The organism is Streptomyces sp. NPDC037301 (assembly GCF_055602785.1).
Genome location: NZ_JBVJWD010000028.1, coordinates 42,849 through 98,714 on the forward strand (window position 1 = coordinate 42,849; position 55,866 = coordinate 98,714).

Below are 55,866 nucleotides of genomic sequence, written 5' to 3' on the forward strand. Positions count from 1 at the left end.
CGGTTCCCCTCTCGTCCAACTCGGCCTCCCCCCCCCCCCCCCCCCCCCCCCCCCCCCCCCGCCCAGCTAGGAGGCACCACAGTGCAAAGCGATCACACGGAACCCCGGCCGTCGGCCTCCTGGGTTGACCACGAAATCATGTGGTGCCTGACGTTCACCCACAGCCTGGACCCGTCAGAGCTGCTCACCCGGTACGGCGCCCGGCCCGAGGAGGCACGACTGCTGGACCTGCGGGAAGCGGACGGACTCGGCCAGCGAATCAGCGACGAAGGACTCGCGGCAACGGTCCTGCGCATCGGCGCCATCGGCGACTGGTCATTCTGCCTTGAGCAGTGGGGCTGGCTCGGCCACACGACCGCTCTGCTGACCCGGCTCTCCCAGGGCACCGAAACACTCAGCCTTCAGCAGGACGCGCGCGGCCAGCAGAGGTTCGAGTCTTGGTGCGATGGGCGCCGTACAGAACGATTCCGGCCCGGTATGGTCGGCACCCGACCCGAACCACCGCACCCATGGTGGGACGCTGTCGAACTCTGGCGAAGCGAAGCCGCGGAGGAATTCCCCGGATGGGACCCCGTACTGCGGGCAGTGTCCGAGCACACGGGGGCGACACTCAGCAACGAGACGGCCAACAGCCGACTGCTGACCGTGCTGCTGCAGGAAAGCAGTCAGGGGTACGGCCCGCCACCTCCCCAGACCTGGAGATCTCTCGGCTGCGGACTGCGCCTCACCCAAACCGACCCGCCACCGGCTATATGACATTGCCGGTCCATCCTCACCGTCACCCCCGCAGACGCCGCCACGGGCGCCGAAGCTGTTGACGCCGGCTACGTCTTCACCGTGAAAATCGACTTCGGCAATCGTGAGCGCTCCTGAACCGGCCCTCGCGGGCAGCACCTGGGTTGCTTCCGCCGCCAGTTGCTTTTCGACCTGTCCGCATCAGGGGCACACGATCCGCCGTTGAAATCCGCCGTCCCGAGGCAGGGGTGGTCAAGACGAACTGACCCAGCAGGTTTCGGCCTTAGAGAATTAACTTGTTCACTCTGGGACTTCACGTCCCAGATCAGCGCGATGCTCGCGCGCAGGTTGTTTATCTGCGAGCCCTTACTGATGGCTTCAGAATGACTTGCGGTGTCTGCGGGGCAGGCGATGTTGCAAACGAGTTCGAGCGGCCCCGGATGGAGGTTGGCCCGACATCCGGAGCGGATGCGGAGTACGTCATCCATCACGGTCGCGCCACGGCCTGGCCACGGGCCCGCTGTTCGTCCTGAACCTTGCGTGTCAGCGGCACTCACTATTGTCCATGCCCAATTGTCCATGCCCATGGCCTCAAGTGATCACCTGCTCGACCTGATCCATAACACCTCGGACATCCACGGGCTGCTGCGGTCGTCCTTCGGTTTCGACATCGACCGGAAGCAGTGCGTCACCCGACGGTGGGTGAAAAACGACCGCCTCAACCACGTCGGCTACCTCTGGGCCTTCTACGCCCCCAACGCCTCGCCCGGCGCCAAAATCCACTACCGCAGGCGCCGCGACGACCACGGAGACTGGCACGCATCCGCCCACCGGAACCTCTTCAACCGCATGCTCGGGCAGCTCTACCACTGCCTCCAGCACGGGCAGCACTACAACGAAGCAGTCGCTTTCCCAACGACCACCGAGGCTTTCGCGGCCTGAGCTCCTTCAGCCGACGACTGCACGGGACCAGCGCTCGTGAATGATGGCCAGTTTTTGCTCGAACTCCACGTCCCGGCTCCGGTTTGCAAAGACCCCGGAATCGTGAGTGAACGCCCGCGACCCCGGACAGCCTGTACGTCCCACCAGAATCCGCTGCGCGTGCGGTGCTGCCGCTTCTCGATCCGGGCAATCTCGTTCCATGAAACCGAGCGCCGGCTGACGAAGGTGCGGAACTCCATTCCACTCGTGGTCAGGAGCGTTCGGCCGCAGCCGCGATTGATCATGTAGAAGAACGAGGCCAACCAGGCAACACCCACGCCACCGCCCCACCACCATCGGTTCGACGTCGGCGCGGTCAAGGCCACTGCTACCGCTGTACCGGCACAGAGAAGCGTCAGGAAACCAGTCCACAACCAGTTCCGCCGCTGAGCAGCAGCGCCAAGGCCGATCCACACGTCGGGCATGTCCATGATGTTACCGATACGCACTCGAACAACGAGCCGCCCAACTTGACGAGTTAGATGCCTGCGGTGTCTGTCCGGCCGCGCGCTAGCTCTCTTCGCGCTGGTGGTACGTCTTGCGCGTGTGTTCCGTGTGCGCCCGCATGATCTCCGTGGCCCGCTGTTCGTCGCGCGAGGAGATCGCCGCGATGAGCGAGCGGTGCTCGATCCAGGACTGGGTGCCGCGCCGGCGGGCCACCGGGGTGTAGTACCAGCGCACCCGGCGGTCCACCTGCCCGGCGAGCCCGGAGAGGACGACATTGCCCGCCAGCTCCATGACCTTGGCGTGGAAGGCCGCGTTGGTGGCGACCGCCAGGTCCACGTCGTCGTCGGCGACAGCCTGCTCGCCCTTGGCGCAGAGCTCCTCCAGGGCCGCGATCCCGGCGGTGCCGGAGTTGGCCGCGGCAAGACGGGCGGCCTCGGCCTCCAGGAGGGTGCGGACCGAGAGCAGCTGGTCCGCCTCGTCCTCGGTGGGCTCATGGACGAACGCCCCCTGGGCGGGCCGCAGATCGACCCAGCCCTCGGTGTTCAGCCGCTGCAGTGCCTCCCGCACCGGCTGCCTGGACACTCCGAGATGGCCGGCCAGCTCGCTCTCGACCAGATGCTGGCCGGGACGGAGCGCACGCGTCGTTATGAGCTCGAGCAGCGCCTCGTACACACGCTCGCGTAGCGGACCGGGCCGCTCCAGCTTCGGCACAGCCCCTTGCGGCAGTCCTGTGGACAACTTCGCGGTCCCCCTCCGGCCGACGAGCAATTGCTTATCGTCTACAGTCTACCGAGCACGACGCCCCTCAGGGACAGCGGATCACCTGACCCGCGTACGAGAGATTCCCGCCAAAGCCGAAAAGCAGCACCGGCTCGCCGCTGTGCACCTCGCCGCGCTCCACCAGCTTGGACAGGGCCATCGGGATAGAAGCCGCGGACGTATTGCCGGAATCCACGACATCCCGGGCGATGACCGCGTTGACCGCACCGATCTTCCTGGCGACCGGTTCGATGATCCTCAGATTGGCCTGATGCAGTACCACTGCGGCCAGATCCTCGGGGGCGACGCCGGCCTTTTCGCACACCCTGCGGGCGATGGGCGGCAGCTGCGTGGTGGCCCAGCGGTATACGGACTGCCCCTCCTGCGCGAACCGCGGGGGCGTCCCCTCGATCCGTACCGCGTTCCCCATCTCCGGCACCGAACCCCACAGCACAGGGCCGATCCCGGGCCGGTCGCCGCCGTCCGGGTCCGCGACGACGACCGCCGCACCGGCTCCGTCGCCGAGCAGGACACAGGTGCTGCGGTCGGTCCAGTCCGCGATGTCCGCCATCTTGTCGGCGCCGATGACGAGGACGCGCTCGGCCGCGCCCGCCCTGATCGCGTGGTCGGCGGTGGCGAGGGCGTGCGTGAAGCCGGAGCAGACGACGTTGATGTCCATCACCGCGGGCGAGCCCATGCCGAGCCGGGCGGCGACCCGGGCCGACATGCTCGGTGAACGGTCGATCGCGGTGGAGGTCGCGACAAGAACCAGATCGACTTCGGCGGGCTGCAGCCCCGCCGCGGCGAGCGCCTTGGCCCCCGCGTGCGCGGCCATCTCGTCCACCGGCTCGCCAGGGCCTCCGACATGGCGGGTCTTGATGCCGACGCGACTGGTGATCCACTCGTCACTGGTGTCGACCATGGCCGCCAGATCATCGTTGGTGAGCACCTTGGCGGGCTGATAGTGGCCGAGCGCCACGACACGTGAGCCGGTCATGTACAAGATCCCCTCGCTACATAGGGCAGGAACCATCCAGTCTTGGTCGCTACTGCCCGGTACAGGGGCACGTGATCCCACAGGATTAGCACCCGGTCATTGGAGGCTTGGCAACAGCCTTGACCACCCAGAAGGCATACTGTAGACAATATTCTGTCGACTTGCCATCGTCTCCTGTTCCCTCGCCCGGTCCACTCCTCGGTCCACTCACCGAACGGAGAGCCCGTGAAAGTCGCAGTTGTCGGCGCCGGTGCCATCGGCGCCCGTGTCGGGGCCACGCTCCACCGCGGCGGCGCCGAGGTCCACTGCGGCAACCGCATCGAGGTGTGCCCCCACCGGCGCGCTCTCCTTCAGGGCCGTATTCGATATGCGCGCGGGCGGGACCTGGGACGAACAGGCCCAGACGGAGACCACCACCATCTGCGCGTACTGCGGTGCCGGCTGCAATGTCACACTCCATGTGCAGGACAATGAGATCGCCAAGGCCACCTCTCCGCACGACAATCCGGTGACCCACGGCAACCTCTGCATCAAGGGCCGGTTCGGCTTCCAACACGTACAGAATCGGGTTTAACCGCTATGGGACGGGTCACCGAGCGCCGCCGCACCATCCGTATCCGGGACGGGGCCGTCTCCACGCGCCCCGACACGCTCGTCGCCGAGGAGCCCCTGGAGATCCGGCTGAACGGCAAGCCGCTCGCCATCACGATGCGCACGCCGGGCGACGACTTCGCGCTGGCGGCGGGCTTCCTGGTGAGCGAGGGCGTGATCGGTGACGGCTCCGAGGTGCAGGGAATCGTCTACTGCGCCGGGGCCACGGCGGACGGCGTCAACACGTACAACGTCGTGGATGTGAAGCTCGCCCCCGGCGTCCCGGTCCCCGACATCACACTCGAACGCAATGTGTACACCACGTCGTCCTGCGGGCTGTGCGGCAAGGCGAGCCTCGACGCGGTGCGCACCACCACCCGGCATCCGGTCGCCGACGCTCCCCCGGTCCGGGTAGAGCCCGCCCTGCTCGCCGCCCTCCCCGACCGGCTGCGCGCCGCGCAGCGGGTCTTCGACCGGACCGGGGGCCTGCACGCGGCGGCACTGTTCTCCGAGACGGGTGAGCTGCTCGACGTCCGGGAGGACGTCGGCCGGCACAACGCGGTCGACAAGCTCGTCGGCCGGGCTCTGACCGACCACCGGCTGCCGCTGTCCCGGGCGATTCTGCTGGTGTCGGGGCGAGCCTCGTTCGAGCTGGCCCAGAAGGCGGTGATGGCCGGGATCCCGATGCTCGCAGCGGTCTCGGCACCGTCGTCCCTCGCCGTCGACTTGGCGGCCGAGACCGGACTGACCCTGGTCGGTTTTCTGCGGGGTCCTTCCATGAACGTGTACGCGGGTGAGCACCGCATCGCCCTGGAGGCGACGGTAGGCCAGGGCTGAGGCGCCTCGCCCGGCTGCGCGGGGCAGGGATCCGGCCGGCGGGGAGCGCCCCCTGCGCCGGCCGGTCCCGCCCCCGGACGGAGTTCCGGGCGCACCCTCAGCTCACCGTGACGGGCTCCCGTGACACCGCACCGTTCTCCCGGTTCTCCTCCTGCGGATCGCGCGAGCGGCGCTTGGCGATCACCGCGCACACCATCAGCTGCATCTGGTGGAAGAGCATGAGCGGCAATACGGCGAGGGACGCCTGCGCCCCGAACAGGACGCTCGCCATCGGCAGCCCGGAGGCCAGGCTCTTCTTCGAGCCGGCGAACTGGATGGCGATCCGGTCCCCACGGTCGAAGCCGAGCCGCTTCGCCCCGTACCAGCTCAGCGCGAGCATCAGCGCCAGCAGCACCACCTCGGCGCCGAGCAGCACCCCGAGCCTGGCCGGGGTGACCTGGTGCCAGATGCCCGCGACCATGCCCTCGCTGAATGCCGTGTAGACGACGAGCAGGATAGAGCCGCGGTCGACATAGCCGAGGACCTTCTTGTGACGGGTGATGAAGCCACCGATCCAGCGCCGCAGCAACTGCCCGGCGACGAACGGCAGCAGCAGCTGGACCCCGATCTTCAGCAGCGCATCGGCCGAGAATCCACCGCCGCTGTTGCCCAGCAGCGCGGCGGCGAGCAGCGGTGTGAGGAAGATCCCGGCGATCGAGGAGAAGGAGCCCGCGCAGATCGCCGCGGGCACATTACCGCGGGCGATCGAGGTGAAGGCGATCGACGACTGGATCGTCGAGGGGACGAGGCACAGGAAGAGGAAGCCGCTGTAGAGCTGCGGCGTCAGGACGTACGGCACCAGCCCCTTGCCCGCGAGACCGAGCAGTGGGAACGCCACGAAGGTGCAGACGAGGACGGTGAGGTGGAGCCGCCAGTGCTTGAGGCCGTCGAGTGCCTCGGCGGTGGAGAGGCGGGCGCCGTACAGGAGGAAGAGAAAGGCGACGGCTCCGGTCGAGGCGCCGCCCGCCACATCGGCGGCAGTCCCCGATGCGGGCAGTATCGCCGCCAGCACGACCGTGCCGATCAGCGCCAGGATGTACGGGTCGATCGGCAGCCAGGACGGCGGTTTCAGGGTGCGGCGGCTCATGTGCTCCACATGTTCTCTTGTGTTCTGGTCGTACCCTCTCCATCCTGCTCTTGATCATCGCGATCGAGAATCCGGCATACCGTTCTCACTGTCATCATGGTTCGCGATAGCCTGGGGGCTATGTACGACCCCGCGCAGTTGCGTACCTTTCTCGCCGTCGCCCAGACACTGAGCTTCACCCAGGCGGCCCGCCGGCTGGGTGTGCGGCAGTCCACGGTGAGCCAGCATGTGCGGCGCCTGGAGGATGCGACGGGGCGGCAGTTGTTCACCCGGGACACGCACCGGGTCGATCTCACCGTGGACGGTGAGGCGATGCTCGGTTTCGCCCGGACGATACTTGAGGCCCATGAGCGGGCCGCGACCTTCTTCACCGGCACCCGGCTGCGCGGACGGCTGCGGTTCGGGGCCTCCGAGGACTTCGTACTGACGCGGCTGCCGGAGATCCTGGAGTCGTTCCGCCGCGACCACCCGGAGGTCGAGCTGGAGCTGACGGTGGAGCTCTCCGGGACGCTGCACCAGCGGCTGGCCGCGGGCCGGCTCGATCTGGTGCTCGCCAAGCGGCGCGTCGGCGACACGCACGGCGAGCTGGTCTGGCAGGACGCGCTGACCTGGATCGGTGCACCGCAGCTGCGGATCGACCCGGACCGTCCGGTTCCGCTGATCCTCTTCCCACCGCCGGGCATCACCCGGGCCCGTGCTCTGGAGGTTCTGGAGGAGCACGGCCGGTCCTGGCGTGTCGCCTGTACGAGCACCAGCCTCAGCGGACTGATCGCTGCGGCTCATGCGGGCCTGGGCGTGATGGCTCACAGTCGGGGGCTGGTCCCGCCGGGTCTGGCGCCGGTGCCGGCCAGAGCGGGCCTGCCGGAGCTGGGCGATGTGGATTTCGTCCTGCTACACGGCCGCCGCCGGGACGGGGCACAGGAGGCCGCGGACGCCCTGGCGGCGGCGATCCTGGCGGGCGGCGACCGGCTGATCCGCAGTGTCGGCACAATCGGTTCGATCAGTGGCCGGGACGGCGCATGACCGCACGCCTGGACGGGGAGAACGAACGGCAGCCTCAATTCCGCGCCCGACTGGGCCGGGTCAGGTATGTGCGGGCCCGTCTGCGGGCTCGTCTGCGGACCAATACCTTCGTACCCGCTCGAAACGGAAGTGACAGCGGCGTACAGATTCGGTGGAGATTCCGGCGCCGCCCTCTTACTCCGCGGTCTCAGCCGCGCCCGAGCCTTGCCCATCTGGCCGGATTTCGGTGGCTGACCTGTGCATATGCCACATTGTCCGCCGTTACGGGGCCCTCCCGCCGCGCCGCCCGGTGGGGTAGCGTCACGGCGCTGTGCGGAGCGCCACAAGGAGCAGGTCATTGCGCGAGTTCACTGTCCCACCCATGGCGGCCGCGCCCCTCGTAGGCGGGCTGGCCGATGTGGTGTTCGACTACGCCGAGGAAGATCCGCACCGGGTCGCGCTCGGCCGAAAAGACGCGAGCGGGCGCTGGCAGGATGTCACTGCGGCAACGTTCCGCGACGAGGTGCTGGCGCTCGCCAAGGGGCTGATCGCGCACGGCGTCAGATTCGGCGACCGGGTGGCCCTGATGTCGCGTACGCGTTACGAGTGGACACTCCTCGACTTCGCGCTGTGGACGGTCGGCGCCCAGTCCGTACCGGTCTATCCGACGTCCTCGGCCGAACAGGTCTTCTGGATGCTGCACGACGCCGATGTGTCCGCCATCGTGGTCGAGCACGAGGACCATGCGATGACGGTCGCGTCGGTGATCGACCGGCTGCCGCAGCTCAAGCGGCTCTGGCAGTTGGACGCCGACGCGGTGACCGAGCTCGTCGACGCGGGTGCCCGTGTCGAGGACGAGGTGGTGCACCGCCACCGGCGCGCGGTGACGCCCGAGTCGGTGGCGACCGTCATCTACACCTCGGGCACGACGGGACGCCCCAAGGGCTGCGTGATCACGCATGCCAACTTCATGTTCGAGACGGACACCATGGCCGCCCGCTGGGAGTCGGTCTTCCACTCCAAGCCGGGCGACGAGGCTGCGACCCTGCTCTTCCTGCCCCTGGCACATGTCTTCGGCCGCATGGTCGAGGTCGCGGCGGTCCGCGGCCGGGTGAAGCTGGGTCATCAGCCGGAGCTGTCGGCGAAGGCCCTGATGCCGGACCTGGTGTCGTTCCGGCCGACGTTCATCCTGGCGGTGCCATACATCTTCGAGAAGGTCTTCAACGCCGCCCGGCGCAAGGCCGAGGCGGATGGCCGGGTCGGGCCGTTCGACAAGGCCGTGGACATCGCGGTGAAGTACGCCGAGGCGACGGAGGCGCGGGCGTTCGGGACCGGTCCGGGGCCGTCCGCCGGGCTGCGGATGCAGCACCAGTTCTTCGACAAGGTCGTGTACAAGAAGGTGCGCGAGGCGATGGGCGGCCGGATCCGGCACGCCATGTCCGGCGGTTCGGGGATGGAGCGGCAGCTCGGGCTGTTCTTCGAAGGCGCGGGCGTCACGGTGTACGAGGGGTACGGGCTGACCGAGTCGACCGCGGCGGCCACCGCCAATCCGCCGGAGCGCACCCGGTACGGCACGGTCGGGCAGCCGATCCCCGGCACCAGCGTGCACATCGCCGAGGACGGCGAGGTGTGGGTGCACGGCGGCAATGTCTTCGCGGGCTATCTCGGCGACCCGAAGGCCACCGACGCGGTACTGCGCGACGGCTGGCTGGCCACCGGGGATCTGGGGGCGCTCGACGAGGACGGCTATCTGACGATCACCGGGCGGAAGAAGGAGATCCTGGTGACGTCCGGCGGCAAGAGTGTCTCGCCGGCCGGTCTGGAGGAGCGGGTGCGGGCACATCCGCTGGTCGCGCAGTGCATCGTGGTCGGCAACGACCGGCCGTACATCGCGGCCCTGGTCACGGTCGACCAGGAATCGGTGGACCACTGGCTCTCCATGCAGGGGCGGCCGCCCCTGAAGCCGGGGGATCTGGTACGGGATCCGGACCTGGAGATGGAGGTCCGGCGCGCGGTGGTGGCCGCCAACACAGCAGTGTCGCAGGCCGAGTCGATCCGTACCTTCCGGATTCTGGCGCATCCGTTCAGCGAGGAGCACGGTCTCCTCACGCCGTCCCTGAAGCTGAAGCGCAAGGCGATCGAGACGGCGTACGCGGCGGAGGTCGACGCGCTGTACCGCTGAGGCACGGCCGTACCTCAGCGGTTGAGCGCCTGCTAGGTGATCGAGATGCGGAACAGCTTGTCCGCGCCGTCCGGTTCGCCTCCGTTGTTGTCGCAGTTGGTGGTGGAGAGCCAGAGCTGGTCCTGGCCGGGCACCTTGGTGACCGTGCGCAGCCGCCCGTACGTACCGACGTAGTACGCGGTCGGCGTGCCGAGGTTCTCGGTGTCACCGGTGATCGGCACCCGCCACAGCCGTTCGCCCTTCAGCGCGGCCATGTAGATGACATTGCGGACGATGGCGATCCCGCTGGGCGAGGCCTCGGAGATGTTCCAGGTCTTCTTCGGGTCGGTCATGCCGGCGGTGGAGCAGCTGCCCTCGCAGACGGGCCAGCCGTAGTTGTTGCCCGGCTTGATGAGGTTGAGCTCGTCCTTCTTGCTGTCGCCGAACTCCGCCTCCCACAGGCGTCCTTTGCCGTCGAAGGCGAGGCCCTGCGGGTTGCGGTGGCCGTAGCTGTAGACGTAGTTGCCGAACGGGTTGCCGGGGGCGGCCTTGCCGTCCGTGGTCATCCGGAGGATCTTGCCGTTGAGCGAGTTCTTGTCCTGCGCGAGGTCGGGGGTCTGGGCCTCGCCGGTCGACGCGTACAGGTAGCCGTCGGGGCCGAAGGCGAGCCGTCCGCCGTTGTGGTACCTGCTCTTCTTGATCCCCTGGAGCAGGACCGTGTATCCGCCGAGCGAGCTGCCGTCGTATGTCATGCGGGCGACGCGGTTGCCCTCGGACGCGGTGTGCATGAAGTACACGTAGTGGTTGGTGGACCACTTGGGGTCGACGGCGACACCGAGCAGGCCGCCCTCACCGTTGGTCGTGACCGCGCCCGGCACGGCACCGACCTGGGTCCTGGTGCCGCCGGGGGTGACCTTGAAGACCTTGAAGCTGTCCCGTTCGGTCACCAGCGCGGTCTTGCCGTCGGGCATCCAGTAGGTGCCCCAGGGGATGGACCAGCCGGTGGAGACGGTGGCGATGTCCGACGGAACGCCGCCGTCGCCGGCGCAGGCCGGGGTGTTGAAGGTGACCGTGTTGCTCGGAGGTGAGACATTGCCCGCCGCGTCCTTGGCAACGACGTCCAGGGTGTACGGGCTGGCGCAGGCGAGCCCGGTGAGGGTGGTCGTGGTGGCCGGCGGGGCACCGGTCACGGCCTTGTAGACGGTACTGCCGCTGCGTACCTCGTAGGCGGTGACGGCCTTGTCGTCCGTCGACGCTCCCCAGTTCAGGACAACGCTGTTCGCGGTGAGGCCCGAGGTGGACAGGGTGCCGGGTGCCGAGGGCACGGTGGTGTCGGAGCTGGGCAGGGTGGTGCAGTCCACGATCGGGCTGACCGACGACACATTGCCGGCCGCGTCACGCGCGAACAATGTGATGTTGTACGTGGTATTGGGGGTGAGCCCGGTCAGGTTCTTCGTCGTGGCAGTGCCCGCCGCCTCCGCGAACTTGTTGCCGTGTTCGTAGATGTCGTACGCGGCGACGCCCACGTTGTCGGTGGCGGCGTCCCAGTTCAGCGTGAGGCTGTCCTCGGTGATCGCCGAGCAGCTCGGCCGGCCGGGTGGGGTGGGTGCTTGTGTGTCCGATGAGGTGACCGTGAAGTCGATGTAGTCGAGGTTGGGCAGCCCGTTGGCCGTCGTGGACGTCAGCCGGATCTTGTTGCTGCCTGCCTTGACCGGGGTGGTCAGGGTGGAGGTGGCCCAGGTGTTCCAGTCGGCGGTGGCGTCGAAGGCGCGGGCGGCCGAGACGACCGTGCCGCCCACGGCCACGTCCGCGGGCCGGCCGGCCGTCGTGCCGTTGGAGTACCGGATGGCGATCTGTCCGGTCCCGGCAGAGGCCGCGGTGACCGTGAACTCCACATAGCTGCCGACGACATTGTCGCCGTTGACGAAGCCCGTCCCGGAGTAGCCGGAGTGGTTGGACTCGGCGGCGCCCTGGACGATCGTCGCGGACTCCGCCTCGTAGCGGGTGGCCGCCGCGGAGGCGGATTGCGGCACCGCCTGCACCAGACCTGTGCAGAGCAGCATGACCGCGAGCGCGGCCACTCTTCCTCGTAACGTGGTGAGTGTGCTGGCCTTCATCTGAACCTCCTTCAGGGAACCCAGTAGTTGCCGGATGCGACGATCATCGACTGCAGCTGGACGCTCCCGCCGTAGTAGAGCTGTGGGTCGATCGAGGTGGCGGCGAGCTTGCTCCAGAGCGCGTCGAGCCAGGCCTGGGAGCCGGGGTCGGTCAACGCGGTCACGACGAACGGGGCGGTGAATGCCATGTCGTCGCCGCTGTCGAACGCCGTGCCGTTCAGGTGGTAGCCGGTGACGATCCTGTTCGGGTCGCCGCCGGTCTTGGACTTGATCCAGGAGTTGAGCTTGCGTGCCGCGGCGAGCGAGGCCGCGTCCCCACTGGTGACGGCGTCCGCGCCGATGCGCCACGGGTCGCGGCAGGCGTTCCAGGAGTAGTCGCCGTCGTTGGGGCCTTCGAGCACCTCACCCGCAGCGGGCTTGGGCGTGGAGTTCGTGTTGACGACGAAGTCCGCCAACAGGCCGGTATTCGACGCGTACTTGGTCTGCTGAGTGGTGATCAGATTCTGATGGGCAGTGCGCACGGTCTCCCAGGTACTGTCGCCCGTGGCCGTCTGGAAGGCGCGGAAGTGGTCGATCAGCCAGTCCGAGGAGCGGGTCATCCAGTAGTGGGACTCACCGGAGTCCGACCAGTCACCGAGCAGCATGAGGTGGGTGGTCGGGTTGACCTCGCTCTTCTTGATGGCGTTGATGTGCTTGACCGCGAGATCCTTGTAGTTGTACGTGCCCGTGGATCCCCACTGCTTGTCGGCGAGGAGCAGCCCGTAGGCGACGTCGAGGTCCCCGTCCGTCGCCGAGTCGGAGCCGTCGACGCTCTTGCAGGAGGCGTCCTGCTCGGCGGCGAGAAGGTTGGCGTTGTTGACCGAGGGGTGCGCGAGCATGTACTTCACCATGCCGTCGAAGACGGTCTTCGCCTCCGGGTCGGCTCCTGCCATCGTCGCGGTGACGACCATGCCGTAGCCCTGGGCCTCGGCGACGTAGGGGTGGTCGGCGTCCGGCGAGATGACCTCGTACCAGCCGTTGCCGCAGTTCTTCCTGACGAACGCGGACTTCCAGGCGTCGTACGTCTTGATCACGGCCTGGTCGAGCGCGGACTGTGAGCCGGTCGGCTTCAGCGTTCCTGCGGCGTACGGGAACCGGTGGCTGCCGAAGGGCACTGCGGGGCCACCGGCGGCGGGGTCTGTGCTGTCCAGGTAGTCGAGGTTGGGGCCGCCGTTCGCCGTGGTCGCGGTGGCACGGATCGTGTTGGTTCCGGCGACGAGCTGGGCGGTGACTGTCTTCGTCGCCCAGGTGTCCCAGGAGCCGGTCCCGTTGAAGGCTGCCCCGGAGGCGACGACCGTCCCGTTGACGCTGATGTCCATCGGGCGGTTGGTGGTCGTACCGTTGGCGTAGCGGATGGCGAGCGAGGTGCTGCCCGCGGTGGCGTTCACCGTGAACTCCACCGACGAGCCGGCGACATTGGTGTAGTCGACGAAGCCGGTGCCGGTGAATCCGGTGTGGTTCGTCGCCACGGCCGCCTGGAACAGGCTCGCGTTCTCGGCCTCGTACGCGGCCGTGGCGGCTGAGGCCTTCGGGAGTTGGGCGAGCAGGGGCAGAAGCAGACAACTGAGTCCGGCGAAGACGGCCACGATGCGGCGTGGGGGTGCGGCAGGGTGCACGGTGATCCCTTCCGGTTCGACGTTAGGAAAGGTTCCTAACCAACACTGCATGGGATTCCCTGGGGCTCGTTCTGTCAATGCCCCGCGCGGGCCCAAATCCCGGAAGCTGACAGCGGGTTGGGCGGACCGCGGGCAGCCCGGCGGGGCGACGGGGTCACCCCGCCGCCCCACGCCCGAGAGGGCGTTCTACCTCCTGTCGAGGCGGTCGGCGTCGCGCACGGTGACCCTTCCGACGTTCGACGCCGATGTCGCGTTGCCGCCCGGGTGGGCCGTGCCGATCCAGGTCTCGTCGATCCGCAACCGGTGGTAGCGGCTCGTGTCCGTGGACGCGGCATAGGTGCTGGTGACTTCCAGCCGGACGTGCCGGGCACGGGTCGCGGGGATGTCGAACACCGCGACCCCGCGCGCGCTGGGCAGCGTGCCGGACTTCACCGGGCTCCCCCAGTCGGTGCCGCCGCTGCTGACGTACACGCTGCAGTCCTTGATCCGTGCGCACTGCTCGGTATCGGACCGCGCGTAACTCACCGAGTCCTCAAGCTGGTTGATCCCGATGAGAGCGCCGGTGAGCAGCGCGACGACGAGCGGCACACGGGCGGGCGGACGTCTGCCGGTGCTCATGGATCAGTTCCTCAGACCAGTTGGTAGCCGCGCATGCCGGTGAGCAGAAGATGGGTGTCCTGCAGCGATCCCGAGGTGTCGCCGAGCGACCGGTAGATGCCCCACTTGGGCCGTACGCGGTCGGCGAGGAAGGTGTCGGCACCGGACTTTGACTTGTCGATGACGGTGGTCGAACCGTCCTTCAGAATCCAGCGGACCGAGCCCGCTGTACCGTCGCCGACCGTTATCCGGAAGTCGACGTCGATCCATTTGTTCTGCAGCGGCACGAGGTCGGTGCGGCCGACGAGGATGTCGGCGACGGCGAGCTTGAGCTCGATGGTCTGCACGCCGTTCACCCGGCGCAGAGACTGCACGACGATCGGCGAGGTGCCGGTGCCCGGCTGCTTCATCTGCATGATGTGCGTGAAGGTCGTGGTCGCCTTCAGCGAGCCGGGGATGTACATCCGGTACGTGATCCGCCAGGTCTCTCCGGGCAGCCACTTGAGGTAGGAACTGCCGCTGCTGCGCAGTCCGGTCACCTCCTGGCGCTGACGGTCCGTCGAGGTGTCCCGGTCGACGGTGTGCATGTTGAACCGGAAGTTGTCGCCCTCGGTGAGGATGTGCGGCTGCCCCGTCGGGTGGGAGTCGGCCCGGTCGTCCTCGACAGTCTCGAAGGCGCCGAGTCCGCCGCTGCTCGCCGAGGGCGACCAGCGCAGTCGCCAGCTCGCCGCGTGCGCGGTGGCGGAGGGCCCGGCGGTGGCCGCCACGGCGCCGCCGATTGCCGCACCGAGTAACGCTCGCCTGGAGGGATTCATCACTTCGACCTCGCTCGGAGTTGTTCGTTCATGATGAGAAAGGTGCCCAGGCCGCGGAAGTCGTTCGTGGCCCTGGTGCGGTTGATGCAGTAGCTGTGGTCACCGACATTGGTGCCGACTGTGATGTCGGTGAGATCGGTCAGGCCGTCGGCACCGATGGACATCCTGTCGAGTACGCCCCGATAGCCGTGGTGCGCGACGGCGCTGTAGTGCCGGTCGATGCACCTCTGCTGGGCACCCCGGGAGAGTGCGTAGGTGAACATGCTGGAGCAGGACGTCTTTCAGGATTGAGCGGGGTGTGGCCGTTTTCACCGCAATCACCAACCGTTGCGTTCACAAGAGTGTTCACTGTTCAGCGATGTGCTCCAGAGTTACGCTTTGATGAGACTCGGTCAATGGTTCCGACCGGATAGGGTCGGAGCAGTATCGAGTCGGTGTCGCGTCGATCCCGGGCGGGGCAGTAAGGCGTTGCCGAACGTCAGGTCGACAGGGAATGCATCGCGCCCCGTGATCGTTGAGCATGAGAATCCCAACCGACGACGTAAGGATCGACCGCTCGTGAGCAAGGTCCCCTCCATCACCCTCAACAACGGCGTCGCGATGCCGCAGCTCGGTTTCGGTGTCTGGCAGGTGCCGGACGACGAGGCCGCGAAGGCGGTCGCGACAGCCATCGAGTCCGGGTACCGGAGCATCGACACCGCCGCGATCTACGAGAACGAAGAGGGCACGGGCAGGGCCGTCGCAGCCTCCGGTGTCGCCCGTGAGGAGCTCTTCGTCACGACGAAGCTGTGGAACGCCGACCAGGGCTACGACTCCACCCTGCGCGCCTTCGACACCTCGCTCGACAAGCTGGGTCTGGACTACGTCGATCTGTATCTGATCCACTGGCCGGTGCCGGCCAAGGACGCGTACATCGACACGTACAAGGCCTTCGAGAAGATCTACTCCGAAGGCCGCGCGAAGGCCATCGGTGTCTCGAACTTCCTGCCCGAGCACTTGGAGCGCCTGCTCGGCGAGACCTCCGTGGTTCCGGTGATCAACCAGATCGAGCTCCACCCGCAGCTCCAGCAGGCCGAGTCGCGCGCCTTGCACGCCAAGCACGGCATCGCGACCGAGGCCTGGTCGCCGCTGGGCCAGGGCAAGGGCCTCCTGGAGGTCCCGACGGTCGTCGCGATCGCCCAGAAGCATGGCCGCACACCGGCCCAGGTGGTGCTCCGCTGGCACATCCAGGCCGGCAATGTGGTGATCCCGAAGTCCGTGACGCCGTCCCGGATCGTGGAGAACCTCGATGTGTTCGGCTTCGAGCTGGACGCCGACGACCTGGCCGCGTTCGCCGCACTGGACGAGGGCAAGCGTCTCGGCCCGAACCCGGGCGAGTTCAACCTCGGCGCCTGAGCCGTGCCGCTGCACCGTTGACGTACACAGACCGCCGCCCTGCTGCCGAGCCGGGCGGCGGTCTGCTGCCCAGGAAGGAACCGGAACATGAGCGGGGACACCGCGCCCGTCGTCGCGGCGGGTCGCTACCGGCTGCGCAATGTGGGCAGCGGGCTGCTGCTGGAGGTGTACGGCTCCGCCAAGGGTGCAGGCGCCCCGGTGCAGCAGGGCGAGGAGAGCGGTTCGGCGGCCCAGCACTGGGAGCTGACGCCCGTGCACGAGGGTGCCGCGCTGTACCACCTGGTCAATGTCCACAGCGGCAAGCGGCTGGATGTCGCCGATGCCTCCACCGAGAACGGCGCCGTGGTCCAGCAGTGGCGGGCCAACAACTACGGCGCCCAGGAATGGCTGATCGAGCAGCACCTGGAGGCGCCGGGGATGGTGACCCTGGTCAGTTTCATCAGCGGGCTCGTCCTCGAAGTGGCCGACGGCAGCACGGTGGACGGTGCCCGCGTCCAGCAATGGGAGGACACCGACTCCCCCGGCCAGTGGTGGCGGTTGGAGCCGGTGTCGGACACCCCCATGGTCTGAGCCGTTTTCGTTCGGATTCGATCGCAGGCCCGGTAAAGCCATCGGGAATCCGGCCCCATGCCTGGCCAGGCTCCCGGCGACCGGGACGTGGGCGGCGTCTGCCGCGCCGGCGCCACGTTCTGCCGCCCCGGTCGCCGGGTCCTGCCAAAGGCTCGAAGGCCACGTACGGCACGGCGGTCCAGCCGGGCTGGCAGCGCGCCTCACCGTCCGGCTCTACTATGGCGTGGCAGAAGTATCCAGACTGGAACCCCGGCCCGATTCCGGCGGGCCGGGGTTCTATGTCAGGCGGGTGAATCGATCACCTGCCTTTGTAGTGGTGCTCGGTTACCGGCCACCGTGATGGTGCTCGATCACCGGTCTCAGTAGTCGCCGCCGAAGTCGCCGCCCTCGTCGCCGAAGTCGCCGCCCTTGCCGCCGCCGTGGTGGCGCTCGATCACTCGGAAGCTGCCCACGACTCCGTTGTGGACCTTCACGCCGCCCCGGACACGGCCCGGGTGGACGCCGTCGCTGGAGCTCCAGGGACCGACGGTCGCCAGCGGGGCGCCGTTGTCGCAGGTCGCGCCACGGAAGACCTCGACGGTCCGGCGGCTTTCGTTGCGGATGTTGAGGGTCTTGGAACCGAGACCGCTGACCACCGTGATGCAGCCGCCACCTTCGGCGGTGTAGGTGCGCTCGTTGATCTGGATGCGGCCCCTGAAGTGCTCCCGGTGGCCCTTGTTCTCGTGGCCACCACCCTTGTTCTCGTAGCCACCACCACCCCTGCCCTCGTTGCCCTTGCCCTCGTTGCCGTTGCCCTCGTTGCCGTTGCCCTCGTTGCCGTTGCCGCCGTTGCCGCCGTTGAGGGCCGACACGGGGGCGGCGGCCTGCTGCTGGACGACCGGGGCAGCTTGAGCGGGCTCCGTGGAGGCGGCCGAGGCGTACGTGATGCCGGTGGCGGCCAGGGCCGCGGCAGCCGCGAGAGCGGCGGTAACGACAGTGGAACGCGTAACCATGTCACTTCTCCTGTCTCAGAGAGGCCGGCCGAGCAGCCGACCCGAGATTGAACGTACTTACGGTCCCCATAGCTGTCATATCGGACACGTTGGAAGGGCGGCGCCGGAGCGCCGATCGAGGTACACAAGACACCCAAATGCCATTTCCAGATAATCTGACAAACTTCCAATCACCCTTATTTATGGGCGAATTGATGTGCCATTAGACTGTCCGGGCGACTTCCTGATGCCCTCTCACCCCTGGCGGCAGCGTGTCTTTGTTGACACGGCCCGGGCAGGAGCTGTAAGCCATCGCTCTGAGTACCTGTCATCCGCAGTCCCACCCGCCCTGACCTGCGGTGACGCATCGGCGGAGCGCGCCGAAGAGCGCTGCCCGGGTCGCCGGGTGCCCGGTGGCCGCGGGCGAGCGCTCATTCCACGGCGGCGTCGGCCGCCTCGTCGGTGAGCAGGGAGGCGATGTCCAGCAGGTCGAGCGGGTCCTTGAGTCGCTTGGCCGGGGGCATGGGGAACTCCTTCGGTACGTGCTCTCGGTGTGGATCGCAATGGGTACCGGGGTACGGAGGCGGGCCGACCGGGCGGTCAGTTGTCCAGCCAGCGCCTGAGGTCCTCGGTGTGCTCGCCGAGCCGCGGCGGGCGCCGCTCGTAACGCGGCGGGGTACGGGACAGCCCGATGGGGTTGGCCACCAGGCGCATCGGGTCGTCGGGGTCCGCGTCGGCCGGTGTGACCCGCGGGGACAGGCCCAGGCGTTCAGCGAGGTCGAAGGCGCCTGCGAGGTCGTTGACCGGACCGCAGGGCACCCCGAGCGGGGTGAGCAGGTCGAACCACTCGGCGGCGGTACGCAGGGCGAGCCGCGCGGAGATCTCCTCGGCCAGCGCATCGACGTGCGCGACCCGGTCCGCGTTCGAGGCGAACCTGGGATCGGAGGCGAGCGCGTCTGCGCCCAGGCCCCTGCACAGGGCGAGGAACTGCCGGTCGTTGCCGACGGCGACGACCAGCGGCCGGTCCGCAGCCCCGTACACCTCGTACGGGGCGATGGACGGGTGACGGTTGCCGAGGATGCCCGGCACCTGGCCGGCCAGGGTGTACCCGCCCGCCTGGTTGACCATGCTCGACAGCAGTGAGGACAGCAGACTGACCTCGACGTGCTGGCCTTCGCCGGTCGCGTCGCGGTGGCGCAGCGCCGCCAGGACCCCCACGGCCGCGTGCAGGCCGGTCAGTACGTCGACCAGCGCCACGCCCGTCTTGACGGGCTGACCGGGTGTGGGCCCGGTGACGCTCATCAGCCCGCCGACCGCCTGCAGCAGCAGGTCGTAGCCGGGGAGCGAGGCGCCTTCTCCAGCTCCGAATCCGGTCACCGAGCAATAGACGATGCCGGGGTTGAGCGCGTGGGCCTCCTCGTAGGAGAGCCCGTACTTGTCCATCGTGCCGGGGCGGAAGTTCTCGAAGAGCACATCGGCGCGGCGCACCAGCTCGTGCGCGTCACGGCGTCCTTCCTCCGTGCCGAGATCGACGGCGAAGGACCGCTTGTTGCGGTTCACGGACAGGAAATAGGTGGACTCGTCATGGGCGCGCGGCGGGCCCCAGGCCCGGGTGTCGTCGCCGCTGCCCGGACGTTCCACCTTGATGACGTCGGCGCCCAGGTCCGCGAGGAGCATCGTGGCGTACGGGGCGGCCAGCACCCGTCCGAAGTCGGCGACCACGACACCCGACAGGGGGCCGGGAACGGGGGCGTTCATCGGATCACCGTCCGGGAACCCAGCAGGTCAGCACAGGTCACCCCCGTCGGGCCAGGTGCACCGTACGAACCGTGAGCAGGAAGACATCGGGGCGGCGGCGCAGCCCGGCCGGGTCCTCGGGGTCGAGCAACCGGTCCAGTACGGCGATGTCGTCGACCGTCAGGAACTCTTCGAACATCTCGCGCCGACGGGCGAATTCGTCGATGACCTGGTCGCGGGCCGACTCGGAGAGCGGGGCCGGAAGGTCCAGCAGGAAGCTGCGGGTGCCCTGCGGGTCCAGACCCACCGCCGTGAACAGGGCGCTCCAGTCCTCGGTCTCCCGCTTGGTGCCGGGCAGTGACGCCCGCATGTCCTCGAACCAGTCCGCGGTGATCGCGTCGAGCCTGGCCTCCAGACCCGGCCGCCCCATGCCGATGTCACGCGGGAGCTGACGAGGCGGCAGACCGCCCTCCACCAGGGCGACGGTCCCACCGGGGCGCAGCAGCGCGGCGAACCCGGCGAGGACTGCGCGCTGGTCACCCATGTGATGCAGGGCGTTGCCCACCCAGATCAGATCCGCCTCCCCCAGCTCGGCGAGGCCGTCCGGGATGTCGGCCTGCTGTGTACGGACCCGGTCACCGAGACCGAGCCGCTGCGCGCGGGCCCGGGTGCGTTCCAGGAGCGCCGGGGTGCCGTCCACGGCGACGACCTCCGCCTCGGGAAACACCTCGGCGAGCAGACAGGCGATCACGCCGGGTCCGCTGCCGATGTCGAGAATCCTGCGCACCTTCGGGGCCGTGGGCAGGCCGGCGATCCAACGGGCCGCCGCCTCGTACTGCGGGCGGCTGAGCTCGGCGTTCTGCTCCAGCCGCGGGCCCAGGACGTCCCAGTCGAATTCGGTCGTGCCGTGATGGTGCCCATGAGTGTTGTCGCGCTGATGATCGTGAGTGCTGTCGTGGTGATGACTGCTGGTGATGCCGTTCTGATGACCGTGGTCGGTGTGCTGGCTCATGGAGACAGCCTCATCACACATCAGCTCCCCGGCAAGTTTCTTTGCCGCTTCAGCAAGTCGCTGCTCCGGTATTCCTGGGGGCTGACGCCTCGGACGCGCTTGAAGGCGGTACTGAATGCGAAGGACTGGCTGTACCCGACCTTCCGTGCCACCGCCTCGACCGTGGCGTCCGTCTCCCGCAGCAGATCCGCGGCGACGGCGAGGCGCCGGCCGGTCAGATAAGCCATCGGGGGCTCCCCCACCAACTCCGTGAAACGTCGGGCGAGCCCGGCCCGGGAGACCCCGGTCCGGGCGGCCAGAGCGGCGACCGTCCAGGGGTGGGCGGGGTCTGTTTGCAGCAGCCGAAGGGCCTGCCCGACGACAGGGTCGCCCATGGCCCGGTACCAGGCCGGGGCCTCGGCTCCGGGCCGGGCGAACCAGGTCCGCAGCGCGGCGATCAGCAGCAGATCGAGAAGCCGGTCCAAGACCACGCTCTGGCCGGGCTCGTCCTTGGAGATCTCCTCGTCGAGCAGCGCCAGCAGGGGGCTGACCCGCCCGCCGGAGGGCAGGCGAAGCAGCGGGGGCAGGGCGTCGAGCAACCGTCTGCTGATCTCGCCGTCCAGCAGATAGGTGCCGATGAGCATGGCCGCCGAGCCATCGGGGGCGTTGCCCCAGGTGCGCACCCCCAACTGCATGGACTCGGAGAGCGGCTCACCGTGCAGGGTGGTGCAGATGCCGCCGGGTCCGATCACGGCGTGCGGCGCGGTGCCGGTGGTGTCGGAGACGGTGTACGGATCCGGGCCGCGCGCGATGGCGATGTCACCGGGCCGCAGCAGCACGGGGCCGGCGCCCGCGGCCGGGACGATCCGGGCTTCTCCGTCGGTCATCGACATCAGGCAGAGCGGCGCCCGGTCCTCGATCCGTACGGACCACGGCGGCTCCATCACCATCCGCAGCAGGAAGGCGCCCCTGGCCCTCGGTCCGTCCAGGAGTCCGGCGAGTGCATCCATGACCGGTAGCGTAGACGTACGCGTATGGAGCTGAGCGGTTCGAGGATGTCGTGGACGGCGCCACCGGGCGAGCCTTGAGCCATGACACAGAACACGGAGAACGTGCAGCGGGAAACGGTACTGGTGACGAGCGGCACGGGGAAGACGGGCCGCCGGGTCGTGGAGCGGCTGGCCGCTCGCGGGGTGCCGGTGCGGGCCGGATCGCGCAGTGGTGAGGTCCGATTCGACTGGGCGGACGAGTCGGGCTGGGCACCGGCGCTGCGGGGTGCGGACGCAGCGTATGTGACGTACTACCCGGATCTGGCGGCGCCCGGTGCGCCGGAGGCGATGGCAGCCTTCGGGCGGATCGCGACGGAGAACGGGGTGCGGCGGCTGGTGCTGCTGTCCGGGCGGGGTGAGCCGCAGGCGGTCGCGGCGGAGGAGAGCCTGCGCAGGTCGGCTGCGGGGGCGGAGCTCACCGTCGTACGGTCGGCGTTCTTCGCGCAGAACTTCAGCGAGGGCGCCATGCTGGACGGGGTACTCGGCGGCGAGGTGGTGTTCCCGGCGGGCGGGACCGCAGAGCCGTTCGTGGACGTCGACGATCTCGCGGATGTGGTGGTGGCCGCGCTCACCGAGGACGGTCATGCGTGTGCGGTGCATGAGCTGACCGGGCCGCGGCTGCTGACGTTCGACGAGGTGGTGTCGGAGATCGCGTCTGCCACGGGGCGTGCGGTGCGGTATCTGCCGGTGTCCGGTGCAAAGTACGCGCAGATGCTGGAGCGGTACGGAGTGCCGGGGCCCGAAGCCGGTTTCCTGGCCGGCCTGTTCACGATGCTGCTCGACGGGCACAACGCGACGGTGACCGAGGGCGTGAAGCAGGTCCTGGGGCGCGATCCGAAGGACTTCGGGGCGTTCGCCCGCGCGGCGGCACAGGCGGGTGCGTGGAAGGGCTAGGGCCTCTCTCAATCTCTCAGGCGCAGCGCCAGCAGCCGGTACCTCGGATCCGCTCGCGGCCTGTCGGGCTCGGGCAGGGAAGTCAGTGCGGTCGCAAGCCGCTCGGCCGCCGTCCCCGGCAGGTTCAGGCGTGAGGCGAAATAGCCCTCGCGCACCTTCTGTGCCGCGCTCAGCGGGCTCTGGCCCTGGCCATGGCCCGGGAAGTGGGCCTCCCCCACCACATCGAGGCCGGCCTCCGAACCGCACCCGACTATCAGATCCGCGGAATCGGACGGATCGGCGTCGAGGTAGGGGGCGAATGCCTCGTCGATGTCGCTGCCCACGTCGTGGGCCGCGTCCTTGTCGACGGTGGTGACGAACACACCGCCCGGCCGCAGCACCCGCGCCGCCTCGGACACCACCGCCCGCACATCCCCCTCCCCACGCAGCAGGTGCAACAGCCAGATGGCGCCGACCGCGTCCACCGCCGCGTCCGGCAGCGGCAGCCGGCGTGCGTCGGCGAGCACCATCGCGCCGATCCGCTGCCGGGCGACCTGCGCCATGCCGTACGAGGCATCGGTGCCGAACACGCCGAGTCCGGGGCGGGCAAGGGCTATTCGCTCGGTGACCAGTCCCGTACCGCAGCCGATGTCCACCAGGGTGCGGGCGGATGACGGGATCAGTCCGAGCACTGCGGTGGCTGCGGCCTCGGCCCTGGGCACGCCGCCGCGAGTGGCGTCGTAGTGGGCTGCCGCAGTGTCATAGTTCAGCACCTGGCCGACACTAGGACACACCCGACCGCATGGACACCGGCATATCGCCGGTGGGCCGCCGGGCCCATAACTTGCGCTTGCGACTCCTCCCCGCCATGAATTGACGGGGCTTATCGCCAGGACATGGACGGCGTGCGCCGCAGCGCGGCCGCACGTCGCCCGCCCGCGTCGGCCCCCGGTCCGGTGTTCGGCGGCCCGCCCGCCCATTCGGCTACCTCACGCCGTGCCCGGCGGCGATCGCCACCACCCGCGCGGCCAGGTTCAGATCGTTCTCGGTGACCACACCACCCGCGTCGTGGGTGTTCACGGACAGGGTGACGGTGTTGTAACCGAGGGTCAGATCGGAGTGGTGGTTCAGTTCGTCCTGGATCTGGGCAACATGCACGGTCAGCCCGAGGGCGGCGAAGTGCGTGCGGAGCCGGTAGGTACAGGTGATCCGGTCTCCCTCCAGCGACCAGCCGGGCAGGCCACCCAGACGGTCCTCGATCTCCTTCTGCGACAATGGTGCGGCGGGCATGCTGCGACTCCCTCACGAGTGATCGGTGCCGGTCGGCGGTGCCGGTGACGTTACGGTCTTGGTATGACAACTGTCGCGCTTGACACGGGGGTAGGGCCGCTGCTGCGCAGCTGGCGGGAGCAGCGTCGCATCAGCCAGCTGGAGCTGGCGCTCCGCGCGGATTCCTCGGCCCGGCACATTTCCTTCATCGAGACGGGCCGTTCCCGCCCCAGCGAGGACATGATCCTGCGGCTGGCCGAGCATCTCGACATCCCGGTCAGGGAACGCAACGCCCTGCTGGTGGTGGCCGGTTACGCGCCCCGCTACGCACAGACCGCGCTTGACGACCCGGCGCTGGGCGCGCTGCGCGAGGGGATGGAGCGACTGCTCCAGGGGTACGACCCCTACCCGGCGCTCGTCGTCGACGGTATGTACAACGTGGTGGCGGCCAATCGGGGTATCGCAATGCTGCTGGAGGGAGTGGCCGGGCATCTGCTGGCCCCGCCGCTGAACGCCATGCGGCTCACTCTCCACCCGGAGGGCCTGGCCCCGCGTATCCGCAATCTTCGGGAGTGGCGTGCCGATCTGCTGGCGCAGATGGAGCGTCAGATCGCCCTGGCCCGGTCTGCGGAGCTGCGTGAGCTGTACGAGGAGGTCGCGGGCTATCCCGCACCGGAAGGTGGTGACAGGGCCGAGGGGGCCAAAACCGCGGGGAGCAGCGGGGGCGCCGGGAGCCCTGTCGGGGAGAACGCGGGAGCCGGCCCCGCGTCGCCCCTGCCGTTCGCGCTGTCCTTGCACATCGAGCACGGCGGGCAGGTGCTCTCGTTCGTCTCCTCCATCGCGACGTTCAATACCCCGATGGATGTGACGGTGGCCGAGCTGGCCATCGAGACGTTCCTGCCCGCCGACCGGGCGACCGCCGACCATCTACGGTCCCTCACTTCCTGACGATCGGGCGGACCCAGGGGGCGTCGGCCCGCGCCAGGACGATCGCGGCCGTGGTCACGACCGCCAGGACCGTCACGGCGAGCAGCAGGGGAAGTCTCGGTTGCCCGTGCAGTACGGCCACGGCTCCGGCGAACGCTCCGGTCATCATGGCGGCGGCCGAGAGCACCCGCCGTCCGGCCTTGCTGCCGCCTCCGCCGGCGAAGCGGCTGTCGGAGATGATGCCTGTGATGGTCAGGGTCAGCACGGTGGTGGTGAGGTCGGGGACCGCCAGCGCCCGGGAGACGGCGTTCTGCGCACCGAGGCCGAGTCCGAGCAGTGCGATGAGGGCGAAGCGGACCCCGCCCACGAACGGATGGCCGGAGGCCAGAGTGACGATCAGCGCGGCCAGGACACAGGCGGTCTCGACGAGGAGCGCGTACAACAGCATCCGGCCACGATGCGTCAGGGCACGGTGGACGATCAGGCCGCCGAGCAGTGCCCCCACCGCGAAGGCGGCGAGTGCGACGAGCGAGGCGGCGAATGAGAATCCGGGGGCTCCGGCGATCGCGAAGCCGGAGAAGACCACATTGCCGGTCATGTTCGCGACGAAGACCCGGCCGAGTTCCAGGTAACTGACGGCGTCGACCAGCCCGGTGACGACGGTCAGGGCGAGCATCATGGGCGGCAGCGGTCCATGCCGGTCGCTCATGTCCGGCACGACGGTGGACCATGCCTCACGCAGCACGACAGGCACGGACACGGGCACGCTCCAATCACGGGGTGGATGGTCGAAATTGTGCCGCCCCGGGCGCACGGAACACCACGACCGACGCACATCGCCCCCACCCGGAAGGGGGCTCGGTTCCCCGGAGCGGGGGCGATGTGCGTTCAGGAGCCGCTATACGCGTGCCCCGTTGTCGAGCGGATCCCGGCGCGCCGCCTTCGTACCGGACCGGCGTCCGGGAGCCCGTTTCCGGGCGGGCGGCGGGGCCTTGCTGCTCCGCTCCAGGAGGAGCGCGACCGGTACGGCGGTAAGCACCGAGGAGTACGTGCCGACGCAGATGCCGATCAGCAGGGCGAGCGCGAAGTCCGCGAGGGAGTCGCCGCCCAGCACGGCGAGTGCGGTCAGGATGAACAGGGCACCCATTCCGGTGTTGACCGTTCTCGGGACGGTCTGGAGGACGGCCCGGTTGGCGACCGTGGCGAGAGGTACGCGACGGGCCTTCGCCCACAGTTCCCGCACCCGGTCGAAGACGACCACCGAGTCGTTGACGGAGTATCCGATGACGGTGAGGAGTGCGGCCAGGAAGATGCCGTCGACGGTGCGTCCGAGCCAGGCGAAGGCACCGACCAGGATGATGACGTCGTGGACCAGCGCCGCGACCGAGGCCACGGCGAATGTCCAGCGGAACCGGATCGCCAGATACGCCAGCTGTACGAGGACGGCGATGCCGAGCGCGATCAGGGCGTTGCGCCGGAGTTCGTCGCCGAGGCTGGGGCCGATGAGTTCGTCGCGGACCTTGGTGGTCTTGCCGCCCTCCTTCGCGAGGGCGGCGCGCAGGGCGTGTTCGCCGTCGTTGTCGAGCTTTCCGGTGCGTACGGAGAGGTCGCCCGCGCCCGCCGTGGTGACCTCGGCGTCACCGAAGCCCGCGTCGGCGAGGGCGGTGCGGGCCCGCTCGACGTCGACGGGCCGGCTGGTCGAGTACTCGACCAGCCGGCCGCCGGTGAATTCGACGCCCAGGTTGACGCCGCGTACGACGATGCCGAGGACGGCGACGGCGATCAGTGCCGTGGAGATCAGCAGCCAGCGGCGCGGGGAACGCATCAGCTGGGGATCGCGGCGGGTCAGCCAGGTGCGTACCCGGCCGGGGGCGGCGATGCCGTTGATGCCCCGGTAGTCGCTGACGAATCGTGAGCGTGCGGCGATCTCGGTGAGTGCGCGGGCGATGACGAGTGCGGAGAACATCGAGGCGAGCACACCGATGGCGAGTGTGACGCCGAAGCCCTTCACCGGCCCGGAGCCGAGGAAGAAGAGCAGCCCGGCCGCGATCAGCGTCGTGACGTTGGAGTCGGCGACGGCGCTCCAGGCGTTTCGGAATCCGGCGGCCAGCGAGGAGCGCAGGGAGCGGCCCGGGTGCTGTGCGTGTTCCTCTCTGGCCCGTTCGAAGACCAGCACGTTGGCGTCGACCGCCATCCCGATGGCCAGGACGAACCCGGCGAGGCCGGGCAGGGTGAGGGTGACTCCGAGGGCGACCAGGGCTGCATAGGAGATCACCCCATAGGCAGCGAGTGCGACGGCGGCGAGCGCGCCGAAGAGCCGGTAGACGATGGTGATGAAGAGTGCGGTGGCCGCGGCGCCGATGAGGGCGGCCCGGGCGCTGGCGTCGATGGCGGCGGCGCCGAGCGTCGGGCCGACGGTCCGCTGTTCGACGATCTCGACGGGGAGCGGCAGAGCGCCACCCTTGATGAGCAGGGCCAGTTCCCGGGCCTCGTCGGCGCTGAAGGAGCCTGTGATCTGGGTGGACCCGGATGGCAGGCCGACGTTGCAGCCGACCGAGGGGGAAACCTGCGGAGAGGAGATGATCTGCTGGTCGAGGACGATGGCGACGCGGCGCCGGTCGTCCTGGACCGGGTGGCAGGCGGCCTCACCGGTCAGCCGGGTCCAGTCCCGGCCGGCCTTCTTGTGGAAGTCGAGGGAGACGGTCCAGCCGGCGCCCTGCTGGGCGTCGAACTCGGCGGTGGCGTCCTTGACGCCCGCGCCGGAGAGCCGGGCCGGGCCGAGGTCGAGGGAGCGGCCCTGCTCGTCGGGGAGCGTCGGCCCGTTGCCGGCCTCGGCGTCCGCCCTGTCGTCGTTCTGCGCGGCGGGGCCCTGGACCGCGTGGAAGCTGAGCTGGGCGGTCCTGCCGATGACTTCGGCGGCCTTGCGCGGGTCCTGGACGTCCGGGAGTTCGACGATGATCCGGTCCTCGCCGGAGCGGGTCAGGGTGGGTTCGGTGACGCCGAGGGAGTCGATGCGCTGGCGGAGCACCTCAAGGGTGCGGTCGGTGCTCTCCCGGTCCGCTTTCGCGGTGTCGGAGTCCTTGGCCTGGAGCACCAGTCTGGTGCCGCCCTGAAGATCGAGGCCGAGTCTGGGTGACATGGTCAGCGTGATGAGCACGGAGACGAGCAGGACGGCCGCAGCCAGAACCGCTCGCACCGTGGTGGCGCGAGTCATGGGTTTCCTCCGAGGGGGCGCCGGGCGCCCTCACCTCGGCGAGGACGTTCCGGCGGGTCTGTGGGACGGGGCCGGTGGCAGGACCGGTGGCCGGTGAACAGCCGGCCTCGGAGGACCGCGTACGGCGGGAAGTGCTGCGCGGAAGCGGTCGGTGGCACGAGCGGGTGCGGCGGGAGCCCGCCGGAAGGCGTGGTGCGGTACGCGGATGCCCGGTGCGCCGGGCAGCAGGAAGTGGGGGCCGGGCGGCGGGAGAGGGTGCGGGGTCCGGGCGTGGTCGGTGCCGGCCCTGGGCCGGGGTGCGGTCGTCGGCGCCGGCCGGTGGCGGTCGGTCGCCGTGGCCGCGCGGGTGCGCCGGGTGTCGTGGACGGTGCCCGTGCGGGCGGTCCGGTCTGTGTGCGGGGTGGGCTGATCGGCGCCGGGTGAGTACGCGGCGGAGGGCGGCACACCGGCGAACGGCCGGGCGGGGAGTACGGATCCGGCGGCTGCGGGGGCGCCGCCGACGACGGTGAGTACGGCGAGAAGGAGAGCGACCAAGACCTGCCGGGCCGCCTGTGCGGTTCTGTGGTGCGCCGGGGCGCCCGGCCGTGCCCTCGGGGGCACATTCCCCGGGGGCGGCCCCGGGAGGGGGGTCACCTCGTTCGGCCGGGCAGGGCCGGTGTCGCGCCGGCTCGGCGGAGCACGGAGCTGAGTATCAGCCCGGCGCCGCGTACGACCGTGGTCGCCGGGTCGTCGGCGAGACGTACCGGAACGCCGAGGCGGACCGCGACCCGGTCGGTGATGTCGGGGCGGGCGGCGCCGCCCCCGGCGAGCAACGGGCCCTTGCGCAGGGCCCCGAGGAAGGCGCCGTGCCGGTCCTGCTTCCACATCTCGTCCACCAGGTCCAGGACGGTGCGGACGACGGCGGTGGGCGGCTCGCAGGGGTCGAGGTCGCTCAGTCCCGTCTCGGCCTGGCGGGCGTCGCGGACCAGTCCGTCGACGAGGAGTGTCGCCTCGGTCAGCTCGGCGCCGATGTCGACGACGAGCAGCGGGCCACCGTCCTGCGGTCCGGCGTATGCGGCGGCGGCCCTCGCGCTGTCCAGGGCGATGACGCTCGTCGGCCCGAGTGCGTCGATCAGTTCCCTCGCCGCGGCGCGGTGTTCGGACCCGGCGAGGACGGGATGGCTGAGGACGATCACGGTGTCTGTGCGGTCCGCGCCCAGGGCGCTGTCGGCGATACGGCCGAGCATGCGGCCGCAGGACACGGGGTCGACGATGCGTCCTCGTCGGACCGGGCGGCCGGGCCCCGGCCCGGCGCCGAAGTCGCTGCAGGCGTCGATGTCGGCGATGACGCCGTGTCCGGGCATCCAGGCGCGGGTCCGTGAGCTGCCGAGGTCGAGGGCGAGGCCGCGGGTGACGCCCCGGTACTCCTGGCGGACGGACCGGCCGAGTCGCGGTCCGTTGTGCAGCGAACGCATCGCCCCTCCCACCGGCCTGCCGAAGCGGCCGTTCACACACCCATTGACCCGCTGATAGCGAGGCATGGCCGAGCCCTCACTATGCAATAGGGAGGCAAAGAAAGCCACTCCCAGGCAAAATCCAAGGGCTCCGGCGCGGCGAGGTCTCCGTCGTGCGTCACACCTCCGACGGCAGGAACCCGGCGATCAGTTCGGCGAACTCGTCCGGCGCGGCAATCCGGACACCCAGGTCCTCGGCCTTGGTGCGCTTGGATCCGGCCTTCTCCCCGGCGACCAGGAGCGTGGTGCGCTTGGAGACGCTGGACGAGGACTTCCCGCCGGCTCGCTCGATCAGCTCGTTCATCTGATTCCGGGAGAGCTTCTCCAGCACACCGGTCATGGCGCCGGTGACCACCACGGTCATCCCGTGCAGCGGCAGACCGGCGGTCCCCTCCCCGTCGGCGGCGGCAGCCTCTTGCGTGCCCTCCTCGCCCGGCTCCGGCGGCGGCGTCGCACCGGGCTCCGTCATGTTGACCCCGGCGGCCACCAGCTTCTCGATCAGCGGGGCCAGCTCCACCAGCTCCGCGACGACGCCCGCGGCCTTCTCCTTGCCGATGCCGTCGACCCGCTGGAGCTCCTCGGCGTCGGCGGCCCTGATCCGGTCCATGTCCGCGAAGTACCGGGCGATCCGCCGTGACATGGAGCGTCCGGTGCCGCGTACCCCCAGCGCGCAGAAGACCCGGGAGAGCGGCTGGGTACGTGCCGTTTCGATGGCGGCCAGGAGGTTGTCGGTGCTGGTCTCGCCCATCCGTTCCAGGCCGAGCAGCTGCTCGCGGCCGAGAGTGAAGAGGTCTGCGAAGTCGGCCACCAGCCCGGCGTCGACGAGTTGGACGACCCGGGTGGCGCCGAGGCCCTCGATGTCGAGCTGATCGCGGCCCGCCGCGTACGAGATGGAGGCGACGAGGCGGCAGTCGCGGCCCCGGACACAGCGCCAGCGCTGCTCGCTGGTGTCGATCTCGGAGCCGCACTGCGGGCATGCCTCGGGGAAGACTATGGGCTGCTCGTCACCGGTCCGCAGATGGGCGACGGGCGCCTCGATGCGGGGGATGATGTCGCCCGCCTTGTAGACCATCACACGGTCGCCCAGGCGGAGATCGCGGCGGGTGATGTCGGCCGGGTTGTGCAGTGTGGCGTAGCTGACGGTCGAGCCGTCGATCTCCACCGGTTCCAGCACGGCGCGCGGCGCGATGATGCCGGTCCTGCCGACGTTCCACTCGACGCCGAGGAGTCGGGTGACCTTCTCGACGGCCGGGAGCTTGTATGCGATGGCCCAGCGCGGCGCCCTGGTTCCTGAACCGGCCTCGCGCTGGTCGGCCGCCAGATCGGCCTTGATCACGATGCCGTCGATGCCGAACGGCAGCGAGGCGCGCAGGGCCGCGACTTCCTCGACCCGGGCCTGCACCCCCTCGACGGAGGTCACGGTGCGCGGTGCCACATCCGTGTCCGCCGCGGTGTGCACGCCGAGCCCTGCGACGTACTCCAGGACCTCGCTGTGCGGGAGTTCGGCGAGGGTGTCGGTCAGCTCTCCGGACTCGGGCAGCGGCAGTGCACCGTAGGCGAAGAAGGTCATCTCCACCGTGTACGCGCGGTCCTTGGCGCGGAGTGTGCCCGCCGCGCCGTTCCTCGGGTTGGCGAAGGGGGTGCCGCCGTGCTCGGTGCGCACGGTGTTGGCCTGTTCGAACTGCTCGGTCGTCATGAGGATCTCGCCGCGCATCTCGATCGTCACCGGCTCGGCGAGCTGCTCGGGGAGGCCGACCACGGTGCCGATCGCGTGCGAGACGTCCTCGCCCGCGGTGCCGTCGCCCCGGGTGATCAGCTGTTCCAGGCGGCCCGCCCGGTAGCGGGCGGCGACAGCCAGGCCGTCGAGCTTCGGTTCCACGCTCCACGCGGCGACGGGTCTGCCGATCCGGCGCTCCAGCGACGCCGTCCATGTGGCGAACTGCTCGGCCGAGAAGACGTTGTCCAGGGACAGCATCGGCACCGTGTGCGGCACGTCCCCGCTTGCGGCGCCGCCCGCCACCTTGCCGGTCGGGGACGCTTCCAGCACCTCCTGCGGGTGCTTCTGTTCGTATGCGGCGATCCCCCGTACCAGCCGGTCGTACGCATCGTCGTCGAGCGTGCTCTCGCCCATGGCGTAGTACGCGGCGGCGGCCTGCGACGCTTCTTCGACCGCGGCTGCATAGGCGGCGGCGTCGGCGAGCACAACAGCTGAGTTCGTCATGGCCCCCATCCTGCCGCCCACCACTGACAACGCCCCTCAGCCGGCCGCCCGAACCGTCCCGCCCGCCTCGTCGGCGCCACCCACCGCGCCCGGCGGTGCCAGCGGGATCTGCGGTCCCGAGCACTCCCGCAGCCAGCGCCGCAGCACCTCGTGCACCTGCTCGGCCCCCACCAGTTCCGTGCCCTGCGCCACCGGCGCGGACAGATCCGCCGGCCACAGCAGGAACGGCCGGGACTGCTCGCCGCCCAGACCGCCGTGCGAGCCGATCTGTTCCTCGAAGGCGTGCACGCAGCCCGTGGCCCCGTCATGCATCGAGTTGACCATGATGTCGGCGACGTGCGGGAAGGTGTCGGTGCGGCGCACCGCGGCCGCCGCGCCCGGGCCGAAGGGGGCCAGTGGCCCTTCCCCGTCCTTCAGTTCCGACACCGGGACCTCGGTGCCGCCACGGCCGAGCACCACCGATCCGTGCCGCTCGCTGCGGACCAGCAGGAAGCCGATGCCGGGGTGGTTGGCGAGGGTGCCGAGCAGTGCCGGACGGCTCCGGTCGAGCTGTTCGCGCGAGGCGCGTCCCTCGATGTCGGGGAAGGAGATCAGGCCGAGGTTGCCGGAGGCGAGGACGACGGGGTCGGACGGCTTCGCACGGTGTTCCACCTCGCCCTCCTCGACCGGCCGGTGCAGGGCGATCCGTACCGCGTCACGCGCCTCCGAACCGCTGGGGGTGCGCTGCGCCCGACGGGGTACGGGCAGCCCGCAGCCCGCCCGCACCAGGTCCTTGAGCGTCAGCCCGTACGCCTCCACGAAGGTCTCTCCGGGGCTCTGCCCGTGGTCGGAGAGCAGCACGATCCGGTACCTGCGCGGGGTGTGTTCGGCGACCTTGACGATCAGGGCGAGCGAGCGGTCCAGGCGCGCGAGCACCTTCTCCGCGTCACGGCTGTGCGGTCCGGAGTGGTGCGCCACCTCGTCGTACGCGACCAGGTCGGCATAGACGGCGGTGCGTCCGGCGAACATGTCCCCGATGACGGCGGCGACCACCACATCGCGTTCGACGACGGTCGCGAAGGCCCGGATGAACGGGTAGAGCCCACCGCGCTTGATCCGGGGCGTGTCCTTCCGTATCCGCGCCCGGGTCGACTGCCCGATCTCGCGGCAGACCTCGGCGACGAACGACAGCGCCGTACGCACCGCGTTGGCCGGATCGGAGAAGTAGGCGAAGTACCCCGCCCTGGAGCGGCGGCCCTTGCCGAGCCGGGCCGCCATGGACAGGACGAGTGCCAGCTGGTCGGCGCCGCCGCTGAAGAGGTTGCCGCGGCTGGCACCGTCGAGCGTGAGCAGCCCGCCGTCATGGGTGCGTGCGATGGCCCGGCGCTGGAGTTCTATGGCGCTCGCGGGGCGGCTGGAGACCATGACGTCGCCGGTCTCCTTCTCGTACCAGCGGAAGGCGGGGACGTCGTGGTTGCTGCCGTGCAGGATGCCGAGCTGGCTGGCGCCGGTCTGGCTGGACCAGTCGGTGCGCCACGGGGTGAGCCGGTGGCCCTCCTCGTCGGCGAGCCAGTTGGCGACGGTCGGCATCAGACGGGAGTCGGCGGCCCGGGCGAGCACGTCGTGGCCGACGCCGTCGAGCTGGATGAAGACGGTGCCCGGCGGTCCGCTGCGCCCGCTGTCCGCACCGCTGCGTCTACGGCGGCGGTCGGCGAGCCGTGAGAGCCGGCGCCGGTAGGCGTTGTCGTCGCGGACGGCCAGCGCCGTGGAGGTCGCGGAGGCGACGGCGGACATCACGGCCGCGACGACGACCGCGGTCTCCGGGTTGGCGGCGCCGCGCCCGTCCGGGATGAGTCGCAGGGCGACCAGCAGCAGCGAGCCGTTCAGGAAGAAGACGAGCATCCCCAGGACGAGTGCGGGCACGATGAGCAGTGCCCGTACCAGGACCGGCCAGACCAGCGCGGAGAGCAGACCGAACGCTCCTGCGCCCCAGGCCGCGGTGAACGCGATCTTGGTGATGCTGTCGCCGTCGTCCGACTGGAGCTGGAAGTCCGGCAGAATCCCGGCGAGCGCCAGCATCGTGAGCGTCGAGACCGCCCACACCACAACCACTCGCATCAGGGCGCTGCCGGCTGTTCGCCATCGCCCGTCCACCACGCCGTCCCACCTCACGTCCGGACCCCGCCGTTCCGGGCCCTGTCCCCCAGCTTTTCACAGCGCGGCCGCGGGCGACTGGCGGCAGCGGGCAGGAGGCCGGTCAGCAGCCGTCGTATCCGGCGGTAGGCATGGAGAGCCTGCGGTGCACACTCGCCTTCGTACGGGCGGTGTACGGCGGCTCGTCCAGTCCCGCGATCTCCAGCCGTACGCCGCGCCGCTCGCACTCCGCGGTGAACTCCGGCACCGAGGTGAGGGCCCGCGCCAGCACCCGGTCGTTGGCGGCGACGAAGAGTTCGACATCGCCGCTCTCGACGTCCGTCCACAGGGCGTGGTGGTCGGGGCGCAGCCCGTAGAAGCGCAGCTGCCGGGTGACGACGTATCCCTTGTCGGCGGCCCAGCGGGCGCACATGTCGTGCTGGCTGCGGGTGTCCACGAGGAACGGATCGCTGTCGAGCTCTTCGAGCGGCGTGAGACTGGCGATGGCCGCCACCCGTACGTCCGTTGCGTCCCCCATGGCCGTTCCCCCCGTGCTAGGCGTACGGGCGACCCTACCGCTCCGGCTCCCGTACAAGAAGGCACATGTCGGGACGGGAGGAGCGCGGAGTACGGAACGCCGGTGCGCCCCCCGAGGGCTACGACCGGACGGAGCCGGGTCACCCGACACGGTCACGGCACTAGGCTCGATGCCAGGGCCGGAACTAGGAACCCGGGAACGAGGAGGCACCGCGTGCCGGTGGAAGTCACCTGGTGGGGTCATGCCACCTGCACAATCGAGGACTCCGGGGTCCGTGTGCTGACCGATCCGCTCTTCGTACGGCGCTTCGCGCATCTGCGCCGCCGCCGCGGCGAGCTGCCCGGCCCCGAGGCCACGGTCGCTGATGTGGTGCTCGTCTCGCATCTTCACTCCGACCATCTGCATCTGCCGTCACTGGCCCGGCTCGCCCCCGGAAGCCGGCTGATCGTGCCGGTGGGTGCGGTGCGCTCCGTCCCGGGGCTGCGAGTGCTGCGCTCGGTGCGCGGGCTGCGGATCACCGAGGTGGCACCGGGCGACGGGGTCCGGGTCGGCGAGGTGCTGGTACGGGCGGTTCCCGCACTGCACGACGGCAGGCGCCTGCCCATGGGCCCGCACCGCTCCCCCGCGCTCGGCTATGTCGTCGAGGGCGAGGCACGGACGTATTTCGCCGGTGACACCGGGCTCTTCGACGACATGGCCCGGGCGGTCGGTCCGGTGGATGTGGCGCTGCTGCCGGTGGGCGGCTGGGGTCCGAATCTGGGCCACAGCCATCTGGACGCGGGCCGGGCCGCGCAGGCGCTGGCCCGGCTGGCGCCGCGGTCGGCCGTGCCGGTGCACTACGGCACGTACTGGCCGATCGGAATGGACGGAGTCAGGCCGCACGAGTTCCACGCACCCGGTGACGAGTTCGTCCGCAAGGCGGCGCTGCTGGCGCCGGAGGTGGCGGTGCACCGGCTGTCCCACGGCGAACATGTGCGGCCGGAGGCCGCCAGGTGATCCAGGAGGTCGTAAGACAGCTGCCCCCGGAGTCGACCCAGCAGGCGGTGGGCTATCCGTCCCTGTTCCTGCTGGTGGCGCTGGGCGCGCTGGTGCCTGTGGTGCCTACGGGTGCGCTGGTGAGTTCGGCCGCGGTGGTGGCGCTGCATCAGTCGTCGCCGTTCTCGCTGCTGATCGTCTTCGGGGTGGCGTCGGCCGCGGCGTTCCTCGGCGATATCTGTCTGTACTGGCTCGGTCAGCGCGGGGTGCGGTCGAAGAACGGTTCGAAGTGGCTGCAGGCGATCAACGACCGGGCCGCCCCGGAGCGGCTGGCGCAGGCGCAGCAGAAGCTGGACGAGCACGGTGCGATGGTGCTCGTGCTGTCGAGGCTGGTACCGGCGGGGCGGATTCCGGTGATGCTGGCCTGCCTGCTGGGGCGGATGCCGCTGCACCGGTTCGCCCGTGGGGATGTGCCGGCCTGTCTGGCGTGGGCGGCGACGTACCAACTGATCGGCATTCTGGGCGGTTCGCTCTTCCCCGAGCCGTGGCAGGGTGTGGTCGCGGCGGTGGGGCTGACGCTGCTGATCAGCGGGGCTCCCGCGGTATGGCGCCGGATGAGGGCGCGGTTCAGCCACTGATCGTGCGGGGTTCCGGTTCGAGCACGCGGGAGCCGCCGATCGGCAGGTCCCAGAGCCGTTCGCGGGGGTGTCCGGCCCGCTGCCAGGCGGTACGCAGTCGGGTCAGCGGTTCGAGTACGGGCTCCGCCGAGAGCAGGAAGGTGGCCCAGTGCATCGGCGCCATCGCGCGGGCGCCCAGGTCCTCGTACGCCTGCACGGCCTCCTCCGGATCGGTGTGTACGTCACCGAGCCACCAGCGCGGTTCGTACGCCCCGATCGGCAGCAGGGTCAGATCGATGCCCGGGTACCGGCGGCCGATCTCGCCGAACCAGTGCCCGTACCCGCTGTCCCCGGCGAAGTGGATTCGCTGCCCGTCGCGTCCGGTGTCGATGATCCAGCCGCCCCACAGGGAGCGGCAGGTGTCGGTGAGGGTCCGCTTCGACCAGTGGTGCGCGGGCACGAAATCGAAGCGCACGCCGTTCAGCTGGGCCGATTCCCACCAGTCGAGTTCGGTGACGCAGGTGAAGCGGCGACGGCGGCACCAGCGGCCGAGCCCGGCGGGCACGAACAGCGGGGTGTCCTTGGGCAGTCTGTGCAGGGTGGGGGCGTCGAGGTGGTCGTAGTGGTTGTGGCTGATGACGACGGCGTCGACGGGCGGCAGGTCCTCCCAGCGGACGCCGACCGGTGTGATCCTGGCCGGGGTGCCGAGAATGCGGCGGGACCAGACGGGATCGGTGAGGACGGTCAGCCCGCCGGTGCGCACGATCCAGCTGGCGTGCCCGGCCCAGGTCACGGATGTGGTGCCTGCGGGGGTGGCGGGCAGAGGTTCCGGGGCGTACGGGAGCCGGTGGATGCCGCGCAGTCCCTCCGCATCGGGCCGCAGGGCACGGTCACGGGCCAGTCGGGACATGCCCATGACACTCGGAAGTGGTGCGGTGAGCCGGCCGGCGAAGGTCTTCGGCCAGACCCGGAGCTCGCCGAGCGGACGCGGTTCGACGACCTCTCCGCGAGAGGCCTGGCGCGGGTGCACGGTCCCGGGGAGGGAGCGCTCGGTCTGTTCCGTCATCGAGAGACTCCCGTCTCGGAGTTCGGCACCGGAGTTGCCCGGGGTCATCGGGGTCATCGGGGTCATCAGGGTGATTCGGAGTTCGGTTCGGCATCTCGGTTCGTCACCGGAGTTCGTCGAGGGCCTCTGCGAAAATGCTCAGGGCTTGAGCCACATGCGGCAATTCCAGGGGCGCCACAGCGGTGAGGGACTCCATCTGCTGTTCCGGAGTCGACCCGAGGAGCGTCCCGGTGCCCAGCCGTACGCGCAGCGCCCCCAGTTCGTCGCCGAACCGGTGGCCGCCGGGCGCCGGTGCGCCGAGGCGTTCCGTCAGGTACTCCTCCAGTTCGAGTGAGTCGGTGACACCTCGGTTCGCGAGCCGGGATCTGAGCGGCCCGAGGTCGGCGTAGAGATGGCGGCCGGCCTGCGGGGGTCTGGCCAGCGCGCCCGATGCGAGGACCGCGCGGTGGGCCGCTGCCGCGACCTGCGCCTGGAGCGCGGCGGCCCGGCGGACCCGGTCCGTGACGGAGTCCGGTTCGCGCAGCGCGTGGGCGGCGGCCATGGCCACGGGCCCGGCGACGTGCGCGCCGAGTGCGGTGAGGATGTCGAGGGTACGGGCATGGCGCACCGCCGCCCGCTCGGTGTCCGGGAACCGGGCGACCGCGACCGGCCAGGCGGACGGGGTCAGCGCACCGGCGAGATCACAGACGACCGTGACATCGTCGGGGCACATTTCGGCCGGACTGAGCAGGACCGTGTCGTGCGGCCGGTGCAGGGTGTCGCGCCAGGTCTCGTCGCTGACGATGTGCAGCCCTTCGGCGACCGCCGCCTCGCACGCCTCGCTCACGAGTTCCGGCGGGACGACGGTGGCGGTCGGGTCGTCGACGACGGAGATCAGCAGCAGCCGGGGCCTGCCTCCCTCGGCGCGCACCCTGCGTACGGTCTCCAGCAGCGCGTACGGATCGGGCACGCCGCCGCACTCGGCCGGGGTCGGCACATGATAGGCGGGCCTGCCCAGCAGCCTGGCCTGCGGAATCCAGGTGGCTGTGCAGGGACGCGGCATGAGCACGTCGCCGCCGTGCGCGGCGATCAGCGCGAGCAGCAGCGGCGAGGCACCCGGGGCGGCGGCGATGTTCTCCGGGCTGCCGTGCAGTCCGCGCCGCTCCCAGTAGGCGGTCGCGGCCTCGCGCAGGGCGTCGCCGCCGCCGGTCGGTTCGGGTTCGCTGCGGCCGGCCGCGGCGGCGAGCACCTCGGCCAGCTCGGGCAGGACGGGCAGACCGGGATCGGGTGCGGGCGGCCCGTACCGGACAGGGCCGCGGTCCTCCCGCACGGAACTCGCACCACTCCCGTCCTTCTCCTTGCGCCCCGCCCGTCCGGTCCGCTCAGTCCGCTTCCGCGCCATCCGGGCCTCCTTCACCGCCGCCCCGTCCCGTCGTCTCGCACTCAGGGCCCTTTATACGAGGGTTCGGCCGACCGCGCCCGCCCAACGGAGCCGTCGAGGCGCCCGCCCGGCAGCGGGCCATGGGTATCGGCCGGGGGGGGGCGGGCTCAGCCCGCGAAGGCCGACCCGGGCATCCCGTGCCCCGCGTCCGGCAGCACCAGCAGCGAACCGGACAGCGGATGCGGAGCGGCGAGCCCGGTGCGGGCCGAGGTGATGTAGAGGTCGCGCAGGTCCCTGCCGCCGAAGGCGCAGGCCGTCGGGCGCTGTACGGGGAGTCCGACGATCCGGTCCAGGGCGCCGTCGGCCGTGTAGCGGCGCACCGCAGCGCCGTCCCACAGAGCGACCCAGACGGCTCCCCGGGCGTCGACCGTCAGCCCGTCGGGGAATCCCGCACCCTGCTCGACGGTGGCGAACGGGCGTCGGTTCACGGCGTGTTGACCGTCGAAGTCGAAGACGTCGATACGGCGCGTGGGCGTGTCGATGAAGTACATCAGCCGCCCGTCCGGACTCCACCCGATGCCGTTGCCGCAGGCCACGACGGGCAGCACCGGGGTGACCGCGCCGTCGGGCGCGACGCGGGCGAGGCTGCCGCCGGTCTCCACGCCGTCGTAGCGCATGGTGCCCGCCCACAGCGCCCCGTCCGGAGCGACCGCCGCGTCATTGCCGCGGCGTCCGGGCTCCGGATCGTGGACCAGCCAGTCGAAGGCGCCGTCGGGGTCGTACAGGCCGATGCCGTCGCGCAGATTGACCACAAGTCCGCCACCGGCGCGCGGCTTGGCGGCTCCGACGTGCTGTTCGGTGGCCATCACCGTACGGCGGCCGCTCACCGGGTCGTAGGTGTGCACGCGGGCGGAGACGATGTCGACCCAGATCAGCCGGCCGGTGACGGGATCCCAGGTCGGTCCCTCGCCGAGCTCGGCGTGCTCGTGTACGGCGACATCCAGGCGTGTGGTGGTCACTTCTGCCCCTCGTGGTGTCCGAGCCGGCCGGAGAGCGCATCGGCACCGTCGACCGCGAGGCTCGCCAGTTCCTCCTCGCGCTCCTCGGTCCAGCGGATCATGGGTACGGATAGGGAGAGCGCGGCGACGACGCTGCCCGTACGGTCCCGTACCGGCGCGGCCACACAGCTGACATCGGGGCCGGACTCACCGCGCTCCACCGCGACTCCCCGCTCGCGCACCGAAGCGAGCACGGTCCTCAGCTCCTCTTCGTCCGTGATGCTGTCGTGGATCATCCCGGTGAGCCGGAATCACGAACACAGGGTAATCGGGTGGCACTTGCCGCGACAATGCCGGTGACCTCGGGTGAGGTCAGGCCCGTCGGCCGAGGAGCGCGAGCAGTTCGGTCTGCGGGTCGGCGCCCGCGGGGGTCCCGACGGGCGGAGCGAACAGTCCGCTCTGCGAGAGATCCTTCGCATACGGTCCGACCTCGCGGCGTGTGAACGCGACCAGTGGTGCGGGCAGCCGCTCGTCGGCGCCGATGGCCCGGGACAGGTCCCAGGCGTGCACGACCGCGTCGGCCACCATCTGCGCACAGTAGGAATCGGCGGCGCTGTTCCCGTACGACAGGTTCACCGTCCGCTCCAGGGCGCCGGGCGCCTCGAACGCCCGGCGCGCCCCGTCCGCCGCCCGGTCCCACACGGCCACGGGGTCGTCGCCCAGCACATCGCCGTCGAAGGCGTCACCGACCTCGGCGACGGTGCGGCCCTCGGTGAGCAGGGGCGGCACCCAGAGCTGCTCGGAGGCGAGATGGGCGACCAGATCACGGACGGTCCATTCGGTGCACGGCGTCGGTGCGGACCACTGGTCGTCGCGTACGGCATGCACCCGGTCCGTGAACAGCCGGAGCGCCTCGCCGTGGCGGTCGAGAATTTCGCTGGTGGGGACAGATGCCATGGGGTCCACTCTCCCCGGCCCGTAACGGGTGCGCGAGCGCGCCTCCTGGTTCGGCACGTCCGGGCGGGGTATTCGCTGTCCCATGTCTGCACCACGCCGTACCCCGTTCACCGGCCGGTCGTCCACCGCACTGCGCCACTGGCTGCACCGCCGCGATCTCGCCGTGTTCCATGGCCTGGCCCACCGGAACTGGCCGGGCGCCGAGCCCGTGCTGCCGCGACTGAGCCGCAGCGCCGATCACGGGCTGCTGTGGTTCGGTGCCGCGGCGGGCCTGGCGGCGCTGGGCGGCAGTGTCCGGGCCCGGCGGGCCGCGCTGCGCGGGATCGCCTCGCTGGCCGTGGCGTCGGCCGCGATCAACACCATCGGCAAGGGCGCGGTGCGCAGGGAGCGTCCGCTGCTGGACGCCGTGCCGGTGATCCGTCAGCTCAAGCATCAGCCGTTCACCACGTCCTTCCCTTCCGGGCACGCCGCGTCGGCCGCGGCCTTCGTCACGGGTGTCGCCCTCGAATCGAAGGGCTGGGGGGCGGTAGTCGCACCGCTCGCCCTGTCCGTCGCCGCCTCCCGCGTCTACACCGGAGTCCACTATCCGAGTGATGTGCTCGCCGGTGCGGTGCTCGGCGCGGGCGCCGCGTTGGCGCTGCGCGGTGTCGTACCGACCCGCGGACAGCTCCCGGCACCGGGCCGCCCGCCCGGCCACGCGCCCGCACTGCCGGCCGGCCAGGACCTGGTGGTCGTCGTCAACGAGGAATCGGGCACGGCGACCGCGACGGCCTCGCTGGTGCGGAATGCGCTGCCGCGCGCCGAGGTGGTGGAGTGCGCCCCCGAGGAGCTCTCGGCCGAGCTGGAGAACGCGGCGGGACGGGGCCGGGTGCTGGGGATCTGCGGCGGGGACGGCACGGTCAACCGGGCTGCGGCCGTCGCCGCCGCGCACGGTCTGCCGCTCGCCGTGTTCCCGGGCGGGACGCTGAATCACTTCGCGTACGACCTGGGCATCGAGACCGTGGACGACACCTGCGCCGCGCTGTCCGCGGGCGATGCGGTCCGGGTCGACCTCGGCCGGTTCCGGCCCGGACCCGAGGGGACCGATGGTGGACACGGCTACTTTCTCAACGCCTTCAGCCTGGGCGTCTATCCGGAATTGGTGCGGACCCGTGAGCGCTGGGCCCCACGTATCGGGGACTGGCCGGCGGGCTTGGTCGCGGCATGGGAGGTGCTGCGTGGCGAGCGTCCGCTGGAGGCGGAACTGGAGGGTCGGCGGCGCCCGCTGTGGCTGCTGTTCGTGGGCAACGGCCTGTTCCAGCGGGTGGGTCCGGCACCGGGCCGCCGGCACGATCTCGCGGACGGCCTGCTGGACGTACGGGTGGTGCACGGCGGACGGACGCCGGGCCTGCGCCTGCTCGCGGCAGCCGTCGCGGGCCCGCTGACCCGCTCCCCCGTACATGCGGCACAACGGCGCCGGAGGGTGCGGATCGCCGGCCTGAAGCCCGGCACACCCTATGCGTACGACGGCGAGGTGGCGTACAGCCGGCATGAGTTGATGATCGACAAGCTTCCGGAGGCACTGACGGTGTACTGCCCGATGCCGGTGTAGAGGAGCGTCCGGGAATCAGCCACGCGCGAGCGAACACGGGGCGGCCGACTGCGTGTTGGCCGCCCCTTCCGCACGCCGGCCAACCTTTGGCTCGTCCATATATCAAGACACACATCTCATAATTCGACATTCGAGCGTACCGTGACCGTACCGATCAGCGCTTCGCGGTTCGCATGTCGCGCTCTGCGTTTCGAGAAAGGATCCACGGCCATGCCGAAGGAGACCGCCGTCTACACCCACGGCCACCACGAGTCGGTGCTGCGCTCGCACCGCTGGCGCACCGCCGCCAATTCCGCGGCGTATCTGATCGACGAACTCCGCCCGGGCATGGCCGTGTTGGACGTCGGCTGCGGACCCGGCACCATCACCGCGGATCTGGCCGCGCTGGTCGCCCCAGGCCGGGTGACCGCCGTCGACACCACCCGGGAGATCCTGGACCGGGCGGCCGAGGTCGCGACCGAACGCGGCCTGGACAACGTCGGGTTCACCACCGCCGATGTCCATGCCCTGGACTTCCCCGACGACTCCTTCGACGTCGCCCATGCCCATCAGGTGCTCCAGCACGTGGGCGACCCTGTGCAGGCGCTGCGCGAGATGCGGCGCGTCTGCCGTCCCGGCGGCATCGTCGCGGCCCGCGACAGCGACTACACGGCGATGACCTGGTACCCCGAGGTACCGGGCATGGACGACTGGCAGGAACTGTACGGACGGGTGGCCCGCGCCAACGGCGGCGAGCCGGACGCCGGCCGCCGGCTGCTCTCCTGGGCCCGCCGGGCCGGCTTCACCGACATCGCCCCGACCGCCGGCAACTGGTGCTTCGCCACCCCGGAGAGCCGCGCCTGGTGGAGCGGCCTGTGGGCGGACCGTACGGTCGGCTCGGTGTACGCGAAGCTGGCCGTGGACGGCGGCCACGCAAGCACCGAGGAGCTGGCCGCGATCGCCGCGGCCTGGCGCGAGTGGGGCGCACAGGACGACGCCTGGTTCATGGTCCCGCACGGCGAGGTGCTCTGCCGGGCCTGAGCACCGCCAACTACCCTTGTCCGCATGGACATTCTGGGAACCACGCTGCGTATCTGCGTCGACGACCTGGAGGCCGCGGTGGCCTTCTACGAGGACCTCACGGCCAGTTCTGCGCTGCGCTTCGAGCGTGGCGGCGTCTCGGTCGCCGCGATCAGCTGCTTTCTGCTGATGAGCGGCCCGGAGTCGGAGCTGGAGATCCTGCGCAAGGTGACGGCGACGATCGCGGTCAAGGATGCCGACGAAGCCCACGCCTCGCTCACCCGCGTCGGCGCCCGGATCCTCGCAGGCCCGGTACCGACGCCGGTGGGCCGCAATCTGATCGCGGTGCATCCGGACGGCTCGGTCTTCGAGTACGTCGACCGGAACCTGGCCCTCTGACCCGCGGCACCCGGCCCGCGCCGGTGGAGGTGGGCGCGGGCCGGACGGCCTTCGCCATCAACTCCTGGGGCGCATACGGTAGTTGTATCTGTCCGGCAGCGGCTCGTCGGTGAGCTCCGCCCACACCTCGTCCAGGATTTCCGCGCCCTCGCGCAGATCCGCGACCTCGAAACCCTCGTCGAAAACGGCCCGGGCGGCGGCTCGGTCGCCCTCGGCGATCAGCAGCCGGGCCTCCAACAGGCGGAAGCGGCCGCGCTGTCGGACCGCCGGGCGCAGGCCTGCCCACACCGTCCGGGCCGCTTCGGGGCGCCCTGCCGTCAGCAGCGCCTCCATCGCCTCGCCGCCGAGCGCCACCGTGGCGGACGTCCAGGCGTCGCCGTCGTCGCGACGTTCCGCGCACAGGTCGTCGAACGCCTCGGTGTAGAGGTCGGCCGCCCGGTCCCACTGGCCGCCCTCTTCGGCGGCGACGGCGAGGCAGCGCAGCAGCGGCCAGCGGGACGGGGCGAGGGCCAGTCCGCGTTCCCAGCTGCGGACCGCCTGGGCGCGGTCGCCGGCGTGCCACTGGGCGACTCCGAGGTGATACTCCGTGAGGGGTTCGGCCAAGGCCGTCTCCAGCATGTCGCGCCAGTGCGGGGAGACCAGGGAGGGGCCGGGCGGGATCACCCTGCACGGTTCGGGGAAAACGCCCTGGTCGAGCAAGTCGAGCCAGGGTGCCTGTTGTTCACCCAGGGTCGACTCGGCGAACGGTGTGCCGGGGAGTTTGTACTTGCCGCGCCGGACTTCGAGGGCACCCCAGCCGGAACCGGTGGCGAGCGGCTCACCGGGCTCGCTGTCGGCGCAGGGGCGCCAGGCGGCGTACGCGGCGTCGACATCCGCGCGCGGCAGCGCCTCGGCGAGCCGTCGCTCGGTCTCGGCGCGGGCCACCGCCCAGTCGTCGCCGTGCACGGCCCGGGGGTCAGCGGACAGCGGCCCGTACGACTCCAGCCAGCTGAACTCGGCGCCCGGTTCGAGGGGAATGTGTTCCAGCTGGGTACGGGCGAGTCCGGCCTGGATCTCGGCGTATCCGACGGTGCCGGGCTCGGTGAGCCACTCCTGCCAGCGGCGCCCGCCCGGGCCGCTGCCCCACAGGAACAGCTTTCGGCCGCGCAGCAGATCGGTCGACGTCTGGACGAGTCCGTGGCCGTCCTCGTCAAGGGAGGCGATCCAGCGCCGGGCGCCGTCGGGCACCTCGTAGAAGTAGTCGGCGGGGAAGTCGCCGCGCAGCGGGTACGTACGGTCGACGGAGCCGGTCTCGGGGACCGGGACCCTGGTCAGGGTCCGCTCGTAACCGAAGTGCCATGCCTCGTCGGCCGGGGCCAGGACGCGGGTGCGTTCGCCCTCCGGTACGGCGATGTTGGACCACCAGTAGACGGGTGCGGTGTGTTCGTGCGGGTTGCGTATCCGTACGCCGACGTGCAGGAAGTCGGAATCCTCGGGCAGCCAGAGGTCCACCTGGAACGGCAGGTCGCGCAGCCGCTCCCACTCCCAGAGGCGGACCATTTCACCGCCGTCGGGTGCGGGCACCCGGGCGGCGTGGACCGGGGCGCAGGACAGTGTGGTGTGACCCGTGGCGCCGATGTTCCATTCGATGCCGCCGGAGAACCAGGCGCCGTTGAGCGCGAAGTCGGCGGGCTGCAGGACGGGGTTGGTGTAGAGGAGTTCGCGGCCGGTCGGCTTGTGGTGGAGGGAGTGGATGCGGCCGCCGAGCCCGGGCAGGACGGTGGCCCGCAGCCGGTCGTTCTCAATGATGATCGCGTCCAGTCCGGTGGGGACGCGTTCGCGCCCGTACCCGTCGAGGATGCGGACCGGGAGCACGGTGGCCAGTGGTTCGTAGCCGATCTGGCGTGCCATGTCAGGTGGCAGTCCGGCCCTGTCGCGGTCGTCGACGACATGCATCTCGTCGAGCCGCCGCAGTGCGGGCAGCGGGTTCTCCGGGCCCAGTGGTGCGGCGGGCAGAGTCAGTACGGCACGTCGTACGGTCGTGGCCAAGGCAACCTCGCTCCCTCACACGGGCCGCCGCAGGTCCGGGCGCCCTCGATGACCATGGAACACGCTGGACAGCGGCCCGGCCAGGGGCGTCGCCGTCAGACTTCGGCAAAAGACCACGGAGACGACGGCCGGGGTCGCCCTCCCCGCAATGACCCGGGGCCGCCGCCCCCGCGATAATTCGCGTGCGCCCCGTCCTCACCGCCGTAACCTTGGCCCCCGACGGTTCACGAGCGGAATGCGGAGCGGGAAACACGATGAGCACGCAGCACACCTACCGAGTGATCGTGCGCGGTACCTGGGACGGTCTGACGGACGAGGCGCGCGCCCGGCTCCTGTCCGAGGTGGACCTGCACGGCCTGAGCGCGATGCAGTTCACCGAGGAGGGCTCGCTGACGTACGACCGTGTGCTCAAGCATTTCAGCTTCCGATTCGTGGTCGTGTCGGACGCCGGGGACGGCGAGGAGATGGCATCCGCGATCGCCGAGGACCGGGCCGAGACGCTGCTGAAGGAGCAGGGGTACGGCCATGGCGAACTGCGGTCCACGGCAACGGACATGGACACCATGAAAATCAACTACAAGGGGCGGCGGACGTCAGGAGCGGCGTGACACCGCACCGAAAGCTGCCGCAGGTGCACTGACCGGGGAATTCTTGTCTTTCAGTTCTGTCATGGGCTCACTCGCTTGCACATCGGACTGTCCCGTCGGAGCCCCTCCGACAGAGCTGCAAGTCCCTGAAAAGTCCCTGCCGCAGCTCACCTCTGGACAACGATCGGGGCTGGTCGCGGCGGCTCCGCTGCCCCACGGACACCGACCCGCCCAGGGCGCCGGCGGCATCGTGCAAGAGGGTGCCCAGCGCCTCCAGCGGATCAGATGACGGGTGCTCGAACACCATGCGGCTGCGCATCGGTTCAGCCGCCCGGCACTGCTGAGCGGGCCGTCGCTTCCGGATGGGCCGTTCAGCCCGGTCGAACCAGAGCTTCGAGAGGAAGCACGCCCTCGCCGGAGAACAGGCTGCGGGCTGTGGTGATGCGCCGCTCGCGCGCCGGGCCCGAAGCGGTCAGGTTGTCCAGGGCCCGGATCAGCGCCCACGGGTCCGTTGCGTAGTCGGTGAGACCGTGCTCGGCCATCCGTCGGGCGCCCTCTCTGCCATGACCCGGAATGGGCCGATAGCTGACCACCGGCAATCCGACGGCCATCGCTTCGAGCGCCGTTTGCCCTGCCGCGTTGTCGATGAGCGCGCGGGAGGCCGTCATGAGTCCTGGCATGTCGTCGACCCAGCCCCTGGCATCGGCATGGGCGATGCGTGACAGGTCCCGGCGCAGGCGTGTGTTCGTGCCGCAGAGCACGACCGGTCTGTAGCCCGCCGAAGCCACCAGCCGCGTGGTCTGCCCCAGGTGGGCGCCGGCGCCCCAGGCCCCCGTCGAGATCAGCACCTGCGGACGGTCCGGCGGGTCGAGCCGCCGCTGCCGGTCCGCCACCGTGGGCGCCGGGGCGTGGAACCGGGGGGCCACCAGAGCGCCGGAGGTGACGGCCGGGCGCCGTACCGCTCGCCGTACCTGATGCGCAAGATCGGATGTGAGACACAGATGGAGGTCGTTGCCCGGGTGCAGCCATTGGCGGTGAACAGCGAAATCGGTGATGACGACAGCGCTCGGGACCGGGAGTGCGCCGCGCGAGCGGAGCCCGCCGGTGAGCTGGGCGGCAAGGTGGAAGACGGGTACGAGCACGTCCGGTCGTTGCTGTGCGACGAGCAGCAGCAGCCTTCGCTCCGCGAGGGCTGCCAGCGGGGCGCTCCCGGGGCGGGGGCCGCCCCCGGCGCGGAAGAACGCCGTGTACAGCCCGGCATAGACCACAGGCATGCCGCAGATGACCGACCGGTAGAAGGAGCGCAGTCCGCTGCCGATACCAGGAGGCAGCAGATCAAGGACATCGACCGTCGTCGTCCGCCCTCCGCCGGCCTCCAGCCGACGGGCCAGTTCGGTGGCCACCGCGTGGTGACCGGAGCCCATGCCTGCGCTCAGGATGAGGAAGCGTCCGGGTACCGCGTTCATCTGTCGTACACCCCCGCCCGGGCGTCGGTACAGGAGGGCGTTACCGGCCCCCCGAGTCCCTTTTCGCCATCCGGAGCCGGCAGCGCCGATGGCGCCTTCACTCGCCGCAGCGGGAACACCCCCGTCCGGCCGAGGCTCCGATGCGCGGCCGGAGGCTCAGCCGCATGACCAACAGGCACATGACCACCCTCGTTCGGCGAGCATCCGGAGGATCCGTCGGAAGAGGCACGGAACGCGGTTCTTCCATTCTGTGGGTGCGAGCGGTGCGGTGCAGTGAGGCGTGGGCCCCGACGGTTTTGCCGACGCCCGTCCGGGCTACTCCTAACCCGACACGGCGACGCGAAGTCCCACATCCTGAATGTGTGAAGGCGGGCACCGCGCCGTACCGTGCTGAGACAGGGGAGAAGCCATGTCACGTGCTCCGGGCATCACTCAACGCGGCGCGCCCAGCGCTGACGCGTCGGACGGCAGAGGCGTCCGGGCGGGTGTGGCCCTGGTGACGGGGGCCTCCTCGGGTATCGGCGCCGCGGTCTCACGCCGGATCGCGGCCGAAGGCGGCTGGCGGCTCCTGGTCGCCGGTCGCGACCGCGAGCGGCTGGACGGCGTGGCCGCGACGACGTACTCGACGGCTCTCTACGCGGACCTGATGTCGGCCGACAGTACGGAGCAACTGGTCAAGGAGGCCCTCGACACCGCCGGCGGAGTCGACCTGCTCGTGGCGGCAGCGGGGGTCGGCTGGGCCGGCTCCTTCCGTTCCATGCCGGCTGCCGCCGCCGACCGGGTCCTCACCGTGGATCTGGTGTCCGTCGTCCATTTGGTACGGCTTCTGCTGCCGCACATGCTCGCAGCGGGGCGCGGGCACATCGTGCTGATCGGATCGGTGGCGGGAGCCGCGGCTGTCCGCGGTGAGGCGGTGTACTCGGCTGCGAAGGCAGCGATTGCCGCCTTCGCCGATGCGCTGCACTACGAACTGAGGGGAACCGGAGTACGCATCACCCATCTGGTCCCCGCGGTGGTGGACACACCGTTCTTCGAACGCCGGGGATTGCCGTACACCCGTTCGTGGCCCCGGCCCATGCCGCCGGAACGCGTCGCAGACGCGGTCTGGGACGCCGTTGTGGCGGGCCGTGATGAGGTGTTCGTCCCCGGCTGGCTGCGTCTGCCGGGATGTGTGCGTTCCGTTGCCCCCGGGCTCTATCACCGTCTCGCCACCCGCTTCGGCTGAACAGCGACATGAATGTTCTCGCCGTGATGCTGGCGCTGTCGGCGGCTCTCGCCAACGGCGCCGCATCCGTGCTCCAACGGCGGGCCGCCATGGAGCAGGTGGAGTTCGAGGCAGCGGGCGCCAGACCGGATGTGCGGCAGGCGGTGCGCCGATTGGCACAGCTGGTACGCCGTCCTTTCTGGCTGGCCGGTGCGTCGGCGCTCGGGCTGTCCGCGGCCTTCCAGGCGGGCGCGCTGGCGGTCGGCAGCCTGTCGGTGGTCCAGCCGCTGATGGCGAGCGAGCTCCTCTTCACGCTGTTGCTCGGCACGGCGGTCTTCCATCACCGTCCGGGCGGCAGGACGTGGATGTCGTTCCTGATGCTCGCCGCGGGGCTGGCGCTCTTCCTGGCCGCCGCCGGCCCGTCGGTGGGTGAGGCAACGGGACAGGCCGGCACCTGGCTGGCTGTCGGCATCTCCGCCGCGACGGCAATGGCCGCGCTGACCCTGCTCGCCCGGACCCTCGCGGGCGCCGCCTGCGCCGCGGTGCTGGGCTGTGTCACCGCCGTCTCCTTCGCATGTACGGCCGCTCTGATCAAGGAGGTCACGGGCCGGATCCCGCAGGGTGCGGCCGCGGTCTTCACCACGGGGTACCTGTACGCGATGTGCTGCGCCGGTCTGTTGAGTCTGTTGCTGCTCCAGAGCGCCCTGCGTGCCGGGACACTCGCCGCCTCCCAGCCGGCGCTCACCCTCGGGGACGCGCTGGTGGGTGTGGTGCTGGGGAAGGCGCTGTTCGATGAACGGACCGCGCTGGGCGTTCATCTGCTGCCGGCCATGCTCGGTGCCTGCCTGATCGCTGCCGGGACGGTGGGCCTGTCGCTCTCCCCGGCGGTCGCGGGTCACTGGGACTCGACGAGAGGGAACGACATCGCGACCGAGCAGGCCCGACCGCAACCGATGGCCGACAACGACGAAGACGCGGAATCCCGGTGAATCCCCGGCCCATGAGGCTCCCCCCTGCGTTCCGTGCCCCACTGGCCGCGTCGGCGCTGGCGCTGACCGCTCATGTCGCCCCCGCCGGCACCTGGCTGCCCGGGTTGCGGCGCAGGTGTTTCCCTTCCCTGGCCGGCCTCGGACACCCCCGCCACATCGCCCTGACCTTCGACGACGGCCCGGATCCCCGCTCCACCCCGCACTTCCTCCGCGTATTGGACCAGTTGTCCACACGCGCCACGTTCTTCGTGCTCGGGGAGAGCCTTCTGCGCCATCCGGAGCTCGGCCGCGACATCGTCAGCCGCGGACACGAACTCGCCGTTCACGGATGGACACACAGTCGCCCATGGCTTCCCACCGTTGTCCGGGACACGCGCGAGGTCTCGCGCGCCGCCGAGGCGGTACGAAGGATCTCGGGCGCCCGGCCGTTGTGGTACCGGCCTCCGTACGGAATCCTGACCGGTGGCCGCTGGACCGCGGCCCTGCAGTCCGGACTGAGGCCGGTGCTGTGGTCGGCCTGGGGCCGGGACTGGACCGAGGACGCGACCCCCGAGAGAGTTCTGGCGACCGTGCGCAGCGGGCTCCGGGGCGGCGGCACGGTCCTCCTCCACGATGCCGACCTGTCGGCATCCGGCCGGTGGCGGCCAACACTCGCGATGCTGCCGGAAATGATCAGCGGCCTTCGGGCCGAAGGGCTGACCGTCGGCCCGCTCGTCGACCACGGCCTCACGCCCCTGCGCCGGGTCGGTTGAGTACGTCGACCCCGACGGGCCGCGCGCCGGGCCGGAGGCGGCGGACCGCTCAGCCGAGGTCCACCTCCGGCTCGTACATGTCCAGCCACATCGCGAGGTCCAGGGTGCGTTCCAGGCCGCGGCGGGACGCCGAGGTGATCCGGGGCGCATCGTGGTCGGCGACCCGCTGCAGCCGGGCACGGTCGATGAGGTCGAAGACCCGGTGGTCCGGGCGTGCGAGGAGGTCGTGGGCATGCTCCTGGAGGGCGACGGCGTACTTGGGGTCCTGGGTCGACGGATAGGGGCTCTTGGTCCGCTCGTACACGGACCGGGGAAGCAGATCCGCGGTCGCCTCACGCAGCAGGCTCTTCTCCCTGCCGTCGAAGGACTTCAGGGCCCAGGGGGTGTTGTAGACGTACTCGACGAGCCGGTGGTCGCAGAACGGCACCCGGACCTCCAGGCCGACGGCCATGCTGGCGCGGTCCTTGCGGTCGAGCAGGATGCGTACGAACCGCGTCAGGTGGAGATGACAGATCCTGCGCATGCGGTACTCGAAGTCGCTCTCACCGGTGAGCCGTTCGATGCCGGCGACGGCGGAGTCGTAGCTGTCGCGGATGTACGTCTCCAGGCCGAGGGCCTGGTTCACGTCGTCGCGGAGCATGCCCGCGTCCTCGCCGAAGTGCTCGGCGAACCGCACCAGCCAGGGGAAGGTGTCGGCGCTGCGGGCCTCCTCGTCGAAGAACTGGAGGTATCCGCCGAAGACCTCGTCGGCCGACTCGCCGGACAGCGCGACCGTCGAATGTTCGCGGATGGCCCGGAAGAGCAGATAGAGCGACGCGTCCATGTCGCCGAGGCCCATGGGGATGTCCCGGGCCCGGATCATCCGGGCGCGGACGTCGGGGTCGGCGAGGGTGTTCGGGTCGAGCACGATGTCGCGGTGGAGGGTGCCCGCCTGCTCGGCCACATCGTGCACGAACGGGGTGTCGGGGGTGGTGCGCAGTTCGTCGGCGACGAAGTTCTCGGTGCGTCCGACGAAGTCGACGGCGAAGGTGCGGACCTTCTCGCCGCTCTTTGCGAGCTGCCGGGCGGCGAGCAGGGTGACCGCGGACGAGTCGAGGCCGCCGGAGAGCAGGACGCAGCGGGGTACGTCGGAGACCAGCTGGCGGCGCACGATGTCGTCGAGCAGTGACCGTACGTTGGCGATCGAGGTGTCCCGGTCGTCCGGGTGCGGACGGGTCCTGAGCTGCCAGTAGACGTGCTTGCGCAGGCCGCCGCGGTCCACGGTGACGACCGTGCCGGGCTCCACCTCGTACATGCCGTCCCATACGGCGTGGCCGGGGTTCTTGACGAGGGTGAAGAGCTCCCGGAGCCCGTCGAGAGTCACCCGGGGCCGGGCCACGGGATTGGCGAGGACGGCCTTGGGTTCCGAGCCGAAGAGCACTCCGTCGGACGTCGGCCAGTAGTAGAAGGGCTTGACGCCCATCCGGTCGCGGATCATGACGAGCTTGTCGTGGCGGCTGTCCCAGAGGGCGAAGGCGTACATGCCGTTGAGCCGTTCGGCGACGGACTCGCCCCACTCCAGATAGCCGTGCAGCACGACCTCGGTGTCCGAGTCGGTGATGAAGCGGTGCCCGCGGGCGGTCAGTTCGGTACGGAGTTCGGTGAAGTTGTACGCCTCACCGGAGTAGACGAGAGCGACTTCCCCCTCGGGTGTGCCGACGGTCATGGGCTGGCGTCCGCCGGGCAGGTCGATGATCGCGAGCCGCCGGTGTCCGAGCCCCACGTGATCGGCGATCCAGGTCCCCCGGTCGTCGGGGCCCCGGCAGGACATGGTCTCCGTCATCGCGTCCAGCGTCGCGACGTCCTCGGCTGCCCGCAGATCACGGTCGAAGGAGACCCAGCCGGTGATGCCACACATACGCGTCCTCCCGATTCGGTCCCGGCCGGAAAGCGTTCGTACGCACGGTGCCGTCCCCCGGGCGGCGTGCCGAAAGCGAAGGCCGGCAGAACCAGTTGCATTTAGCAGCTATGTAACGAGCCTCTGCCTGCGATTGCGTACGGTCAACACGGTCGTTACATCGACGGAGGCCGGCCCCTCATACTTTCGGCCGCCATTTTTCCCTTTCTATACAGGGTGTTGCGCTCCGCAGCCCGTACGGGAAAGGCCCGCGGGCGCGGCGGGCAGCCCGAATCGGCCACAAGCAAAGACTTGACCAATCCGGGGTGGGCCAGTGGGGTGCACCCTGGGGGTCAGCAGATGGTCCGATACCCCACATCGGGCAGATGCGCCTGCCATTCGTCCTTCGAGAGACCGCCCCGGGAGCGTGAGCAGGCGGCTGCGGCCGCCCGGACGGAGCGAGCGGGTAGGTGCGCAGGGCGGTGTACGGGGTGGTGACGCGGAGCCGGCTGTCCTGTGCGGCGAAGGCCGGCGCCGGCACGGGCCCGTCCGTGGCGGGCAGCGGTGCTCCCTGGGAGCCGGGGTCCTCGGTGTCCGCATACGCACGGAACCGTCGGGTGAGCCGACGGCGACGGACCGGCTGTCGGCGGAGAACGCCAGGGCCGGTCGCGGGAGCCCGCCGTCGGTGCCGGGAGCCGGCACGGCGAGGCGGCGGCGCCCCGCCCCGTCCCACAAGGTGACGCGTCCGAAGAAGTCGGCCATGGCCAGGTATTGGCCGTCCGGGCTGTAGGCGGCGGTTGCGACAACACTCTCGCCCCGCAGGACGCGCCTCGCCCGGCCCGACTCCGGTTCCACCGACTGACCCAGCTCCGTGAGGAACCTGCCGTCCGGGGCCGTCGCCACCACGGAGCCGTCACGCTTGCGGTACACGGTGGACCAGGCGGGGTCACCCTTCAGTTTCCCGACCTGGTCGGCCCAGGACCGGCAGCGTGGTCGGCATCGACAGCGGGTCTCCGGGCTCGAACCGGGCGAGCCCCGGGTAGGGCGCGCCCGCCGTCCGCTGCTCCTCGGCTGCTGCCGACTCCGAGGAGGCGGCTGCGCGCCAGCGCTCCTCCCAGTGCGCCGCCTCGCCGCCGCAGGCCGCCGCATAGGCGAGGGCGACGGGCAGCGACGGCAGGCGCTCGCCGGCTGCGGCGGCGGAGAGTGTGGGCGCCGAGAAGGGCGCGTGCCGGGCCATCGCACGGTAGGCGGGGCTGCCCGCCCGGTGGCGGAGTTTGCGCAGTTCATGGGCGAACATCTGCACCGCACCGGCGGCAGGATCCACCGGTTTCTCCGGACGTCCCACCCTGTGCCCCCACCGTCGAGTTACCGAACCGGCGATCACGCCATGCGCCGTCGAGTTGTCTGCGCAACGGCGCTGAACAGCGCAAATGAAATTGATTGGCACCGCCTGCGGGGGCTGCCCATCAATACGACGGACGATCGACTGAGCGAGAGACCTCTCTTCGGACGGAGCACGTCATCTCTCTCATCCAGCGCACCGCACACGTCGTCGATTCGCGAACGGAACATCTCCCGCAACCGGTCCGGAGCGCCCTGCGCCGGGCGGTCCCGTGGACCCCCGGCCTGCTGGCCCTGCTCATCGGGGCGTGGGGAATCCGTCGCCAGGACACCCTGTGGGGAGACGAAGCAGTCACCTATGAAATGTCACATCGGAGTGTGCCGCAGATCTGGCACCCCCTGGGCCATGTCGACGTCGTGCACGGCCTGTACTACCTGATCATCCGGGGGGGTGTTCGGCCTCTGGGACGGCGGCCTGGTGGCGCTGCGGCTGCCGTCGGTGCTGGCGGTCGCCGCGGCGGCGGTCTTGGGCATCGACGCGTATGTCGCGAGCACCCTGTACGGCCCCGGACCCGAGCAGGCCGCCCGGCGCGACGGCCACATGAACCGGGCGGCGCTCGCCCATGGTGTGTGGGCGATGCTGGCCACCGCGGCGGGACCGAGTGGGGTGTACGCCCGTACGTCGGGCGGCTCCGGCCTCTGGGCTCCGGACGGAACCCCGGCCGTGCAGGCCGGGCCCGAGCCCACCGCTGTGGTGTCCGCGACCGTGGGTACGGCCCGGCCCGGGTCCTAGACGCCGTCCTGGCTCAGCATCTCGGCCGTGATCGCCCACCGCTCGTGGTCGCGCCAGGCTCCGTCGATGAAGAGGAAGTCCGGCGAGAACCCCTCCAGGCGGAATCCGGCCCGTTCGACGAGGGCGAGCGAACCCTCGTTGGCGGGCTGAATGTTGGCTTCGAGACGGTGCAGGCCGAGCGGCCCGAAGGCGTACCGCAGGACCAGTCCCAGCCCTTCGCTCATCAGGCCGCGCCCCGACGCATGGGCGAAGGCCCCGTATCCGAGCGCACCGCAGCGGAACCCGCCGCCGACGATGTTGTTGATGTTGATGAACCCCGCGATCCTGGCACCGGCCCCACCCTCGCCTGCCCCGCTCTCGCCGCCCCCGCGTTCGCAGACCAGGAAGCCCGCCTTTGTGGGGTCTTCGATCAGCCGGCCCGCGTAGGCGGCGTACGCGCGTGCGTCGCCGGGCGGGAAGATCCAGGGGCTGTGCATGTCCCGGCTCTCCCTCGCCCGGGTGGTGAACTCTTCGGCATCCGCCTGGGTGTAAGGGCGGATCGCCGTGCGCGATCCCTGGGCCAGATATACGTTTTCGGACATCCGGCCAGCCTAGAACGTGCGGTCAACCCGTCGCGTACGTGATTCCCCGGACCGGGCCTTCGGGGCTGTCCCCGACGGCGCAGTAGAAGTGGTGGAGCTTGCCGCCGCTGGAGATGAGGCCCGGCTTGTGTGCGTGGCGGTCGTCGATGTGCCCGGACGGGCCGATGCCGACGAGGACCTCGTCGCCTTTGCGCCAGTGCCGCAGGTCGCCCGAGAACGCGACACCCTCCCGGGCGTGCCCGTCGCTGCAGTTGCCGAAGTGACACGAAGTCCTCCACACCGAGGGCGCCTTACCGACCAGTAAGTAACTGACCGCGCTCATGCCGTGACACGTTCATAGCGATGTCAACGCTCGGGGCGGAGATTCCTGAAGGATGCTCAACTTCTTCGCGATTCACGGCCGTTCAGACCAGCGCGGGCACCTCGATGGTGAGCGTGGCGGGGCCGCCGCCGGCCGGCGCGTCCAGCACGGCGGGCACGCCGAGCGGAATCGTGAGCGCCGTCGGTCCGTGCCCGAAGCCCAGCTCCTCGACAACGGGTACGCCCAGTGGGCCGAGCCGGTCGGCGAGGACCGCCCGTACCCTCTCGTACGGGCCGCAGCCCGCCCAGGAGCCGCAGGCCACGCCCACTATCCCGTCGAGCGCCCCGGCCCTCAGCAGTTGGGTGAGGATGCGGTCGATGTTGTACGGGTCCTCGGTGGTGTCCTCGATCACCAGCAGCCCGCCCCGGGCGGACGTCCGGGCGTTCGGGGTGCCGATGTCGGCGGCGAGCAGGCTCACACAGCCGCCGTAGGTGATGCCGCGGGCCCTGCCGGGGACCAGCACCCGCGCCGTGGGCAGGCCGAGGGTACGTACCGACTCGGGCTCGAACAGGGTGGCCCGCAAGGACTCCTGGGTGTCCGGGTCCTTGAGGAAGGTCTCGGTGCCTGCCATCGGGCCGTGCAGGGTGGCGAGCCCCATGCGCTGGGCGAACGCCTCGTGGAGCACGGTGATGTCGCTGTAGCCGATGAACGCCTTGGGCCCGGCCGCGCGCATCGCCGCCCAGTCGACCAGGTCGACCATGCGATGCACGCCGTACCCGCCGCGGGCACAGATCACCGCGTCGACG

Annotated in this window: 49 protein-coding genes and 4 pseudogenes (1 of these 53 cut by a window edge); 20 read left to right on the forward strand and 33 right to left on the reverse strand. The window is 70.3% G+C overall.

Going from position 1 to position 55,866, the window contains the following annotated elements:
* The first annotated feature begins 138 nt into the window (after window positions 1–138).
* A complete protein-coding gene (locus tag ACZ7IB_RS33035; RefSeq protein ID WP_470917615.1) occupies window positions 139–756 on the forward strand; it encodes a DUF6461 domain-containing protein in 618 nt (205 codons plus the stop codon).
* 654 nt (window positions 757–1,410) lie between these two features.
* A pseudogene (locus ACZ7IB_RS33040) lies at window positions 1,411–1,677 on the forward strand (IS110 family transposase); the annotation flags it as partial.
* A gap of 549 nt (window positions 1,678–2,226) precedes the next feature.
* Here the strand turns inward: ACZ7IB_RS33040 and ACZ7IB_RS33045 are convergent.
* On the reverse strand, window positions 2,227–2,874 hold the full coding sequence (locus tag ACZ7IB_RS33045) for a GntR family transcriptional regulator (RefSeq protein WP_470917616.1): 648 nt from the start codon (window positions 2,872–2,874) through the stop codon (window positions 2,227–2,229).
* A 94-nt stretch (window positions 2,875–2,968) separates the two neighbouring features.
* The gene (locus ACZ7IB_RS33050) at window positions 2,969–3,919 is read right to left on the reverse strand and encodes a beta-ketoacyl-ACP synthase III (RefSeq protein ID WP_470917617.1); all 951 of its coding nucleotides are present in this window, start codon (window positions 3,917–3,919) and stop codon (window positions 2,969–2,971) included.
* A gap of 231 nt (window positions 3,920–4,150) precedes the next feature.
* Between ACZ7IB_RS33050 and ACZ7IB_RS33055 the strand changes: the two are divergent.
* Both ACZ7IB_RS33055 and fdhD read left to right on the forward strand, forming a co-directional pair.
* Window positions 4,151–4,493: pseudogene (locus ACZ7IB_RS33055) on the forward strand (2-dehydropantoate 2-reductase N-terminal domain-containing protein); the annotation flags it as partial.
* Window positions 4,494–4,498: 5 nt separating this feature from the next.
* Window positions 4,499–5,347: a formate dehydrogenase accessory sulfurtransferase FdhD gene (gene fdhD / locus ACZ7IB_RS33060; protein ID WP_382905390.1), complete on the forward strand. Its 849-nt coding sequence runs from the start codon at window positions 4,499–4,501 to the stop codon at window positions 5,345–5,347.
* Between the two features lie 97 nt (window positions 5,348–5,444).
* Here fdhD and ACZ7IB_RS33065 read toward each other — a convergent pair whose 3' ends face one another.
* On the reverse strand, window positions 5,445–6,473 hold the full coding sequence (locus ACZ7IB_RS33065; protein ID WP_470917619.1) for a bile acid:sodium symporter family protein: 1,029 nt from the start codon (window positions 6,471–6,473) through the stop codon (window positions 5,445–5,447).
* A gap of 111 nt (window positions 6,474–6,584) precedes the next feature.
* Here ACZ7IB_RS33065 and ACZ7IB_RS33070 point away from each other — a divergent pair, with 111 nt between their 5' ends.
* Window positions 6,585–7,496, forward strand: a complete 912-nt coding sequence (locus tag ACZ7IB_RS33070; RefSeq protein ID WP_470917692.1) for a LysR substrate-binding domain-containing protein — start codon at window positions 6,585–6,587, stop codon at window positions 7,494–7,496.
* 361 nt (window positions 7,497–7,857) lie between these two features.
* Window positions 7,858–9,657, forward strand: a complete 1,800-nt coding sequence (locus ACZ7IB_RS33075; protein WP_470917620.1) for an AMP-dependent synthetase/ligase — start codon at window positions 7,858–7,860, stop codon at window positions 9,655–9,657.
* A gap of 32 nt (window positions 9,658–9,689) precedes the next feature.
* On the opposite strand, the gene ACZ7IB_RS33080 is transcribed toward ACZ7IB_RS33075, so the two are convergent.
* The 5 genes and pseudogenes from ACZ7IB_RS33080 to ACZ7IB_RS33100 all read right to left on the reverse strand — a co-directional run.
* Complete coding sequence (locus ACZ7IB_RS33080) at window positions 9,690–11,753, reverse strand: PQQ-dependent sugar dehydrogenase (RefSeq protein ID WP_470917622.1); 2,064 nt, start codon at window positions 11,751–11,753, stop codon at window positions 9,690–9,692.
* 11 nt (window positions 11,754–11,764) lie between these two features.
* Window positions 11,765–13,408: a glycosyl hydrolase family 8 gene (locus ACZ7IB_RS33085; protein WP_470917624.1), complete on the reverse strand. Its 1,644-nt coding sequence runs from the start codon at window positions 13,406–13,408 to the stop codon at window positions 11,765–11,767.
* Window positions 13,409–13,594: 186 nt separating this feature from the next.
* Complete coding sequence (locus ACZ7IB_RS33090) at window positions 13,595–14,026, reverse strand: hypothetical protein (protein ID WP_470917625.1); 432 nt, start codon at window positions 14,024–14,026, stop codon at window positions 13,595–13,597.
* Window positions 14,027–14,037: 11 nt separating this feature from the next.
* Window positions 14,038–14,820 (reverse strand): Tat pathway signal sequence domain protein, encoded by a 783-nt coding sequence (locus tag ACZ7IB_RS33095; protein ID WP_470917627.1) that lies wholly within the window; start codon window positions 14,818–14,820, stop codon window positions 14,038–14,040.
* Window positions 14,820–15,086 (reverse strand): annotated as a pseudogene (locus ACZ7IB_RS33100) (glycoside hydrolase family 88 protein); the annotation flags it as partial. The pseudogene ACZ7IB_RS33100 and the gene ACZ7IB_RS33095, both read right to left, overlap by 1 nt.
* Window positions 15,087–15,378: 292 nt before the next feature.
* Between ACZ7IB_RS33100 and ACZ7IB_RS33105 the strand changes: the two are divergent.
* Together ACZ7IB_RS33105 and ACZ7IB_RS33110 are read left to right on the forward strand one after the other, a co-directional pair.
* Window positions 15,379–16,215 carry an aldo/keto reductase gene (locus ACZ7IB_RS33105; RefSeq protein ID WP_470917629.1) on the forward strand — a complete coding sequence of 279 codons (837 nt, stop codon included), beginning with the start codon at window positions 15,379–15,381 and terminating at the stop codon, window positions 16,213–16,215.
* Window positions 16,216–16,302: 87 nt separating this feature from the next.
* Window positions 16,303–16,785 (forward strand): RICIN domain-containing protein, encoded by a 483-nt coding sequence (locus tag ACZ7IB_RS33110; protein WP_470917631.1) that lies wholly within the window; start codon window positions 16,303–16,305, stop codon window positions 16,783–16,785.
* Between the two features lie 359 nt (window positions 16,786–17,144).
* On the opposite strand, the gene ACZ7IB_RS33115 is transcribed toward ACZ7IB_RS33110, so the two are convergent.
* The 4 genes from ACZ7IB_RS33115 to ACZ7IB_RS33130 all read right to left on the reverse strand — a co-directional run bounded on the left by ACZ7IB_RS33115 (window position 17,145) and on the right by ACZ7IB_RS33130 (window position 21,494).
* Window positions 17,145–17,777, reverse strand: coding sequence for a hypothetical protein (locus ACZ7IB_RS33115; protein ID WP_470917633.1), 633 nt, complete (start codon window positions 17,775–17,777; stop codon window positions 17,145–17,147).
* A gap of 579 nt (window positions 17,778–18,356) precedes the next feature.
* Window positions 18,357–19,514: a CaiB/BaiF CoA transferase family protein gene (locus ACZ7IB_RS33120; protein WP_470917634.1), complete on the reverse strand. Its 1,158-nt coding sequence runs from the start codon at window positions 19,512–19,514 to the stop codon at window positions 18,357–18,359.
* A gap of 37 nt (window positions 19,515–19,551) precedes the next feature.
* Entirely contained in the window at window positions 19,552–20,505 is a 954-nt protein-coding gene (locus ACZ7IB_RS33125) for a class I SAM-dependent methyltransferase (protein WP_470917636.1), read from the reverse strand.
* A 20-nt stretch (window positions 20,506–20,525) separates the two neighbouring features.
* Entirely contained in the window at window positions 20,526–21,494 is a 969-nt protein-coding gene (locus tag ACZ7IB_RS33130) for an AraC family transcriptional regulator (protein ID WP_470917638.1), read from the reverse strand.
* Between the two features lie 81 nt (window positions 21,495–21,575).
* On the opposite strand from ACZ7IB_RS33130, the gene ACZ7IB_RS33135 reads away from it, so the two are divergent.
* Complete coding sequence (locus ACZ7IB_RS33135) at window positions 21,576–22,427, forward strand: Rossmann-fold NAD(P)-binding domain-containing protein (RefSeq protein ID WP_470917639.1); 852 nt, start codon at window positions 21,576–21,578, stop codon at window positions 22,425–22,427.
* 8 nt (window positions 22,428–22,435) lie between these two features.
* On the opposite strand, the gene ACZ7IB_RS33140 is transcribed toward ACZ7IB_RS33135, so the two are convergent.
* Together ACZ7IB_RS33140 and ACZ7IB_RS33145 are read right to left on the reverse strand one after the other, a co-directional pair.
* A complete protein-coding gene (locus ACZ7IB_RS33140; protein ID WP_470917641.1) occupies window positions 22,436–23,179 on the reverse strand; it encodes a class I SAM-dependent methyltransferase in 744 nt (247 codons plus the stop codon).
* A 211-nt stretch (window positions 23,180–23,390) separates the two neighbouring features.
* Window positions 23,391–23,696, reverse strand: coding sequence for a 4a-hydroxytetrahydrobiopterin dehydratase (locus tag ACZ7IB_RS33145; RefSeq protein ID WP_470917643.1), 306 nt, complete (start codon window positions 23,694–23,696; stop codon window positions 23,391–23,393).
* Window positions 23,697–23,759: 63 nt separating this feature from the next.
* On the opposite strand from ACZ7IB_RS33145, the gene ACZ7IB_RS33150 reads away from it, so the two are divergent.
* Entirely contained in the window at window positions 23,760–24,623 is an 864-nt protein-coding gene (locus ACZ7IB_RS33150) for a helix-turn-helix domain-containing protein (RefSeq protein ID WP_470917645.1), read from the forward strand.
* On the opposite strand, the gene ACZ7IB_RS33155 is transcribed toward ACZ7IB_RS33150, so the two are convergent.
* The 7 genes from ACZ7IB_RS33155 to ACZ7IB_RS33185 form a co-directional block, all read right to left on the reverse strand.
* Window positions 24,613–25,356 (reverse strand): YoaK family protein, encoded by a 744-nt coding sequence (locus tag ACZ7IB_RS33155; protein ID WP_470917694.1) that lies wholly within the window; start codon window positions 25,354–25,356, stop codon window positions 24,613–24,615. The two genes, ACZ7IB_RS33150 and ACZ7IB_RS33155, sit on opposite strands and share 11 nt — an antisense overlap.
* 144 nt (window positions 25,357–25,500) lie before the next feature.
* Window positions 25,501–27,816, reverse strand: coding sequence for a protein translocase subunit SecD (gene secD / locus ACZ7IB_RS33160; RefSeq protein WP_470917646.1), 2,316 nt, complete (start codon window positions 27,814–27,816; stop codon window positions 25,501–25,503).
* 30 nt (window positions 27,817–27,846) lie between these two features.
* Window positions 27,847–28,350: a hypothetical protein gene (locus ACZ7IB_RS33165; protein ID WP_470917647.1), complete on the reverse strand. Its 504-nt coding sequence runs from the start codon at window positions 28,348–28,350 to the stop codon at window positions 27,847–27,849.
* A gap of 95 nt (window positions 28,351–28,445) precedes the next feature.
* Window positions 28,446–29,270 (reverse strand): rod shape-determining protein, encoded by an 825-nt coding sequence (locus ACZ7IB_RS33170; protein ID WP_470917648.1) that lies wholly within the window; start codon window positions 29,268–29,270, stop codon window positions 28,446–28,448.
* Between the two features lie 157 nt (window positions 29,271–29,427).
* The gene (ligA, locus tag ACZ7IB_RS33175) at window positions 29,428–31,539 is read right to left on the reverse strand and encodes an NAD-dependent DNA ligase LigA (RefSeq protein WP_470917650.1); all 2,112 of its coding nucleotides are present in this window, start codon (window positions 31,537–31,539) and stop codon (window positions 29,428–29,430) included.
* Window positions 31,540–31,566: 27 nt separating this feature from the next.
* Entirely contained in the window at window positions 31,567–33,627 is a 2,061-nt protein-coding gene (locus ACZ7IB_RS33180; protein WP_470917695.1) for a phage holin family protein, read from the reverse strand.
* Between the two features lie 139 nt (window positions 33,628–33,766).
* Window positions 33,767–34,180, reverse strand: a complete 414-nt coding sequence (locus ACZ7IB_RS33185; RefSeq protein WP_470917652.1) for a recombinase family protein — start codon at window positions 34,178–34,180, stop codon at window positions 33,767–33,769.
* Window positions 34,181–34,393: 213 nt separating this feature from the next.
* Between ACZ7IB_RS33185 and ACZ7IB_RS33190 the strand changes: the two genes are divergently transcribed.
* Together ACZ7IB_RS33190 and ACZ7IB_RS33195 are read left to right on the forward strand one after the other, a co-directional pair.
* Window positions 34,394–35,176, forward strand: coding sequence for an MBL fold metallo-hydrolase (locus ACZ7IB_RS33190; RefSeq protein ID WP_470917653.1), 783 nt, complete (start codon window positions 34,394–34,396; stop codon window positions 35,174–35,176).
* Window positions 35,173–35,793 (forward strand): DedA family protein, encoded by a 621-nt coding sequence (locus ACZ7IB_RS33195; RefSeq protein ID WP_470917654.1) that lies wholly within the window; start codon window positions 35,173–35,175, stop codon window positions 35,791–35,793. The genes ACZ7IB_RS33190 and ACZ7IB_RS33195 overlap by 4 nt, the downstream gene beginning before the upstream one ends.
* On the opposite strand, the gene ACZ7IB_RS33200 is transcribed toward ACZ7IB_RS33195, so the two are convergent.
* The 5 genes and pseudogenes from ACZ7IB_RS33200 to ACZ7IB_RS33220 all read right to left on the reverse strand — a co-directional run bounded on the left by ACZ7IB_RS33200 (window position 35,783) and on the right by ACZ7IB_RS33220 (window position 40,153).
* The gene (locus ACZ7IB_RS33200; RefSeq protein ID WP_470917655.1) at window positions 35,783–36,838 is read right to left on the reverse strand and encodes an MBL fold metallo-hydrolase; all 1,056 of its coding nucleotides are present in this window, start codon (window positions 36,836–36,838) and stop codon (window positions 35,783–35,785) included. The genes ACZ7IB_RS33195 and ACZ7IB_RS33200 overlap by 11 nt on opposite strands.
* Before the next feature lie 103 nt (window positions 36,839–36,941).
* Complete coding sequence (locus ACZ7IB_RS33205) at window positions 36,942–38,219, reverse strand: aminotransferase class I/II-fold pyridoxal phosphate-dependent enzyme (RefSeq protein ID WP_470917656.1); 1,278 nt, start codon at window positions 38,217–38,219, stop codon at window positions 36,942–36,944.
* Window positions 38,220–38,365: 146 nt separating this feature from the next.
* Window positions 38,366–39,217, reverse strand: coding sequence for an SMP-30/gluconolactonase/LRE family protein (locus tag ACZ7IB_RS33210; RefSeq protein ID WP_470917658.1), 852 nt, complete (start codon window positions 39,215–39,217; stop codon window positions 38,366–38,368).
* Window positions 39,214–39,486 (reverse strand): annotated as a pseudogene (locus ACZ7IB_RS33215) (IclR family transcriptional regulator domain-containing protein); the annotation flags it as partial. The gene ACZ7IB_RS33210 and the pseudogene ACZ7IB_RS33215, both read right to left, overlap by 4 nt.
* 82 nt (window positions 39,487–39,568) lie before the next feature.
* Window positions 39,569–40,153, reverse strand: a complete 585-nt coding sequence (locus tag ACZ7IB_RS33220) for a TIGR03086 family metal-binding protein (protein WP_470917659.1) — start codon at window positions 40,151–40,153, stop codon at window positions 39,569–39,571.
* Between the two features lie 82 nt (window positions 40,154–40,235).
* Between ACZ7IB_RS33220 and ACZ7IB_RS33225 the strand changes: the two genes are divergently transcribed.
* The 3 genes from ACZ7IB_RS33225 (at window position 40,236) to ACZ7IB_RS33235 (ending at window position 43,142) form a co-directional block, all read left to right on the forward strand.
* Window positions 40,236–41,744, forward strand: a complete 1,509-nt coding sequence (locus ACZ7IB_RS33225) for a phosphatase PAP2 family protein (RefSeq protein WP_470917660.1) — start codon at window positions 40,236–40,238, stop codon at window positions 41,742–41,744.
* Window positions 41,745–41,954: 210 nt separating this feature from the next.
* Entirely contained in the window at window positions 41,955–42,764 is an 810-nt protein-coding gene (locus tag ACZ7IB_RS33230) for a class I SAM-dependent methyltransferase (protein ID WP_470917662.1), read from the forward strand.
* A 24-nt stretch (window positions 42,765–42,788) separates the two neighbouring features.
* Complete coding sequence (locus ACZ7IB_RS33235) at window positions 42,789–43,142, forward strand: VOC family protein (protein WP_470917663.1); 354 nt, start codon at window positions 42,789–42,791, stop codon at window positions 43,140–43,142.
* A 57-nt stretch (window positions 43,143–43,199) separates the two neighbouring features.
* Here ACZ7IB_RS33235 and ACZ7IB_RS33240 read toward each other — a convergent pair whose 3' ends face one another.
* Window positions 43,200–45,170: a DUF5107 domain-containing protein gene (locus ACZ7IB_RS33240; protein ID WP_470917664.1), complete on the reverse strand. Its 1,971-nt coding sequence runs from the start codon at window positions 45,168–45,170 to the stop codon at window positions 43,200–43,202.
* A gap of 254 nt (window positions 45,171–45,424) precedes the next feature.
* Between ACZ7IB_RS33240 and ACZ7IB_RS33245 the strand changes: the two genes are divergently transcribed.
* The gene (locus tag ACZ7IB_RS33245; protein WP_470917665.1) at window positions 45,425–45,778 is read left to right on the forward strand and encodes a DUF6204 family protein; all 354 of its coding nucleotides are present in this window, start codon (window positions 45,425–45,427) and stop codon (window positions 45,776–45,778) included.
* A gap of 350 nt (window positions 45,779–46,128) precedes the next feature.
* Here the strand turns inward: ACZ7IB_RS33245 and ACZ7IB_RS33250 are convergent, their stop codons facing one another.
* Complete coding sequence (locus ACZ7IB_RS33250; protein WP_470917667.1) at window positions 46,129–47,223, reverse strand: MGDG synthase family glycosyltransferase; 1,095 nt, start codon at window positions 47,221–47,223, stop codon at window positions 46,129–46,131.
* A 409-nt stretch (window positions 47,224–47,632) separates the two neighbouring features.
* Between ACZ7IB_RS33250 and ACZ7IB_RS33255 the strand changes: the two genes are divergently transcribed.
* Genes ACZ7IB_RS33255 through ACZ7IB_RS33265 form a run of 3 tightly spaced genes read left to right on the forward strand, consistent with a single transcriptional unit; the run spans window position 47,633 to window position 50,168 of the window.
* On the forward strand, window positions 47,633–48,448 hold the full coding sequence (locus ACZ7IB_RS33255; RefSeq protein WP_470917668.1) for an SDR family NAD(P)-dependent oxidoreductase: 816 nt from the start codon (window positions 47,633–47,635) through the stop codon (window positions 48,446–48,448).
* An 8-nt stretch (window positions 48,449–48,456) separates the two neighbouring features.
* Entirely contained in the window at window positions 48,457–49,416 is a 960-nt protein-coding gene (locus ACZ7IB_RS33260; protein ID WP_470917669.1) for a DMT family transporter, read from the forward strand.
* Window positions 49,417–49,427: 11 nt separating this feature from the next.
* The gene (locus ACZ7IB_RS33265) at window positions 49,428–50,168 is read left to right on the forward strand and encodes a polysaccharide deacetylase family protein (RefSeq protein ID WP_470917671.1); all 741 of its coding nucleotides are present in this window, start codon (window positions 49,428–49,430) and stop codon (window positions 50,166–50,168) included.
* A gap of 49 nt (window positions 50,169–50,217) precedes the next feature.
* Here ACZ7IB_RS33265 and asnB read toward each other — a convergent pair whose 3' ends face one another.
* Both asnB and ACZ7IB_RS33275 read right to left on the reverse strand, forming a co-directional pair.
* Window positions 50,218–52,065, reverse strand: a complete 1,848-nt coding sequence (gene asnB, locus ACZ7IB_RS33270) for an asparagine synthase (glutamine-hydrolyzing) (protein ID WP_470917673.1) — start codon at window positions 52,063–52,065, stop codon at window positions 50,218–50,220.
* Window positions 52,066–52,990: 925 nt separating this feature from the next.
* Window positions 52,991–53,368, reverse strand: a complete 378-nt coding sequence (locus ACZ7IB_RS33275) for a helix-turn-helix domain-containing protein (RefSeq protein ID WP_470917675.1) — start codon at window positions 53,366–53,368, stop codon at window positions 52,991–52,993.
* 468 nt (window positions 53,369–53,836) lie between these two features.
* Here ACZ7IB_RS33275 and ACZ7IB_RS33280 point away from each other — a divergent pair, with 468 nt between their 5' ends.
* On the forward strand, window positions 53,837–54,178 hold the full coding sequence (locus ACZ7IB_RS33280) for a hypothetical protein (protein WP_470917676.1): 342 nt from the start codon (window positions 53,837–53,839) through the stop codon (window positions 54,176–54,178).
* On the opposite strand, the gene ACZ7IB_RS33285 is transcribed toward ACZ7IB_RS33280, so the two are convergent.
* The 3 genes from ACZ7IB_RS33285 to ACZ7IB_RS33295 form a co-directional block, all read right to left on the reverse strand.
* Window positions 54,175–54,759 (reverse strand): GNAT family N-acetyltransferase, encoded by a 585-nt coding sequence (locus ACZ7IB_RS33285; protein ID WP_470917678.1) that lies wholly within the window; start codon window positions 54,757–54,759, stop codon window positions 54,175–54,177. The genes ACZ7IB_RS33280 and ACZ7IB_RS33285 overlap by 4 nt on opposite strands.
* Before the next feature lie 22 nt (window positions 54,760–54,781).
* On the reverse strand, window positions 54,782–55,081 hold the full coding sequence (locus ACZ7IB_RS33290; RefSeq protein WP_470917680.1) for a hypothetical protein: 300 nt from the start codon (window positions 55,079–55,081) through the stop codon (window positions 54,782–54,784).
* Window positions 55,082–55,163: 82 nt separating this feature from the next.
* Window positions 55,164–55,866: the 3' portion of a S66 peptidase family protein gene (locus tag ACZ7IB_RS33295; protein WP_470917681.1), read on the reverse strand. Its footprint extends 242 nt past the window's final position; only the last 703 of its 945 coding nucleotides appear in the window; the start codon falls outside the window, past its right edge — the gene reads right to left on this strand; it ends in the stop codon at window positions 55,164–55,166.

Excerpts from the sequence above, each read along its gene's own strand:
- ACZ7IB_RS33110 (WP_470917631.1), top strand. The coding sequence starts at position 16,303 with ATGAGCGGGGACACCGCGCCCGTCGTCGCGGCGGGTCGCTACCGGCTG.
- asnB (WP_470917673.1), bottom strand. The coding sequence starts at position 52,065 with ATGTGTGGCATCACCGGCTGGGTCTCCTTCGACCGTGATCTGCGGGCA.
- ACZ7IB_RS33065 (WP_470917619.1), bottom strand. The coding sequence starts at position 6,473 with ATGAGCCGCCGCACCCTGAAACCGCCGTCCTGGCTGCCGATCGACCCG.
- ACZ7IB_RS33250 (WP_470917667.1), bottom strand. The coding sequence starts at position 47,223 with ATGAACGCGGTACCCGGACGCTTCCTCATCCTGAGCGCAGGCATGGGC.
- ACZ7IB_RS33115 (WP_470917633.1), bottom strand. The coding sequence starts at position 17,777 with ATGGTTACGCGTTCCACTGTCGTTACCGCCGCTCTCGCGGCTGCCGCG.
- ACZ7IB_RS33260 (WP_470917669.1), top strand. The coding sequence starts at position 48,457 with ATGAATGTTCTCGCCGTGATGCTGGCGCTGTCGGCGGCTCTCGCCAAC.
- ACZ7IB_RS33090 (WP_470917625.1), bottom strand. The coding sequence starts at position 14,026 with ATGAGCACCGGCAGACGTCCGCCCGCCCGTGTGCCGCTCGTCGTCGCG.
- ACZ7IB_RS33135 (WP_470917639.1), top strand. The coding sequence starts at position 21,576 with ATGACACAGAACACGGAGAACGTGCAGCGGGAAACGGTACTGGTGACG.
- ACZ7IB_RS33150 (WP_470917645.1), top strand. The coding sequence starts at position 23,760 with ATGACAACTGTCGCGCTTGACACGGGGGTAGGGCCGCTGCTGCGCAGC.
- ACZ7IB_RS33230 (WP_470917662.1), top strand. The coding sequence starts at position 41,955 with ATGCCGAAGGAGACCGCCGTCTACACCCACGGCCACCACGAGTCGGTG.
- ACZ7IB_RS33050 (WP_470917617.1), bottom strand. The coding sequence starts at position 3,919 with ATGACCGGCTCACGTGTCGTGGCGCTCGGCCACTATCAGCCCGCCAAG.
- ACZ7IB_RS33205 (WP_470917656.1), bottom strand. The coding sequence starts at position 38,219 with ATGGCGCGGAAGCGGACTGAGCGGACCGGACGGGCGGGGCGCAAGGAG.
- ACZ7IB_RS33075 (WP_470917620.1), top strand. The coding sequence starts at position 7,858 with ATGGCGGCCGCGCCCCTCGTAGGCGGGCTGGCCGATGTGGTGTTCGAC.
- ACZ7IB_RS33265 (WP_470917671.1), top strand. The coding sequence starts at position 49,428 with ATGAGGCTCCCCCCTGCGTTCCGTGCCCCACTGGCCGCGTCGGCGCTG.
- ACZ7IB_RS33125 (WP_470917636.1), bottom strand. The coding sequence starts at position 20,505 with ATGAGCCAGCACACCGACCACGGTCATCAGAACGGCATCACCAGCAGT.
- ACZ7IB_RS33120 (WP_470917634.1), bottom strand. The coding sequence starts at position 19,514 with ATGAACGCCCCCGTTCCCGGCCCCCTGTCGGGTGTCGTGGTCGCCGAC.
- secD (WP_470917646.1), bottom strand. The coding sequence starts at position 27,816 with ATGACTCGCGCCACCACGGTGCGAGCGGTTCTGGCTGCGGCCGTCCTG.
- ACZ7IB_RS33200 (WP_470917655.1), bottom strand. The coding sequence starts at position 36,838 with ATGACGGAACAGACCGAGCGCTCCCTCCCCGGGACCGTGCACCCGCGC.
- ACZ7IB_RS33095 (WP_470917627.1), bottom strand. The coding sequence starts at position 14,820 with ATGAATCCCTCCAGGCGAGCGTTACTCGGTGCGGCAATCGGCGGCGCC.
- ACZ7IB_RS33170 (WP_470917648.1), bottom strand. The coding sequence starts at position 29,270 with ATGCGTTCGCTGCACAACGGACCGCGACTCGGCCGGTCCGTCCGCCAG.
- ligA (WP_470917650.1), bottom strand. The coding sequence starts at position 31,539 with ATGGGGGCCATGACGAACTCAGCTGTTGTGCTCGCCGACGCCGCCGCC.
- ACZ7IB_RS33180 (WP_470917695.1), bottom strand. The coding sequence starts at position 33,627 with ATGCGAGTGGTTGTGGTGTGGGCGGTCTCGACGCTCACGATGCTGGCG.
- ACZ7IB_RS33255 (WP_470917668.1), top strand. The coding sequence starts at position 47,633 with ATGTCACGTGCTCCGGGCATCACTCAACGCGGCGCGCCCAGCGCTGAC.
- ACZ7IB_RS33080 (WP_470917622.1), bottom strand. The coding sequence starts at position 11,753 with ATGAAGGCCAGCACACTCACCACGTTACGAGGAAGAGTGGCCGCGCTC.
- ACZ7IB_RS33245 (WP_470917665.1), top strand. The coding sequence starts at position 45,425 with ATGAGCACGCAGCACACCTACCGAGTGATCGTGCGCGGTACCTGGGAC.
- ACZ7IB_RS33145 (WP_470917643.1), bottom strand. The coding sequence starts at position 23,696 with ATGCCCGCCGCACCATTGTCGCAGAAGGAGATCGAGGACCGTCTGGGT.
- ACZ7IB_RS33220 (WP_470917659.1), bottom strand. The coding sequence starts at position 40,153 with ATGGCATCTGTCCCCACCAGCGAAATTCTCGACCGCCACGGCGAGGCG.
- fdhD (WP_382905390.1), top strand. The coding sequence starts at position 4,499 with ATGGGACGGGTCACCGAGCGCCGCCGCACCATCCGTATCCGGGACGGG.
- ACZ7IB_RS33130 (WP_470917638.1), bottom strand. The coding sequence starts at position 21,494 with ATGGATGCACTCGCCGGACTCCTGGACGGACCGAGGGCCAGGGGCGCC.
- ACZ7IB_RS33035 (WP_470917615.1), top strand. The coding sequence starts at position 139 with ATGTGGTGCCTGACGTTCACCCACAGCCTGGACCCGTCAGAGCTGCTC.
- ACZ7IB_RS33225 (WP_470917660.1), top strand. The coding sequence starts at position 40,236 with ATGTCTGCACCACGCCGTACCCCGTTCACCGGCCGGTCGTCCACCGCA.
- ACZ7IB_RS33185 (WP_470917652.1), bottom strand. The coding sequence starts at position 34,180 with ATGGGGGACGCAACGGACGTACGGGTGGCGGCCATCGCCAGTCTCACG.
- ACZ7IB_RS33235 (WP_470917663.1), top strand. The coding sequence starts at position 42,789 with ATGGACATTCTGGGAACCACGCTGCGTATCTGCGTCGACGACCTGGAG.
- ACZ7IB_RS33290 (WP_470917680.1), bottom strand. The coding sequence starts at position 55,081 with ATGAGCGCGGTCAGTTACTTACTGGTCGGTAAGGCGCCCTCGGTGTGG.
- ACZ7IB_RS33285 (WP_470917678.1), bottom strand. The coding sequence starts at position 54,759 with ATGTCCGAAAACGTATATCTGGCCCAGGGATCGCGCACGGCGATCCGC.